The sequence below is a fragment of the Rhizobium sp. GN54 genome (assembly GCF_021026345.1).
GTDB lineage: Bacteria > Pseudomonadota > Alphaproteobacteria > Rhizobiales > Rhizobiaceae > Mycoplana.
The window spans coordinates 1-57,671 of record NZ_JAJNCZ010000010.1; the positions used below are offsets into that span (position 1 = coordinate 1).

Below are 57,671 nucleotides of genomic sequence, written 5' to 3' on the forward strand. Positions count from 1 at the left end.
GAACCTGACGGGCACCAGCCATGCCGACAAGCTGACCGGCAACGGCAGCGCCAACGTGCTGACCGGGGGCAACGGCAACGACGTGCTTTCGGGCGGCGGCGGCAACGACACGCTGGTCGGCGGCTCGGGGGCCGACGTGCTCAAGGGCGGGACCGGCAAGGACACGCTCTACGGCGGCAAGGGTGCCGACGACCTCTATGGCGGCGGCGGCAAGGATGTGTTCGTGTTCAAGGCGGTGTCGGATTCGACCAAGTCGGCCCGCGACACGATCTTCGACTTCGGCTCGGGCGATATCATCGACCTGAAGGCGATCGACGCCAACACGACGAAGTCGGGCAACCAGGCCTTCACTTTCATCGGCACGGACGCCTTCTCCGACAAGGCCGGCGAGTTGCGCTACGCCAAGAGCGGCAAGGACACCTATGTCACCGCCGACACCAACGGCGACGGCAAGGCAGACTTCGCCCTCCATATCGACAAGCTCGTCACCCTCGACAAGGGAGACTTCCTGCTGTGAGGCGCCAGGCAATCGTCGGGATCGAAAACGGGAGGCGGCCACATCGGCCGCCTCCATTCGTCGCGGATCATGGTTTCGCGAGTCCGCTCTCCTGCCGCTTCGAAGACACGGCACGTCACTTGGCTCCTAGCCGCTGATTGGAGCGCGAATGCCGAGGTGGGCAGCCTAGTCTATTCCGGCATCAGGCCATCGAAGACTTCCAACATCGCCTCCACCACGGCCTGGCCCAGGGCATTGGCGGCTTGAGCGATCTTCTCATCGGCACCATCGCGCGCCGCCACCGCAAGATTGGCGCCTTGTTCGGCGACGATCCGCGACTGCTGCATCGCTTCCGGCAGCGGAATGCCGCGACTGGCGGCTTCGGTCAGATAGCCGGAGCGCTGGCCGCAGATGGAGTGGCGTGGTCTGCTTTTTCAAGCCTCAGCGATCGGGGTGCCCGTGACTTTGCGCGAAGGGCGTTCGGTGTTGTCCCGAAATTTGCGCGAAACCTCCGGCAGAAGTGCGAACTGCTCCCGAAACCCACGTCGAGGGCGATCTCGATCAGCGATTTGGACGTGCGCTCGATGAGAAGCATGGCCCTCTTCAAGCGGATTTTTTCATAGGCCGCCGCTGGAGACATGCCGGTCTTGCTTTGAAAGATGCGTTCGAGCTGGCGACGGGAAAGCCCAACGTTCAGCGCTATCTTGTCGATGCCGATCCGCTCGTCGAGATTTTGCTCCATGTAAAGCACCGCGGCCTTGATACGGCCGTCGAAGTGGACCGGAAGCGAGATCGGCGCGCGGCTCTGGACTTCGCTGCCTTCGCGCCGGCGTTCCAGTTGAAGGATTTCGAGGGCGTTCTTCTCCGCGCTTTCTCCCACATGCCTTCGCACCAGAAGCGCCGCAAGGTCGGCGACCGCGCTGCCGCCGGCGCAGGTGATGATGCCGCCGTCCTCGACGAAAAGCCGCTGCGACGTCAGCCGGACCTCCGGAAAACAGGCCCTGAATTCGGAATGGTGCAGCCAGCTGACACAGGCCTGTCGGTTGCGCAGAAGACCCAGACCGGCGAGGATGAAGCTGCCGGTGCAGACACCGATGATTCTGGTCTTCCTGCGCGAGGCCTCGTGCAGGAAGGCGATGGTTTCACGGTCGAGTTGTTCCTCGACATCGAGAAGGCCGCCGATGACGGCGATGTAGTCGAAGCGCTCCGGATTTCCCAGCCTGGTTGTCGGCGAGACCTGAATCCCGCTGCTCGACCGGATCATGTGCGGGGTGGCGCTGATCACGTCCCAGTCACACAGGAGCCGACCGGAACGGTCGTCGACGTCGCTGGCAAGCCTTAGCGTATCGACGAACAGGGAAAAGGCGCTCAAGGTGAAATGCCGCGCCAGGACGAAACCGACCTTCAGTTCGACGCCTGGGCGATGGCGCGTTCTGGGCGGCTCCGGACGGTTGGCGACGACATATCCTACCCCACGTTCGTACATCACGGCTTCTCCTTCTCCGCGTGTCAGCCGGGTGTACCGGGCAGGAGATGGGCGGCCTCGGGGCGCCAGGAGAGCCAGGCCGCGGCCCCTGGAGAAAGGTCGAGCCCTTCCAATTCGTCGTGGCTCTTCTGTGCCTTCAATTCCAGCCCGGCGGCGGCGTTCTCCAGATGGATGACCGCCGTGGCGCCGACGAATTCCTCGCCGACGACCGACGCCTGTACGCCGTTGTAGCCTTCGCTTGGCGGCTCGTTGCTCAGATGGACACGGTCGTCCGAGACGACGAAGGTGGCCTGATCCCCTTTGCGCAATGGCGTGGCCGTGTGGCGCGCGACGATGAAGTCCCCGGCCCGCGTGGCGATCTTCACGGAAAGGCTGTCGGCATCCACGACGCTGCCGGAGAAGATGTTGGACGAACCCAGGAATTCGGCGACGAAGCGGGTGCGCGGCGCCCGATAGATCTCCTGCGGATTGCCGATCTGTTCGATCCGCCCCCGGCTCATGATCACGACGCGATCGGCCATCGAAAAGGCTTCGGACTGGCTATGCGTCACGTAGACGAAGGTGATGCCGAGCTCGCGCTGGAGATTGGACAGCACCGTCTGCATCCTCACCTTGAGATGGGCATCGAGCGCCGACAGCGGCTCGTCGAGCAGGAGGATCTGCGGTTCCGTCACGAGCGAGCGGGCCAGTGCCACGCGCTGGCGCTGGCCGCCGGAAAGATGGTTGACGTTGCGGTCGGCGAATTCGGTGATCTGCATGCGCTCCAGCCATGTGTCGACCCGCTTTCGGCGTGCGGATTTTTCCACGCCGCGCATGCGCAGGCTGAACTCGACGTTCTCGCGGACGGTCAGGAACGGAAACAGCGCCAGGCTTTGCCAGACCATGGGCGTGTCCCGGCTCCAGGTCGGCAGGTCGTTGATACGCTTTCCGGCAAGCCGGATCTCTCCCTCGCTCGGTGTTTCGAGACCGGCCAGCATGCGCAGCGTGGTCGTCTTGCCGCAGCCGCTGGATCCCATGATGGCGAGGAATTCCCCCTGGCGGATTTCCAGGTCTGTCCTCTCCACGGCCACATAGGTGCCAAAGCGCTTGGCGACGCCATCGAATACAACGAGAGCCTCTTCGGTCATGCTATTGAACTCCGGCGTTTTCCGCTGCGGCCTTCGGCGCGCTTCCGCGTTTCATGAGAAGGATCTGGGCCAGCACCACCAGCGTCATGGAGACGACGAAGACGAAGGTACCGATGACGTTGATGCGGGGACTGACCTGCCCCTGCAGGAAGCCGAGTACCTTGACGGGCAGGGTCTCGTTGAGGCCGGAGACGAACCAGGCGACGGCGAACTCGTCGAAGGACACGGCCATGGTGATGAACAGCGCGGCAAGGATTGCCGGCTTGCAGAAGGGAATGATGACATGGCGCATCGCCATCCATTCCGACGCACCGAGGTTCCACGCGGCCGCCTCGAGCGACGGGTCCATCTGGGACAGCCGCAACCGGATGATCGCCATGGCGAAGGGCGCGCACATCACCACATGCGCGATGATGACCGAATGGGTGGCGCCGGAAAGGTGGACGTTCGACAGGAAGGCGAGCATCGCAAGGCCCAGGATGACCACCGGGATGGTCGGCGGCAGCAGCGCGAGCGCGAGATAGAGGGACTTGCCGATGAACCGGTAGCGAAAGTCGGTGTAGGCCGCGCCGAAGCCGATGGCGGTGGCAAGGACCGATACGCTGAGGCCCGTCACCAGGGTGTTCCGGAGGCCTTCCCAGACCAGCGGATCGGCGGCCACGGTCTCGTACCATATGGTCGAGAAGCCGCCGAGCGGCAACGACGGAAACCGGTCGACATTGAACGAGAAGACGAAGCTGGCGCCGATCGGGGCGAAGATGAATGCGAAGGCCAGCAGCAGGTAGAGCTTCAGAAGGAGCTCTATCAGCGGATTGCGATTGAAGGCGTTCATCGTCCGCGCTCCTTGTAGGCGTAGCGGACCGCCGCAAAGGCGACCATCAGCAAGGTTGCGATCATGGTCAGTGCGATCACGGCTGCCCGCGGCCATTGCTGGCCGGACTTGGTGGTATCCGTGATCAGGATGGAAAGCGTCGGCGGATCGCCGCCGCCGAGATAGAGCGGGCTGACGAAATCGCCGAAGGTGAGGATGAAGCAGAAGAGAGCGGCGATGACCAGGCCGACCTTCGCCGAGGGAACGATGACCTCGAAGACCGTGCCGAAGCGACCGCAGCCCAGATTGTGCGCCGCTTCGATCAGGTTTCTGTCGACGAAGATCAGGCTGAAGAGCTGCAGCAGGACGACCAGCGGCAGGCACAGGGTCAGGTAGCCGATCATCACCCCGAAACTGGTGTTGAGCATGGTGAAGGGCCCCAGGCCCACGCGGGCGAACAGGGCGTTGAAGATGCCGTTGTCGGAGAGGAATATCTGCCAGGAATAGACGCGGACGAGGTAGCTCGTGAAGAAGGGGATGACCATCAGGAAGCTGGCCCACCGCCGCGCCGTGTCCGACAGCTTGAAGGCGATCGTATAGGCGAGGGGAAAGGCAAGCGCGCTTGCGATGGCAGCGCAGGCGGCCGCAAGGGCGAAGGTGCGAAGATAGGCGTCCCAGAAGACGCTCCGCCCAAGGATCCTGACCCAGTTGACCGTGTCGAAATCCGGCTCCATCCGGAAGTTCTTGACCGTCCAGAAGCTCAGGGCGATCAGAAACAGCAACGGTGCGAGAAAGAACATGACCTGCCAGATCAGCATCGGCAGGGAGAAGGTCAATCCGTACAGGGTAATCGGTTTGCGCATCTGGCTGGCTCCGGGCTCAACATGCGGCAACTGGCCGGCGCTCGCAGAGCTGCCGGAGTGGAGGGGCGGACCGGAAGTCCGCCCCCAGGGGGAGCGCAAGGGAGAGTGCCGCCCCCGTAACCGCCGGCTAGGCGCCCTTGTATTCGGACCAGAAGTCGTTCCAGTCTTCGAGGCTCTGCTGGATGGGCAATTGCCGGTACTTGATGCGCCCGTTGCGGATCATGTCCATCACGTTGCTCTCGTTGAGCAGCATTCCCTGGCGCCGGGCCTCTTCAGGCGTCTCTGTCTGCAGCAGTTCCCAGCCCTTCTGGTTGGGGATGAGCGCCGGATAGGCGGCCATGTTGGCCGATTTCACCTGGCCTTTGGCCGAGGTGCTGTACTGGATCCATTTCCTGGCGAGGTCCGCCTTCGCCGAACCCTTGCCGATGGAGAAGGATTCGGTCCATTGCAGCCCGCCCTCCTCGGGGATGACGCTGCGCACTTTGGCGCCGCTCTTTTCGAGCGTGCCGGTGATCCAGTCGCCGATGCCGGCCATGGCCAGCATCTGACCGTTTTGGAGGGACGAGAACGTGCCGCCGTAGTCGAAGAAGCCGCCGACCTGCGGACGGAGCGTTTTTGTTTTCTCCTGCAGCCTCTCCCAGGCGTTTTCGTCGATGTCGTATGGCGAGGAATTCCCCTCCAGCAGGCTGATCTGGCCGAGATTGGGCAGGTGCCAGTCGAAATGCCCGACCTTGCCCTTCAGCTTTTCGTCCCAGAAGACGTTGTAGCTCGAGGCTTCCTTCTCCGTCAGCGCATCGGTGTTGTAGGCGACGCCCAGGAAGCCGAAGCGGGCAAGCACGGAGAAGAGCTTTCCGTCCTGCCAGTGGCCCGGGAACTGCTGGAATTCGGGAAAATAGTCGTCGAAGGCGTAGTCCTTCGGATCAAGCTCCTCGATATAGCCCGCGGCGTTGAGCTGCTGGACATATTCCGCGTCGGACAGGATGATGTCGAACGTGCCGGGAGGCGACTGGGCGATCAGCCCGAGCATGTTGTCACCGCCGGTATAGTATTTGGGCTTGAACTTGACGTTGTTCTCCGCCTCGAACTCGGCGACAACGTCGGGCTCGGCATGCCCGTACCAAGCAAGCATGGTGAGTTCGACCGGCGCCGCGAAGGCCATCCGGCTGAGATACGGGGCGGCGAGAATTCCACCGCCCGCAAGGGTGGCTGTCTTGAGGATATCGCGCCTGGTCGGGCGCTCCGGCAAGATGGATTTGATGGTCATTGCATTCCCCTTCGCTTGTTATTGGAAGCGAGGGTATGCAGCGCTTATCCATTTGCAAAATTAATTCTCATAATTTTTGCATTAGGCTGCCTTATTGCCGGACCAGTTCGACATGAGCACGGGTCGGGTCACCGGAGACCCCTGCCTCGTCAAGGCGCGCAATGGCATGATTGACCAGCCGGATGCCGGCATCCGACAGGCGAGGGTGCTTGTAGAACAAGCCGACCCGGATTTCGGCGAGCGGCGGAAAGCCGTCCTTCTCGTCCAGTATCCGCATGCCGGGCAGCATGGTGTAGCGGGTGAGCGCGCTGACGCCGAGGCCGTTGACGACCGCGTTCTGCAGCCCCGCTATCCCCGATCCCGTATAGGCGACACGCCAGCGGATATTGGCGGCGTCGAGCGCCTGGATCATGCGTGACCGATAGGCGCATCCTTCAGGATGGGCGGCGAGGGGAATGCCCTGCGCCCGGTCGAACCGGATGTCTTCCACGGCCGCCCAGACCGGCCGCTCGACCCAGGAGCGCGACAGGTATTGCGTGCTTTCGCCGTTGACCATGGCGATTGCGATATCCAGTTCGTCGGCACGCAGCCGGTCGAGGATTTCCGCGCTCCATCCGCAATGCAACTCGAGCGAGATTTCGGGATTCTGGCGGGTATATTCAGTGATCACGCCTTGCAGGAAGGCCACCGCATAGTCGTTGGGCAATCCGACGCGAATGACACCCGCGATCTTGGCCCGGTTGAAATAGGAGGCCGCCTCGTCGTTCATCCGCAGGATTTCCCGGGCGTAGCTCAGGAGCATCTCGCCTTCGCTTGTCAGCAGGAGCGTGCGTCCCACCTGCTTGATGATCGGCGCGCCCACCAGTTCCTCCAGCCGCCGGATCTGCAGGGAGATGGCCGGCTGGGTCCGCCCTAGCGCCTCGCCGGCCTTGGTGAAGGCGCCGAGATCGATCACGGAAACGAAGGTGCGCAGGAGGTCGGTCTGGAAGTTGACGATATGGCGCATGGATTTCAATTTCTCATACACGGATGATGAATATAAATTTCTCATATTTTCGGGCCGGCAGCAATTATTCCTCTCCGTTTTTGAAGAGGAGACGCCAATGCCGACCGATTCCGTATTTGCCGCCGAACTGCCATGGCCGGATTATGACAGCCGGGTCCGCGACGGCGCCGTGCCGATCCTTATTCCCATAGGGTCGATGGAACAGCACGGCCACCACATGCCGATGCATGTCGACGTGCTCCTGCCCACCGAATTCGCGCGGCGGGTGGCCGGGGAGGTGGGTGGTCTGGTCGCGCCTCCCTTTACCTATGGCTACAAGTCGCATCAGAAATCCGGCGGCGGCAATCATCTGCCCGGGACGACCAGCCTCGATGGCGCTACCCTGGTTGCGGCGCTGCGCGACGTCATCAAGGAATTCGCTCGCCATGGCGTGCGCAAGATATGCCTGGTCAACGGCCACTTCGAGAACTCCTGGTTCATCATCGAGGGGATCGATCTTGCCCTGCGCGAACTCAAGTGGGGCGGTATCGAAGACATCAAGATCGTCGTGCTTTCCTATTGGGACTTCGTCGACAAGGCGACGATCGCCCGGCTCTACCCGGACGGGTTCACCGGCTGGGACCTCGAACACGGCGGCGTGCTGGAGACGTCGCTGATGCTCGCCCTCTATCCGCATCTGGTCGAGCTCGATCGGGCGGTCGATCACGCGCCGGCAAGCTTCCCACCCTACGATGTCTACCCACTGAGACCGGAATGGACGCCGCCGTGCGGCACGCTCTCCTCGCCGAAGGATGCGTCCGAAGAAAAGGGCCACATCCTTCTCGATGTCTGCGTCAGGGGTATCGTCTCGGCGCTGAAGACGGAGTTCCATGCCTGATGCCGCGCCTCGGGCGGCCCCAGACGACGAACAGGCCGGCAAGATCCTTGCCGGCCTGTTTTCTATCGATCACCCATCCTTCCGCTCAATTGCGGATGATGTTGTGCTCCGGCCCGAAGGGGAAGCCGGTGATGTTCTCGGCGCCGTCTTCCGTCACGATCAGGATGTCGTGCTCCCGGTATCCGCCGGCCCCGGGAACGCCCTCGGGCAGCATGACCATCGGCTCCATGGAAACCACCATGCCCGGTTTCAGCACGGTATCGATGTCCTCGCGCAGTTCCACGCCCGCTTCCCGGCCATAATAGTGGCACAGCACGCCGAAGGAGTGACCGTAGCCGAAAGAGCGATATTTCAGCAGGTCCCATTCGCGGTACATCTCGTTCAGCTCGATGGCGATATCCTTGCAGCGAGCACCCGGCTTGATGAGTTCGAGGCCGCGGCGGTGCACGGCGACGTTCTTCTCCCAGATGTCGAGGCTCGCATCGTCGACGTGATCGCAGAACAGCGTTCGCTCGAGTGCCGTATAGTAGCCGAAGATCATCGGGAACGTGTTGAGCGAAAGGATGTCACCCGACTGGACGATACGATTGGTCACCGGATTGTGCGCGCCGTCCGTGTTGATGCCCGATTGGAACCATGTCCACGTGTCCATCAATTCGACGAAGGGATGCGACTTGGCGATTTCGCGGATCATCGCATTGGTCGTGGCGATCGCGATCTCATGTTCCGGCACGCCCGCCTTGATGGCCGCCGCGCATGCCGCGCCGCCGACGTCGCAGACGCGCGCGCCCTCGCGGATCAGCTTCTGCTCCTCCAGTGACTTGATCGTGCGCATCCACATCGACGGCTGTCCGACATCGACGAACTCGACGCCCGGCAGCGCCTCCTCGAGCTGGCGGCGGAAATCGAGCGTGATGTGGTCGAACTCGATGCCGATGCGCTTGGCGCCTGACGTGAGCTGTCGGACGGCTTGATAGAAGTTGTCGCGTCGCCAGTCCGTATAGGTGACGTTGTCGCCGAAGCTGCGACGCCACGGCTGGCCGCCGTCGATGCCGGCCGAGATGGTCGTGGCATTGTCCTGGTCGATGACCATTCCGTATTTGCGGCCGAAATAGCAGTAGAGCCAACCGGAATAGTAGTTGATGCAGTGGTAGGACGTGAACAGCGCCGCATCGACGTCGTTCTCCGCCATCCAGCGCCGAACGTCGCTCTGGCGGCGGCGCATCTCTCCGTCGGAAAAGGGTGAATATTCCTTCTCGCCATTATGCCATTTCATCACATGCAGCATGTCGTCCGTCATTGGGCTCCTCCATCTGTGGGACGTCGAATGAGCAAGACGTTATAGGCCACACTGCCATCACAAAAATTTATTCATATGATAGGTGCATTTGGAAAGTTTATTTCTTTGGTCGGCTGGCAAATCGGGAGCGACGCCTAAGCAAAGTATTGGAAATACGGGCATTTGGGATGCAAATTTCCGCCCGGTCTTCATCGGCTGTACTCTGCCGGAAGGTGGGAGGATGTCGATGATCCGCAATGCGTTCGAGATGCTGTGCCGCCGCAACTGGAAGACGCTGCCTGCCTTCTTCAAAGGGCGGCGGACGTCTCAAGCCTCGCCGCGCGATGTGCAGCCGGACATACGCTGGGACGATGCATCCGTGGGGATCTTCATCTGCGGCATGGGCAGGGGGGTATACGTACACCCATTGAACGACAGGGTGCAGTCAAGCCTCCGGCCGGGCCTGGCGCAGATTTTCTCCGTAACGGGACGTTGACCATCGACGGAGAAACTCTCTCTCCGTCCCCCATCACGCCAGCACAATGATACGCGCATGCACGTTCAAGCTGCGCGCACGCGTTGGCTGTTGTCCATTTCTTTCGTGATGAGGCTGCCACCCCCTTCACGCTTTGCAGCATAGAGAGCCTTGTCGGCTACCGCGAAGACATCTTTCGGCAAGTACCCCGAGGTCCCGAACACGGCGCCGATCGATACGCCCACGCGGACCTGCTTGCCGTCCCTTGAATAGTCCTGCGCCAGGGCGGCGATGATCTCTCCGCCGATCCGGTTTGCCATATCGAGGGAGGCGCATCGATGCAGGATGGCAAATTCGTCGCCGCCAATGCGGGCAATGACGTCCGCCTGGTCGAGGATTTTCATCAGCCGGCGCGCAGTCTCCTTCAGACATTCGTCGCCTGCCTGATGACCGAACGAGTCGTTGACGAGCTTGAACCCGTCCATGTCGACGAGGAAAAGCGCGGACTGATCGCCGGAGGAGCGATGGGCGCAGGCATGCTCGAATTCCTTTTCGAACTGGTTCCTGTTGGCCAGTCCGGACAAGGCGTCTGTTTCGGCCAGTCGGCGGATCTGGTCGATCATGATCTTTTCGGAGGTAATGTCCTGCTTCAACCCGAATATCCGGACCGGGACATCGCACTCGCATTCAACGATTGCCGTGATCCGTATCCAGCGGTGGTTGCCTTTGGCAGTGATGATTTCCGCATCGAGCGAAAAACCGCCGCGCTCTTCAATGGCACGATTGCGAAGCCTGGTCAGTTCCGCGCGCGAGGCTTCTGTATACATGTCTACGATCGACGGTCGGTCCAGAGTGGAGCCGGGCGGCAAGTCAAACAGCTCGTAGACCATGTCGGTCCAGGTCAGGGCCTCGGAGGGAAGGGCGCATTCCCAGACCCCGATGCGTGCAGCCTTCGATGAGCGTTCGAAGATCTTTCTGAGATGGGCGATCTCGGCTGCGCTGGCGCTTGGGTTTCCAAGTGCCGGTTCCCCCAGCCATTGCGCGAATCTGGTTCTGAGACCTGCGATCCAGCTTCTCGGGGATACCAAAGCCATAGCCCGTTTCTACCCATATCTCGGAGTCGACGCTTCCAAAATTAGGGAGCAACCTTGAAAGAACTGTTTCCAAGTGTGCAAGCGTTTTCGTTTTTCAACATTGGGGCCAAGGACGAATTTGGCACGGGAATGCTCGCAAAATGATACGGACGCCGGAGAGTGCCGAAACCGGTCCCGATGACAAATGAATGGGCGAACTGTTCAGCGACGTCGATCTGGAGGCGAGGGGCATCTCAATCGTCTGCTGCGGGCGATCGGTAAATTCGAGCGTTGCCCTGGGCCTATTTCATTGTCGCCGCGTTCCAAACCTTGTCCGGCTCGACTTCGACCGCCTCGTGGGCCTCCTGCCACTTGTCGATGCCATCCGGGAACCAGTGAACGCCGGTATAGCCCTTCATCACCAGCCGCTTTCCGGCGTTCCAGCTGCCCCAGCACTGGGGACGGCAGAAGGTGACAACCGGCTTTGATCTGTCGCCTTGCGTCAGTTCCTCCAGACGACGAAAAAATGCTTCCTCCTGCGCGGCATCGAAGGCCGCTGCACCGCCTCCCGGAAACCACACGGCGCCCGGAATGGAGCGATGGGTCGGCAGCCACAGCCGATCCTTTGGAAAGTCTTCCGGCTTCTTGTCGGCGGGGCCGACATCCAGAAGGACCGGTTTTTCCGGAAGGAGCGCCTCGAGCGCCGGCAGGCCAACGACCACGGCACCCTTCAGCGTTGCCGGGGTTTCTCCCCGCATCGGGCCGGTCCACATGCCGTCCGGTTCCTTCACCTCGGCCGACGACGCCTGCGTGACCGTGGCGGCGAGAAACAATGCAATCGCGAGTGAAGCGGCTGGCTTCACCAGGTATCCCATCAGGCCCGACATGTCCGCCCCCCCTTACTGGGTAACGGAAGGCACGTCGAAAGTCTGTTCCCAACGGCCTCCCTTGGTGTCGGATGCGACGACCTTCATCGGACCTTCGCCGCGCGGAATGAAACCGAAGCCGAGCGCGGGATTCGTGGACAGGGAAATATCGCCGACGATGTCCAGTACGTCCTGGTCCCCATATGAGACGGTCACCTTGTCGATGTAGCGCGGGGGCGTGTAGAGCCGGGTGAGCTGGTTCATCTGCATTCCGTTGAAATTCGGATGACGGATCATCAGCGTCGCCTCCGAGGGCTTTTCCTGCTGGATGTCCTTCGCGAATTTCATCCTCATGTCTCCCATCCCCTTCATCGCTTCGGCGTCACTCGGTCCGGACGGCGCCGAGCAGCCACCCGAAGCCTTCACGAAGGCCACGGTGGAATACAGCTTTCCGTCCTTCGTCTCGGCAATGGCGTGAACATTGGTATAGGTGTCGATCCGGACGCGCAGGTGCAGCGTGCCCGGATCCGCGGCCGGCCCGAAGGTGACATGAGCGGCGAGCGGGGCAGGGTTGTCGTCGATCACGAGATAGACAGATTTGATCTTGTCCTTCTCCGGCATTGTCAGGGTGATCGGTACGAGCGCGGCATCCTGGGCGCGCTTCGGCGCTTCGATCCTGATCAGGGTATCCGTCGGGAGAATCTCGCGGTCATCGAAAAGGTAGTCTGCAATCAGCTGCCAGCGCTCCTCCCGCCTGGCATCGGCCTCGGAGGCATCCACAACGGTTGCCGATGTTGCACAGAACACCGTGACCAGAGCCGCCGCGAGGGCATGTCGCACTATCTGTATCATATTCTCCTCCTCCCGCCTGAATGGGATCGCTATTCCCATTCAAGCTCCTTGTAGGCCTGAATGACGTTACGGCTGTGATAGTCCTCGGACAGCGCCCAGCCTTCGGCTGCACTCGCGGCGACCGTCCGGCTGGCTTCGTCGATTGGAATGCCCTCCGCTATCGCCGCGCGCGTCTCGTCCTGGAGGGCCGTCAGGTAGCGCCGCTGTATGGCCATGGCCGGCTCGAACTCCACCATTGCCGGTCCATGTCCCGGCACGGCACGGGCAGCACCAAGCTTTACAAGCCGTTCGGCTTCGGCCAGCCATCCCGGCAAGCTTCCATCCAGGGAGGGAATGCGGCCGACGAAAAGCAGATCCGCAGGAAACAGCGTTCCCGTGGATGTATCGAGCATCGACAGGTCGCAATCCGTATGCGCAATCCGGTGCGCGGTGATCCGGACCAGACGGTCGCCGAGATCGATTTCGGCGACATCGTCTATCTCCCGGGTAGGATAGACGAGGCTGCCTGCATTCTCTTGCCCGAGCACCTCGGCGAGGCGTTGATGATAGTAGGTTCCTCGTGCGTCGAGCGCAGGCCGCAGGGCGTGGTGGCCTATGAATTCCGGTTGCTCCCCAGCAAAGGCTGCAGCACCGAAGCAATGATCGGGATGGACGTGGGTCATCACGACGCGCCGGATCGGCTTGCTCGTCCGCTTTCTGATTTCCGAGTGCAGCCACCGGCCATCCGCCGCACTGCCTCCCGGATCGATGACGAGCACGCTGTCACGTCCGACAATGAAGCCGATATTGGCAATGGCACCCTTGTTGGTCGCCGTCGCCTCCTCGTGCGGTGCCTCGCGGATGAAGAGACCATTGCCGAAATCCTTCAATGCAAAGGCCTGGGCGGCAAGGCCGGTCGCCGGCAGACAGCATAGGCAGAAACCGAGCGAAAGGGCTTCGCGCCGCGTGAAACGGGCCTTGCCGACCGACTGTCGGATGCTGCTGGCGCCTGTGAGCTCAAATCCTGACATGCCAAAGCCTACCATTGCTCGCTCTGGTCCGGTAGTGGCCGCATGAAGCTCTTGTTTGCGGCATTGGCCGGTCGATAGCTCGGCCGAGCATCGTGATCTTACACAACGTCGCCATGCAGATCTGGCGCGAAATCGGCAGCGTGACGGCCAACACGCTTGCTTACCCTCCGCCAATCGCTCGACAACTTAACGGTGCCCTGCGGAGTTGATCGGAACGCCAAAAGAAAACTCCGTAACAGTACTCTCTTTCAATTTTGGTCCGTCGGAATCATCCCGCGAAAACAGGCGCTTGCCGTGTGGTTGATCTGCCGTGTGAAGCCGCCGTTCCTCGGGAAGTTATTGTCTATCTGTAGTTACTCGGAGCATGCCCGTATCGTTTCTTGAAGGCGTTGGAGAAATACTGGCTCGAATTGAAGCCGCAGCTCAGCGCGATTTCTGTAACGCTTGTGTTGCACCGTTCCTGGAGGAGGCGCGAGGCCTGTTCCAGGCGCAGATGCTGTAGGTACTGGCGCGGCGCCATGTTGGTGAGCTTCTTGCAATAGTCGGAAAAACGGGTGCGTGAGAGCCCGCATTCCTCCGCCATTCCTTCGAGCGACCAGTCCTCCTCCAGCACATGGGCGAGCCGCCGCAGGAAGATCGCGACTGTGTGCTGCGAAGTCGAGAGATCCGGGTCGAGTGTCGGGACCTGCTCGCTCATCCGGTCGATCAGGCTCAGCATCATGGCGTTGATCGCCACTTTCAGGCGCGTTTCCCCGTCCTGCGGACTACGGTCGAGCAGGATCGACGGGATCGCCTCGAAGGCGCGGCAGAGTTCCGCGCCGCCGTCCCAGACTGGCTGATTGTTCTGCGTCAGGATCTCGCCTAGTCGTTCGGCCTCGTCTGTGGAGAAAACCAGCCAGTCCGGCCAGTCGGGCGTCTCGCTCGGCCGGCGAAGGCCCGCGTCGAGAATGATCCAGAGGAGCCGGCTCGGGCCGACATTCGGATTGCCGATGGCGTGCAATTGCCACGGGCGGATAACGATGAACTGGCCCTGCTTGAACGCGTAGGTCCGGTCGTCCACCACCAGATCGAGGCTGCCGCGGGCAAGATAGGCGATCTTGAAGCCCTCGTTGCAATGTCGGCCGAGCCCCCAGGACTGGCTATGCCGCGCATCCCAGAAACCGACGGTACGGATGCCCGGCAGGCGTTCGCCGAGCGAAATGCCGGGGTAGCTGCCGCGCGTCCAGGCATGAAGCTCGACCTCGCCCCGACGGGCGGCGGCCTGCAATTCCTTGCAATTGTCCGCATACATGGTCGAGCCGGGCTGGCGGAAGACCGAAGGCCGGCAATCGGCCGCGGATATGACGGCATGTCTGTTCACTTCGCGCCTCCCAACACAAAATGACTTAAGAAATTTACCACTGTTGTCATCCGCAAGAATTGCCGAGTCAAGCCTGCCATTGTGCCTTCGTCGCGGATGGCCTGATGGGGACGGGTTGGCGCGGGAAGGGGAGGACACCAGTGAAAGTCGCATTCAACCTGCTCGTGATCGGTGCAGACATCGGCATGCAGCACGCGCGCCAGCTCGAACGGCTGAAGGCGCTGGGGTATGACGCAGTGGAAATCCCCGTCTTCTCCGGCAGCGAGCAGCACTATGCGGCGCTCGGCCGGCTGCTTGCCGATATCGGCCTTGTGGCCGGGGCTGCCGCCGTCGCCACGCCGCAAGCCAATCCGGTGAGTGCGGATGCGTCCATACGCGCAAAAGCACGTGATCATCATCGCTGGATCGTCGACCGCACGGCGGCGATGGGTGGCGAGATCATTGCAGGTCCGCTGCATTCGCCCGTCGGCGTCTTCACCGGTTTCGGGCCGACGCCCGAGGAATTCGACCGTTGCGTCGAGGCGATGCGCGCGCTGGCGGACTATGCAGCGCCTGCCGGAATTCGCATTTCGGCGGAGGCCGTCAACCGTTTCGAATGCTACATGATGTCGACTATCGCCCAGGCATCGGCGATCCACCAAGCCGTCAACCACCCCAACTATGGCTATATGTTCGACACGTTCCACGCCAATATCGAGGAAAAGGATCCGCCGGCGACCTATGAGCGCTATCACGGCGAGATCAACCATTTCCATGTCTCGGAAAACGACCGTGGTGTACCCGGTTCCGGCCATGTGCCGTTCGCAGCGCATTTCGACGCGCTGCGCCGCTGCGGCTATGACGGCTGGCTGACCGTCGAATCCTTCGGACGCGCCCTGCCGGAACTTGCCGGCGCGACGCGCGTATGGCGCGACCTGTTCGACGATCTCGACAGCCTCTTTGCCGAAAGCGTCGCCTTCATCCGTCGGGAATGGGCGGCGGCGGGAGAGCGGATGGCATGACGGCTGTCCCCTCTCTCAGCATGACCGGTATCAGTAAGGCCTTTCCGGGTGTTCGCGCGCTCGACGGCGTGGACTTCGAGTGCCTGCCGGGCGAGGTCCACGCGATCTGCGGCGAGAACGGTGCCGGAAAATCGACGCTGATGAAAATCCTCGGCGGCAGCTACAGGCCGGATGCCGGGACCATTCATCTCGCTGGAAAGACGGTGCAATTCACACATCCCCGGCAGGCGGCGGAAGCGGGTATCGCGACCATCCACCAGGAACTCAGCCTTCTGCCGCACCGCACGGTGGCGGACAACATCTTCATGGGACGCGAGATCGCCCGACACGGCATCCTGGACAAGGCGGCGATGCGGGAGAGGGCTGCAGCACTTCTTGATCGCATCGGTGCGCAGATCGACCCGCAGGCGCTGGTCTCTTCGCTTTCCATCGCCCTGCAGCAACTGGTCGAAATCGCCAAGGCGCTCCTGCTCGATGCGCGCATTCTCGTCATGGACGAACCCACGGCCGCGCTCGACGAACGCGACAGCCGCACGCTACTCAATCTGGTCGATGGGCTTCGCGGGGAGGGCGTTTCGATCGTCTATATCTCCCACCGCATGCCCGAGGTCACGGCCATCGCCGACCGCATCACCATCCTCAAGGACGGCCAAAAGATCTGGACACGGCCGCGCGATGCCGCGCCCATCAGCGAGATCGTGCGCGCCATGGTCGGCCGCGACCTCAAGGATTTCTATCCGTCTCCGCCCGCTTCCGCGCCAGGCGAGGTCCTCGTTGCCATAACGGGTGGGACGAATTCCGGTTTGCAGGATATTACCTTCGATGTGCGGGCCGGCGAGATCGTCGGCGTGGCGGGGCTGGAGGATTCCGGCAAGGGTGCGCTCGCGCAGGCGCTCGTCGGGGATGTTCCTTTTACAGGCGGCACGGTTGCGCTTCGCGGCCGGTCGATCGATCTTCGCACGCCGCGGCAGGCCACGGCAGCCGGTATCGGCTACCTGCCGGGCGACCGCAAGCGCGAGGGGCTGGCGCTGCGTCAGTCCGTACGAGACAACGCGCTCCTGACGCTGCGTTCCATGACCGGCATTTTCACGCGCCCGCAGCGCGGCGCGCTTGCGTCCGCTGTCATCGACGAAAGGCTGCGCGCGATGGACGTGCGGGCGGCGAATTTCGGCCAGGAGATCGGCACGCTCTCGGGCGGCAACCAGCAAAAGGCGATCATCGTGCGATGGCTGGCCCAGGCGTCGGACATTCTCGTCTTCGTCGAGCCGACGCGCGGCATCGACATCGCGGCCAAGGCGGCCATCTACGACACGATGCGGCGCTTCGCCGACGCCGGCCGCGGCATCGTCGTCATCTCCTCCGACATGCCGGAACTCATCGGCATCGCCGACCGCGTGCTCGTCATGCACCAGGGCCGCCTGTCCGGTGCCGTGCCGCGAGGGGCGAGCGAAGAGGACATCATGCATCTTGCGCTCGGCCTTGCAGAGGCGCGACACGAGGAGTCCGGCGCATGACGACGGATGTTGTGAAGCCGAAGCCGGGCCTGTCCGTCGCCGTCCTGCTTGCGGGACTTTCCATCGGATTTTTCGTCGTCGTGGCGCTTGCGACCGGCGAAACCGCGCAGTTGAGCGGGCAGGGCGTTACCGGCCTGCTTCAGCGTATGGTTGCGCTCGGACTCGTCGCGATCGGCCAGACTTTCGTGATCCTCGTCGGTTCGATCGATCTCTCCGTCGCCGCGCTGATCAGCGCCGTCGCCGTCCTCGCCTCGCATATCATGCAGGGCGATGCGGCGATGATGCTGCCAGCGGTTCTCCTGTGTCTCGGTCTTTGCATCGCGGTGGGCTTCGTCAACGGCGCGCTGGTCGCCTATGGCGGCATCAATCCATTGATCGCGACGCTTGGAACCGGCCTTGTCATCCAGGGCGTGCTCGCCGCATCGTTCGGCGCGCTTCAGGGTTCCGTCGCGCGGGAGTTTCAGGTCGTCGCCTATGGCGGCGTTCTGGGCGTGCCCTATTCGCTGCTGCTTCTCGCCAGCCTGTCGATTGCCGCCGGCCTTGTGCTCGACCGCACGCTCTTCGGCGCGCGCATCTATGCGGTCGGCGGCAACCCCGATGGTGCGCGGCTTGCCGGCATCCGCACGGAGCGGGTCATTCTGTTCGCCCATATGGTCGCCAGCCTCTTTGCCGGCGCGGCAGGGCTTTATCTCGCCGCGCGGCTGCAATCCGGCACGCCATGGATCGGCCGCGACGGCATCTACGATCTCGAATCCATTGCCGTCACCGTCATCGGCGGCACGATACTTGCCGGCGGCAAGGGTGGTGTTGCGGGCACGCTCGCCGGTGTCCTGCTGTTCGCCAGCCTTGATGCGGGTTTCAACATGCTCGGCATCGACGCCTTCCTCAAACAGGTGCTGCGTGGGGCCATCGTGATCGCCGCCGTCGCCGTCCATGCCGTTCGCGCAAGGGGGCATGTCGCATGACCACCGTTCCGCAGACCTCCTTGTCCCTTCGCCGCCCGGAGCGCCTCGCCCTCAATGCCGGCCTCGTGATCTTCGTTGCCCTCTACGCAGCCATTGCCTTTCTCCAGCCGAACTATCTGGAGCTCGGCCTGTTCATGAACTTCCTGCGGCGAGCGGCACCGCTCGTCATTCTCGCCTGCGGACAGCTCTACGTCATCCTGACGGGCGGCTTCGATCTCTCCATGGGCGCGGTCGCGACGCTCGTGGTGCTGGCCGCTTCGATCCTCATCAACGGGGATCCCGATACCACCTGGGCGGTCATCGGCGCGCTCTATGCCATGGGCATTGCCGTCGGCCTGGTGAACGGCCTCGTCGTCACCTTCCTCAAGGTGCCTTCGATCATTACCACGCTCGGCACCATGCTTCTCGTCAACGGGCTGGCGCTCGCCTGGTCCGGCGGGGCGGCGCGCGGTGACCTGCCGGACAATTTCCGCAATCTCGGGCGGCTCGTCTGGCGCGATGTGCCGGTGATCGGCACGCTTCCGCTCGCGGCGGTCGTACTCGCCGGCTTCGTGGCGCTCGTCTGGTTCGGCCTGAACGGTACGGTCTATGGCAAGCGGGCGCTCGCCGTCGGCGACAATCCGCGCGCGGCCGAACTTGCCGGAACGCCTGTCGCGGCGACACGCATCCTGGCTTTCGTGGTCTCGGCGGTCTCGGCGGTGACGGCCGGCATCCTGATCGGCGGCTTCTCCGGTGTTTCCGTCAATGCGGGCGAGGGGCTGGAACTGCAGGCGATCGCTGCCTGCGTCATCGGTGGCGCGCAACTCCTAGGCGGGCGCGGCTCCATCTGGAGCGCGGTCTTCGGGGCGCTCAGCCTCTTCGCGCTCTTCACCTTGCTCAATCTATTGGGCCTGCCGCAGGCGCTGCGCGACAGCATTCAGGGGCTGATCCTGATCGCGGCCGTCGGCGCCAGCACGTGGCGCATCCGCCGGCGGACCTGAACCCCGGCATTCGATATCAACCGCCGGCGCAGCCGGCTTTCTGGAGGAGGAAGACATGACACTGAGGGGACTACTGGCGACGACGGTGGCGCTCACATTCGCCAGTCAGGCGCTGGCGCAGGATTTCAACGATCCGGCCGAATTCAAGAAGCAGCGCGAGCAGCTTTCCATGACGCCGCAGGGGCCGGAAGGCCAGCCCTGGGCGCAGCATCTCGGCGATGGCATGGTCGATACGGCAAAGTACAAGAAGGACGGCCAGGTCACGCTTTGCTTTTCCAACGCCGGCGTCTTCAATCCCTGGCGTGTCGTCGGTCTCAACAACCTCAATGCCGAGGCCGAACTGCACAAGGATCGCCTCAAGGAGCTGATCGTCGTCGATGCCGAGGGCAAGGACGACAAGCAGATATCCGATATCGAGGCGCTGGTGAGCGGCGGCAAGTGCGACGCGCTCATCGTATCGCCCAATACGACGGCGGCGCTGACGCCGGCCGTCGAGGCGGCCTGCGCCAAGCTCCCGGTCATCGTCTTCGACCGCGGTGTCAACACCAGCTGCCCCGTGACCTATATTCACCCGGTCGGCGGCTACGGCTTCGGCATTACCTCGGGCGAATTCATCGCCAGCAAGCTGAAGAAGGGCGACAACGTGCTTGCGCTGCGCATCATGCCCGGCGTCGACGTGCTGGAAACCCGCTACTCGGCCGCCAAGAACATCTTCGACGAGGCCGGCATCAACGTGGTCGGCTCGGAATTCACCGGCAGCGACCGGGCAAAGACCAAGTCCGTCGTCGAGGACTACATCAACCGCGGCGAGAAGATCGATGCGGTCTGGATGGACGCCGGCGATACGGCAACGGCGGCGCTGGAGGCCTTCGAGGATGCGGGCCTGCCCTATCCGGTCATCAGCGGCGAGGACCAGCAGGACTTCCTGCGCAAGTGGCAGTCGGAAAAGCTGACGGCGATTGGCCCGTCCTATCCGACCTACCAGTGGCGCACGGCTGTCATCGCTGCGCTCGACGTGCTCGACGGCAAGCAAGTTCCCGGTCCTGAATGGGTGCTGCCGCAACCGGCGATAACCGAGGACGTACTCGCCGAATATATCGATGATCGCATGCCACCGCTGCATTACAGCCTCTGTGGTTGCCAGGAGCTGCCCGGATACCCCGAACTTTGGGGTGGCAAGAAATAGATTTGCTACATTGAAGGGGGCCATGTTTGCCCCCTCCATCACAAGTGGCAGTCGCCATGCGGTGCGCCCCGTAGCACCATGTTGACCCTTGGGAACACAAGCAGCTTTTCCGGCCATACCCTGGTATTGACGCCCCACGTCCGTCAGCCGCGCGGTAGGGGCAGGCGGCAATGTCGGTTGCCCTGGCCTGTAGGCATGGGGTGGGCGGCGCAAAGCAATTGATACTCGTGGTCAACGACGACGTCGTTACCGCAGCCGATGAGATCGGAAGGCGGCGTGCTGTTGTCGAAGAACTCCAGCAGGTTTAGTCTGTACCTTCTGATGACGTTAGCGAGGCCATTGCCTGAGTGGGATTCCCATGCGCGCCAAGGATGTCATGACAGTGCAGGTTGTCCGACTGTCTCCTGACAACAGTGTCAGGCAGGCCGCCAGGATCATGCTCGACCATCATGTCAGCGGGCTTCCGGTCGTCGATGACGAAGGGAAACTCGTTGGCGTCCTCAGCGAAGGCGATCTGATCCGGCGGACGGAGCTGTGCAGCGGAATGGTCGCATCGCCGGGGGACCTGGCGCTTGCTCCGGATGCGCGAGCGAGTGCGTTTGTCCAGAGGTCCTCATGGCGGGTCGGCGATGCCATGACGGCGGATCCCGTCACAATCGACGAGGACGCGTCCGTCTCGCGTGCCGCAAGGCTCATGCAGGAACACGGCATCAAGCGGATTCCGGTCGTGCGTAACGGAGAGCTCGTCGGCATCGTCAGCCGTGCGGACCTTCTGCAGGTCATCCTGGCTGCAAGGCCGGATGAGACGCTGGCGGACGATGAAGCGATCCGGCGAAGCATCGTCGCGCGCCTCGGGGAAAACACGGGTCTTGAGAGCCTGGACATCACCGTCGCGGTCACAGGCGGGGTCGTGCATCTGTGGGGCGTCGTGGAAACGGCCGATTGCCGGCGTGCCGCGCGCATCCTTGCCGAGAACGTGCACGGTGTCAGAGGCGTCGTGGAGCATTTTCCGGATCCGTCTCCGCAGTAGCATTCGAAGATCGGCACTCCCGTGGTGATGCCGGCTCGCAGTTGATGCATCAGGGAGGAACTGAGAGTGGCACAAACCATGAGGGCCGCCGTCGTTCGACAGTTCCGCATGCCGCTCGTCATTGAGGACTATCCGTACCCGCTCCTGGACCGGACGCGCATCACAGTGCGCGGGTCGATCGTGGGCACGCGGCAGGACCTGGAGCAATCGCTGCAGTTCGCCGCGGAGGGCAAGCAGGCCAGGTCGACGGCCGTATCGTTATGAGGCTGCAGTAGCCTGTGGAGCGGACAATCGTAACGACCTTATCATTCCAATCATTTTGTTCGGGAGGATCGGATGGCATCGCGCGAAACGCCAGCGGCAGGGGACGCGGGATCCGGCAACACGCGTGCACCGGAGCCGCTTTCGACGGATGAGCTTCGACTGATGGACGCCTACTGGCGGGCATCGAATTACCTGTCGGTCGGGCAGATCTACCTGCTCGACAATCCGCTGCTGCGCGAGCCCTTGAAGCGGGAGCACGTCAAGCCCCGGCTGCTTGGCCACTGGGGCACGTCGCCGGGGCTGAACATGCTGTACGTGCACCTCAACCGCGTCATCAGGCGCGACGATCTCGACATGATCTACGTGATCGGCCCGGGGCACGGCGGACCTTCGCTGGTCGCACACGCCTATCTGGAGGGCACCTACAGCGAGTTCTATCCCAATATCAGCCAGAATGTGGAGGGCATGCAGCGACTGTTCAAGCAGTTCAGCTTTCCCGGCGGTATTCCGAGCCACGTGGCGCCCGAAACGCCCGGCAGCATTCATGAGGGTGGAGAACTCGGCTATGCCTTGAGCCACGCCTATGGCGCCGCCTTCGACAATCCCGATCTCATCGTCGCCTGCGTCGTCGGCGACGGCGAGGCGGAGACCGGGCCGCTTGCGACGGGATGGCAGGGCAACAAGTTCCTCAACCCCGCCCGCGACGGCGCCGTGCTGCCGATACTGCACCTGAACGGCTACAAGATCGCAAACCCCTGTTTCCTCGCCCGCATTCCCAAGGACGAGCTGCAGAAATTCTTCGAGGGCATGGGCTACAGGCCCCATTTCGTCGAGGGCCACGAACCGGAAGACGTCCACCGGCAACTGGCCGCGGCGATGGACACGGCGACGGCCGAGATCAGGGACATCTGGAAAGACGCCCGCGAGAACGGCAACCTCAAGCGCCCCGCCTGGCCGATGATCGTCTTCCGCACGCCGAAGGGCTGGACCTGCCCGGAAGAGATCGACGGCAAGAAATGCGAGGGCTACTGGCGCGCGCACCAGGTGCCGATGGGCGAGATGGACAAGCCCGGGCACATCCGCATCCTCGAAGGCTGGATGAAGAGCTATCGCCCCGAGGAACTGTTCGACGAGAGCGGCGCGCTCAGGCCGGAGCTGGCAGCCCTCGCCCCCGCCGGGCGACGGCGCATGAGCGACAATCCGCATGCCAACGGCGGTCTGCTGCTGCGCGATCTCAAGCTCCCCGATTTCCGCAAATATGGGGTCAACGTTCCAAGCCCCGGCGCGACCACGGCGGAGTCTGCGCGGGTGATGGGAGCCTTCCTGCGCGACGTGATGAAGGAAAACATGGGCGACAGGAACTTCCGCCTGTTCAGCCCGGACGAAAACAACTCCAATCGCTGGCAGGACGTGCTCGAAGTCACCGACCGCTGCTACATGGCCGAGATCTATCCCGAGGACGACCACCTCTCGCCGGATGGGCGCATCATGGAGGTCTTGAGCGAACACCAGTGCCAGGGATGGCTCGAGGGCTATCTCCTGACGGGCCGGCACGGCTTCTTCTCGTGCTACGAAGCCTTCATCCACATCATCGATTCCATGTTCAACCAGCATGCCAAGTGGCTGAAGGTGTGCAACGAGATCCCCTGGCGCCGGCCTGTCGCCTCGCTCAACTACTTCCTCTCCTCGCATGTCTGGCGACAGGACCATAACGGCTTCAGCCACCAGGATCCCGGCTTCATCGACCACGTGGTCAACAAGAAGGCCGAAGTCGTCCGCGTCTATCTGCCGCCGGATGCCAACACGCTGCTCTCGGTCACCGACCACTGCCTGCGCAGCCGCAACTATGTGAACGTGGTGGTCGCCGGAAAGCAGCCGGCGCCGCAGTGGCTGACCATGCAGGAGGCGGTGCGCCATTGCGCCATGGGCATCGGCATCTGGGAATGGGCGAGCAACGACCGGGGCAGCGAGCCTGATGTCGTCATGGCTTGCTGCGGTGACGTCCCCACCCTCGAGACACTGGCTGCTGTCCAGTTGCTGCGGGAGCACCTCCCGGAAATCAAGGTCCGCGTCATCAACGTCGTCAACCTGATGAAGCTGCAGCCGGAAAGGGAGCATCCGCACGGGCTCTCCGATCGCGATTTCGACGGGCTTTTCACGACGGACAAACCGATCATCTTCGCCTTCCACGGCTATCCCTGGCTGATCCACCGGCTGACCTATCGCAGGACGAACCACGGGAACCTGCACGTCCGCGGCTACAAGGAGGAAGGCACCACGACGACGCCGTTCGACATGGTGGTGCTGAACGAGCTGGACCGCTTCCATCTCGTCGGCGACGTCATCGACCGGTTGCCGCAACTCGGCGCCCGCGCCGCCTATTTCAAGCAGGCCATACAGGCCAAACTGATCGAGCATCGCGAGTACATCGAGAAGCACGGCGACGACATGCCTGCGATCAGCGGGTGGAAATGGGGTGCCAAGGGCGGAGACAAAACGAGGGCAGCGACGTCCACGGAGGGTGACAACACCTAGCCATGGAAGAGATGCTCTCGACCGATCCCGAACTGAACCGGATGCCGACCGATGAGGATCTGGCACGGCTGCAGTTCACCACGCTGCTCTACTACCTGCATTGTACCAACCCCGACAACGGCCTCGTGCGCGACAAGACGGCCACCGACGCGCCCGCCAGCATTGCCGCGGTCGGCATGGCGCTCGCCACGATTCCGGTGCTGGTCGAGCGGGGGATCATCATCCGCAAGTTCGCCGCGAAGATTGCGCGCCGGCGCCTGAAATTCCTGCTGGAGTGCCCGCAGGGGCCGGAACCGGATACGTCCGGTTACAAGGGCTTCTTCTACCATTTCCTCGATATCGAGACGGGCCGACGGGTCTGGAACTGCGAGTTGTCGACGATCGATTCCGCTTTCCTCTTCGCCGGCGCGTTGACGGTCGCTGCCTATTTCGACGGCGACGATGCGGAAGAGGCAGAGATCCGCCGTCTCGCAAACGCGCTCTACGAGCGGGCGGACTGGAACTGGGCCTGCGACAATGGCCTGACGCTGACCCATGGCTGGCGGCCGGAGAACGGCTTCATTCCCTATCGCTGGCGCGGCTATGACGAGGGGCTGCTGCTCTACATCCTGGGTCTTGGCTCCCCCACCCATCCGTTGCCGCCCGAATCCTATGCCGCCTATACCGAGAGCTACGACTGGCGAAACATCTATGGCCGCGAGCTGCTCTATTCGGGGCCGCTGTTCACCCACCAGCTTTCGCACATGTGGATCGACTTCCGCGGCATTCGTGACGACTTCATGCGCGAGCACAACAGCGACTATTTCAGGAACAGCCGGCACGCGACCTTCGTCCAGCAGGAATATGCGATCCGCAACCCGCTCGGCTTTGCCGGCTATGGCGAATATTGCTGGGGCTTCACCGCCAGCGACGGCCCCGGCTGGATCAAGCGGAGCATAGGCGGCACCGAGCGGGAGTTCTTCGACTACATCGCCCGCGGCGCGCCCTTCGGGCCGGACGACGGAACCGTGTCGCCCTGGGTGGTCATCGCCTCGCTGCCGTTCGCGCCGGAGATCGTCATTCCGACCGTCTGGAACTTTGCCCGCATGAACCTCGGCATGTCGCGGCTCTACGGCTTCAAGCCGTCCTTCAACCGGTCGTTTCCGCTTGAGGGCAGCGAGACCGGCTGGTGGGTCAGTCCATGCCACTTCGGCATCGACCAGGGGCCGGTCGTCCTGATGATCGAGAACTACCGAACGGGTCTCCTGTGGGAGATCATGCGCCGCTGCGAGCCGATCGTGGTGGGGCTCAGGCGCGCCGGGTTCGAGGGCGGGTGGCTATAGCATTCGTAGCGTGGTCGACCGTTCGTCGCTGCCGCATTCGAGCCCCTCGCGGCTCGATCGTGACGGCGAGGCTGCGATCGAGGCGCTGCGCCGACGCCTGTCGGGCCCAGCCATCGCACCGATGACAACGTTTTCTCCAGCCGAGTGAACCCGAAGCCCCTCTTGCCGGTACTCAGCATCGACCCCGAACGCCATGGCGAAGGGTGGATCAGGCAGCCTGTGTATCGAAAGGGACCAGTCGGCAATGAAACAGTTCGGCAACAGACGATATCCTGACAAGGCGAGAGACATGTACGCCATGGACAGGGGGCTGTGGAACGCGTTCCGGGGCTCCATCCTTTATGACTCCATGAAGGACAGTTTCCTCTTTCTGGAAGCGGTCTATACCGGCATGGGCCGGCAGGAAATCTATAATCAGTTCATCCCTGAAGGTTCTCAGGACCAGATCAATATCTCGCACGCCCTGGTGCTGAAGCTGACCAATGCCGCGTTTGCCGATCCCTTCGTGCAGGCGGATTGGGATGCCGCGTTGGTCGAAGCCCGCAATGAAATCGAAGATATGCTGGATTCTCAGGACCAGCTCAGGACGTTCTGGGAGTCGGACAATTTCTGGAACTACCACTTGGCCAGTGGTGGCACCGATGACGACATCCGCAACCAGACCGAGCTGGATGATTTTGTCTCAAGCTTCGAGCAACATGGCTGGAACAAGATTTCCCTCGGCAAGGCCAACGAACTTCTGGCCGTGGAGGGCAAGACCTGGACGCCCAAGGAGTTGCAGCAGCGTCTGGTGGCACAGGGTCTCATCAGGGAAAAGAATATCTACAATCCCGATGCCGCGGCCAAACATTTCAATTCTACAAATGTCCTGCCGCTCCAGGAGTTTATGCAGAAATATGCCTACAAGAATTGGAAGCTGGCCGAGATTCTGGCAGACGCGACCCGTTGTATGGCGGCGGCAGGGATTAACGGCAGCCCGGAAGAATTCATCGACGAGTTGTTGAACGAAGGCTTTATGCAACCAAAAGAGCCGACCGACAACCTGACGATCGATGACTTTCTGCTGCGCCTGCCCCAAGGCGCCGACGCCCACATTGACGCCGTCCTGGATCAAATAGCGGACTCCATCGCGACCGGTGATGATGGCCTCGCCCGGGAACTGGCCACGATGCTTGCCGAGGAGATGATAGAGCAGGCGGATCTGAGCGATGGGGCCACGATTATCAGCGCTCTGCTGAGCGAATACCTCCATCACATCGGGTCGAACAGGGCGCGGGCAAACGGTCCCGGAGGCGGAGCGCGACAGAACGGCGCAGCAGGCCGGCAGAGCACCTTCCGCGACACCGACTCCCATCTCTCCCTCGAGATGGATGAATGGCTGAGCCTGGATGGTGGTGACAGTTCCGACGGTAACGACGGGCAGGAAGAAACCGAAGATGATGACGGGCGAAGCGAGGGCGGTCGCCTCACCCTCGATGACTTCGTCCTGCGGTTGCCGAACCACGTGGACGGGCTGATCGAAGCCCGCATGGGTGACATTGCATGGGCGATGACGCAGAACGATGACCCGCTCGCCGATACCAATATCGATGCGCTGGTACGATCTCTCGTCGAGGCGTCGGCACCAGCCGATGCGGCCCTGGCACCGCTCCAGGAACTGCGTGATTACATTCAACAGATCGCACGCAACAGGGCGCGGCAGGCCGCCCGGACCGCGCCCGGAAATGGTCCCGGACCTGATGACGACGATGATGATGATAGCCGCCGCTCCAGCTTCGATTCGTCTTACTTCAGCGATCCGCTGGCCAGCTTCCGGGACGTTCGAAGCCACAGGTCGGATGGCGGCGACGATCGCTCAAGTTTCGACTCCTCGGACTATAGCGATCCTCTCGACAGCTTCCGTGACGCCGGCAGCACCGTGTCCAGTGATGATGAAGTGGATGATGATAGCCGGCAGTCCCGCTCTCCCTCCGAGGAACTCGACGATTTCCTGGCCGATTCCGTTGATGCCCCAGATTCCGAAGATGGAAACCGCAGGGAGGCGACGAATGCCGGTGGACATCAGGGTGAAGGTCAGCCCGGAAATGGTGGTTCCGGCAATGCCAAGCCTTCCGGTGTCCAACAGTCGGAGCTGCTCACTCTTATCAAGAACGCCCGCCATATAGCGGGAAGTTCCGAAATCGATCGACTGATGCAGCAAGTGCGCAATGCGCTGGTGGCCGGAAATATACCGCATGCCCAGCAGTTTGCCCGGACCCTTGCCTCGCTCCTGCTGGGAGGGCCTCGCAAGGAACCTCACTTGCAGACATGGTTCGCGGAAGAGGTTCGAAAGGTCACGATTACCATCCTTGCGGAAATCAGCAGGGCCTTGAAGGAGCGCAAGGGCAAGGCTGGAAACGGGGCCGGTGGCAACCCCGGTGACGGTCCGCGCGATCGTGGTCCGGGTCCTGGTCCCGACGGGGGCAGCGCAGGCGCCAACGGAAATACGCGCGGCAACGGCAATGCCAATGGCGGTGGTGCGACAACCGCCCCGCAGGCGGACGACGTCTACAACCGTGACACCATGGACCGGATGGAGAGGGAACGGAATGCTTCCGCCCCGAAGGGCGATCTGGCCGCCTTGGTGGCAACCGATATCCGTGCAATCACGAAGATGCTGGCCGAAAAGAAGATCGAGGAAGCCAAGCAGCGCGCTGTCGCATTGTCGAAACAGCTCGTGGGCAATGGCGGCGTGGTTCCGGAGATGCCGGCCGAAACCATCCTGAAACTCGCGCATGGAAAGGTCGCAGCGCTGAGGGCAAGCAATCCCGAGGTCACGCCCGCACCCACGTCCACGCCGACGAACGGTGCCATGCCGACCGCTGGAGGCGCAGATGACGGGGACGACGACGAGCCCGTGATCACGCTTGATCCGGAAATCGCCGAGAGGCTGGTTCCGGTCACCGACTGGAAGGTCTTCTGCGGCGTCTACCAGATCGAGGTGAGCGAGATCAAAGCCATCAAGGCGCTTGCTCTCAAGGCCGTGTGGGAACCGAAGGACGCTCACGCAGGCTGCAAGCTGCTCATCTCCCGCCGCGAAGACAAGGGCAAGAGCAAGGGCAAGAGCCAGGTCAAGATCAAGAATGAAAAATATCTTGCCCAGGCTCTGGTGCACGCGGTCAAGATGAAGGCGGTGAAGAAGACGCTGAAAAAGCCGATGAAGGCTACTGGCGCGGCCGACCTGTAGGCCGCCGGCCGATCAAAGCCGAGGATTGCTCTCCCCCGCGACCGTGGGGAGAGCGGCTTTGCTTCAGCTTGAGCGTCGACACTATCGCCCACGCAGTGTGGCTCTATTTCCGCGTTCCCATGCGCCTGCGGATGGTCGAGGATCTGTTGGCGGCGCGTGGCATCATTGTCTCGCCTCAGGCCGTCCGGCTGTGGGGGGAGAAATTTGGCCGTACTTTTGCCAACGAGATCCGCCGCCGCTCATCCGGCCGTCTCGGTGACAAGTGACACCGCAATGACGCGGTCATTTCGGTCCGGGGCAAGAAGCACTGGCTGTGGCGCGCCGTGGATCAGGACGGCTTTCGGCAAGCAGACTGGAAGCCGAAAACAGGGGCCAACGGCACAAGCGATGTCTCCGGCCAAAGCGGGCATTCCGACGTTTTCTCCAGGTTCAATGAACCTGGAGCCCCTCTTTCCGGTACTCAGCATCGACCCCGAACGCCATGGCGAAGGGTGGGACGGCAGCCTGTGTATCGAAGAAGGACCAATCGGCTATGAAACAGTTCGGCGCAAAGAAATATCCCAGCCAGGTTCGGGATATGTTCAGTACCTACAGAAAGATGTGGGACGCTCTCAAGCGTCATCTGCGGGACGCCAAGATTGACGAAAGCTTTCGATTCCTTGAAGCATATTATTCTGGAAAAAGCCGTAAGCATATTCATGACAAGTTCATTGCAAGCCAAAGAAATCCTATAAATATTCGGGGGACAACAAGGCAGGAAATTGTCCTAGCTTATACTACAAGGCCTTTTGATCAGAACAAATGGGACACTGCGCTGATCAAGGCCAGAAACGAAATCGAAAATATGGTGGAATCGCAGCCGCTGTTCGATGAATTCTGGATGTCCAAGGACTTTTGGGCGCTTCACCTGAGCAATGGCGGCCGTCCGGATGATATCCGTCTCCTTGCCCGCCGGGACCTGTTCATTGCGGAATACACCCGGCTTGGCTTGACCGAAGAGGTCCGTGCCACGGGCGAAGATCTGATCAGGCGGGAAGGCATCAAACTGAATTTGGCAGAGCTGATCCAGCGGCTGGAGCAGGATGGGCTCATCGCAAGAGATGCGATGTACGACGCCGCTGCGGCGTCGAAGCTGTTTGGTTCCGACAATCCCATCCCCATCCAGCGCTTCATGGATGATTACAAAAAGAAGCCGGAATGGAGGGAGGTCCTGAGCCTCGCTCAGAAAGCTTTACAGGCCCTGTTCTACCTCGGCACGCCGGAGGAATTTATCGACGAGCTGATCAAGGGAGGCTTCATCCCCGACAACCGGCTTGCCGCTCAGGCTGAGAACACTGACGGCGGGGACGACGACGATAACCGCAGCGAAGGAGGGGATGGTAATCTCGGTAACGGCGGCGGCGGCAATGACAACGACGAGGGCCGCAATGGCGGTCCGGGCAATGGCGGCGGTGGCAATGCCGGTGATGGCGGCGACAACGGTGGTTCGGGAGGTCCTCCAGGTGGTGGAAATGACGGCGATGATGACTCCGTCGACATGAATGAATGGTTGAGCCTGGATGGTGACGACAATTCCGAAGAGGGTGATGAGGAGCGCCACGGTGGCGGCGAACCCCTCAGTCTGAGCGATTTTGTTCTCCGCCTGCCCGACAGCGCCGATGAGCTGATCCAGGACCACATGGCGCAAATTGCCGAGGCGATGATGCCGCCGGCCGACAACGGCCTGGCGGAAGCCCGCATCAGCACCCTTGCGTTTTTTCTCACGCAAGAATCGGCTCCGGAGAACGCCGGTGTCGACTTCCGCGAGCTTGAGGATTATATCCGTCAGATCGCGCGCAACATGATGCCGCAGCAGGGTGCTCCAGGGCCTGGAAACCCTCCCGGTCCGGATGGCGACGACAGCGACAACGGCGATGGCGATGATCGGAGATTTACCCTCAACTCGGCTGCTTTCCGGGTTTCGCTGGACATCTTCCGCGACACTGGCAGACATATGTCCGGTAATGACGGGCGAAGCGAGGGCGGTCGCCTCACTCTCGATGAATTCGTTCTCCGTCTGCCCGACAGCGCCGAAGAGCTGATCCAGGAGCACATGGCGCAAATCGCCGAGACGATGTCCCGTGGCGATGATAGCCTTGCCGACAGACTCGTCGATGCTCTTGCATTCTCTCTTGTGGAAGAGTCGGCCCCGGAGAACGCCGCGCGTGTCAATCTGAAGGAGCTTCAGGACTACATCCGTCAGATCGCGCGCACCATGACGCGGCAGCAGGGTGGTCCAGGGCCTGGAAACCCTCCCGGCCCGGATGACGACGACAGCGACAACGGCGATGGCGATGATCGGAGATCTACCTTCAACTCGGCTGCTTCCCGGGTTTCGCTGGACATCTTCCGCGACACTGGCAGACATTTGTCCGGTGATGACGGCAGTGATAGCCAGCGGTCCCGCTCCACGTCCGAGGATCTCGACGAGTTGCTTGCCGATCCCGTCGATGCAGAAGGCGGAACCCGCAGGCAGGCGACGAATGCCGGTGGCAATCAGGCTGAAAATGGGGCTGGCGTCAATGTCGCGCCTCCCGGCGCGGAGCAGTCCGAGCTTATGTCGCTTATCCGGAACGCCCGCCACACAGCGGGAAGTTCCGAAATCGATCGCCTGCTGGCGGAGGTGCGCACCGAGCTTGTGCCGGGGAATATCTTGCAGGCGCAGCAGTCCGCCCGCGCTCTTGCCTCGCTCCTGCTGGGAGGGCCTCGCGAGGAGCCCCACTTGCAGACGTTGTTCGAGGCAGAGGTCAAGAAAATCACGAGGACCATACTCATGGTCATCAGCAAGGCCTTGAAGGAGCGCAAGGGCAAGGCCGGAAACGGGGCCGATGGCAATCCCGGGAATGGTCCGCGCGATCGCGGCCCGGGTCCTGGTCCCGGCGGTGGCAGCGCAGGCGCCAACGGAAATACGCGCGGCAATGGTAACGGCAATGCCAATGGCGGCGGTGCGACAACCGCCCCGCAGGCGGACGAGGTCTACAACCGCGACACCATGGACCGGATGGAGAGGGAACGGAATGCTTCCGCCCCGAAGGGCGATCTGGCCGCCCTGGTGGCAACCGAGATCCGTGCCATCACGAAGATGCTGGCGGAAAAGAAGATCGAGGAAGCCAAGCAGCGCGCCGTCGCATTGTCGAAACAGCTCGTGGGCAATGGTGGCGTGGTTCCGGAGATGCCGGCCGAAACCATCCTGAAACTCGCGCATGGAAAGGTCGCGGCGCTGAGGGCAAGCAATCCCGAGGTCACACCCGCGCCCATGTCCACGCCGACGAACGGTGCCACGCCGACCGCTGGAGGCGCAGGTGACGCGGATGACGACGACCCCGCGATCACGCTTGATCCGGCAACCGCCGAGAGGCTGGTTCCGGTCACCGACTGGAAGGTCTTCTGCGGCGTCTATCAGATCGAGGTGAAAGAGATCAAAAACCTCAAGGCGCTTGCTCTCAAGGCCGTGTGGGAACCGAAAGATGCTCACGCGGGCTGCAAGTTGCTCATGTCTCGCCGCGAAGACAAGGGCAAGGGCAAGAGCCAGGTCAAGATCAAGAATGAAAAATATCTGGCGCATGCTCTGGTGCACGCGGTCAAGATGAAGGCGGTGAAGAAGACGCTGAAAAAGCCGATGAAGGCTACTGGCGCGGCCGACCTGTAGGTCGCCGGCCGATCAAAGCCGAGGATTGCTCTCCCTCACGACCGTGGGGGAGAGCGGCTGCGCCTCAGCGAGGCGTCGCCGGCATCGTGGTCCGTTATGACGCCTGCGGTGATGTCGCCGCTGTCGGCACAAGAGCCATCACAGCTCGGCTCCCAGTTTGACACGCGTCCCGCCGGAAGCGGCCATAGCGTGAATGACCCGCTCGATCTCGAGACCCGAAGCGAAATCCGGTCCGGCATTCGCGCCGCCCGCGATAGCGGCCAGCAGATCGCGGGCTTCGATGACTTTTTGCTCGTTGAAACCGAAGTTATGCCCCGGAGCAGGGCAGAACGGTGCGAAGTCAGGTTGACTGGGGCCGGTCAGGTGACGTGTGAAACCTGCTTCACCCATCCTGTGTACCCACAGCTCGTTCATGTTTTCCTGATCGAAGACAAGCGTACCCTCAGAGCCTTGAACTTCCCATTGCAAGCGGCATTTGCGACCGTGTGCCACGCGCGAGGTGGCGAAGGTTCCGTGTGCACCGCTCGCGAACCGCAGCAGCGCTATCGCACTATCTTCGTTCTCGACCGGGCGAGGGCCATCGGGACTTGGGCGCTCGGGAATGGCAATCTGCGTCATCGCGGTGAGCTCGGCCACCGGACCCATCAATGCGATCATGTGGCTTACGAGGTGGCAGCCCAGATCTCCCAATGCGCCAAGCCCTCCAGCCTCGTGAGTCATCCGCCATGACCAGGGCAGATCCGGGTCAGCAGAGTAATCTTCGTCGTAAACACCCCGAAACGCGCGCGGTGTTCCGATCGCGCCAGCGCCAATCATCGCACGCGCCGCCTGAAACGCCGGTGAGCGCAGGTAGTTATAACCAAGGATGGTCATCTGCCCGGGGTGTTGAGCGGCCAGATCAGCCATTGCACGTGCATCCGCCAAGGTGAGTGCCATCGGCTTTTCCAGCCACACATGCTTGCCGGCCGCAATTGCTGCTTCAGCCATAGGGCGATGCAGGCCGTTGGGCGCAGTAATCGAGACGACATCAACGCGCGCATCGCGCACGGTCGCCTGCCAGTCCGAGGTGGCGCGCGCAAAGCCGAACTGCGCACCGAAGGCCTCAGCCTTGTCGATGGGCGTGTCGCAAAGAATTTCGAGCCGGGGATGGGCGCCGCCAAACACGGTCGCGACATTGCGCCAGGCCATTGCGTGGCACTTGCCCATGAAACCCGTACCAATCAGCGCTACGCCGAGCGGGGCCTCGGGCATCAAAACAGGGATTGGTGCGCTTGCGCTGTCGTGGGCGGTTGGTTTTGTGCACCCTTCATGGCTTTTAGGAAGGTGGATCATTCTGGCCTCCTTTTCAAAGAAAATCGGTGTCGCGGCGCACGGACCGCGGCGGGCATTCGTGAAAGATGCGCGCCTTGCAACCGGCGCAGATATCGGCATCGAGTTTGTTGGGTACGATGGCCGCAATCGCGTCATGTCGGTGGCTGTAGATATTCTCGTCTTCGAGGGCCTCTACCACGCCGTATTGCCTCATCCTGTCCAGCAATGGCGCGTAGCGCGAGGTCAGGTGCAATCGCCCTCCTCGGGCGCGACGGCGGCGACCTTCCTCGATCAGCAGCTCTGCCCCGGCAAGGTCCAGCTGCCCGATCCCGGTAAGCTTGAGCACAAGGTTCTTCTGGCCGGGCCGTTCGCGTTCTATCCGACGTAAGGTCTGACGCAGCTTGTCGACCACGCCAAAATAGAGCGGCCCGTTGAGCCGGCCGAACAGCAGCTGCGGGCATTCCGGGCCGCCGTGGCGCACGTTGTGAAACGAATGGTTGGGGCGATTTTGGTCGGGTACCGTCAGTTCAAGCTCGGCATTTATGGACTCGTTGAGAAACAGAGCAAGACTGAGCAACACCCCCGCGAAAACCGAAAACTCCAATCCGACGGCAATGGCTGCGACAAAGGTGATGAAGAAGGTGAAGGCGTCGCGCCGCGATTGCCGTGCCAGACGGTAGAACTCGGCGAAGCCGATCTGGCGCCACGCAACGAGGATGATAACCGCCGCCATCGCTGGAATGGGCAACGCGCTGAACAGTGGCGCGACAAGGAACAGGATCGCGATCAGCGCGAAGGAAGCAAAGACCGCGGCCATCGGCGTGCGGGCACCTGCTTCGTGGTTGACTGCGGTGCGCGTAAGCGAGCCCGAGCCTGCATAGGCTGAGAAGAACGGTCCTACCAGGTTGGAAAGGCCCTGTCCGATGATTTCGCGATTGCCATCGAGCGTCTCGTCCCGGCGATGCGCGTAAAGCCTCGCGACGGTAACCGATTGCATCAAGCCCACGATCGCAATGGCCAGCGCTGGCTGGGCAAGCGCCATCAAACTGGTCATCGAAATACTGGGCACGGATGGCGTCGGCAAGATCGACGGGATCGCCCCGACGGTCCGCGTTCCCAGCTCGAAGCCCCAGTTCACCACGCCTCCAATTCCGAGCGCGACGAGGTGGCCGGGCAACCCGGGTACGTAGAAGCGCAGGATCAGTGCTGTCGACAAGGTCACGCCAGCGACGATAATCGCTCCCGGCGCGGCCGCGGGAAGAGCGACGACCAGCTGTGACAAGAAGGCCGTGGGGACACCCAGATGCGGCAGTGCCACATCCAACACGTCTCCCAACTGGCTCATCGCGATCAGGATTGCGGCGCCCGCACTGAACCCGTTGATGACAGGCGACGACACGAAGGTGAGAAACCGCCCCAAACGGGCCAGCCCTATGGCCAGCTGAATAGCCCCCACCAACAATGTAAGCACCAGCGCCGCCCCGATCCATTCGGACGAGCCGGACACATATGTCGGCGCAAGCGCCACGAAAACGAGCGCCGAGACCGCCGTGGTCGGGCCCGAAACCACGATTCGAGAGGAACCGCAAAGCGCCGCGACCACTGGTGTGATCATCGCCGAATAGAGGCCGTAAGTCGGCGGCAGGCCCGCGATCGAGGCAAAGGCAATCGCCTGAGGCAACACGATCGCCGCTCCGGTAATCGCGGCGACCAGGTCGTCGCGCAGGGTGCCGACATCGACCAAATGCCGCCAGTGAGGCTTGCTAGACCACTTGATCATGCTCTTTCTCGAAATTCTTCGGGGATGCAGGCTCCCGCACCTGCCGCGAAAGGTGAGGGAGTGGCGCTGCGATGGAATTGGGCTAGCGTGCGTCTTCGGGCTCGGTGAACAAGTCCAGCCGGTCGTACGCCTCGCGCGGGGCATCATTGGCGCGCATCTGGCGCAGCATCTTCGCCACCATCTCCCGCTCCAGGGCGGGGTTATCCAGCGGGCGCTCCTGTCCGGGGTCGGCCACGAGATCATATAGCCTGGTCTCGTTCTCAAGCAGGCAACCGGGGCCGTAATTGTAGTACATCGGCGAACGTTCGGTCACCGGCACCTTCAACAGGGGGACATTCTTGGTCCAGTCAAAGGGCGGTGCAAGCGTTGCCTTTTCCAACTCCTGCGTCGAAAAGCGAGAGGTGATATGAGTGGGCATCAAGGTGTATTGATTGATCTCCTGCCCGGCGATATCGGCGGGAAAGCGGTGATAGCTGCGGCACCCGTCCGTCACGTTTATGGCACCGCCGAAATAGCCAAAGACCACAGCCTCACGCTCCCTTGCGCGCAACAAGGACTGGCCTTGCATCTCGACCGGGGGCTCGATCTCCCAAAAATCCAGGAAGGTAGGGGCCAGATCCGTCGATTGGGTCAAACGGTTGACCCGAGACGGGCCGGGATTGCGCGGATCGTGCAGGAGCAGCGGAATATGGGCGATTTCCTCATAGATGTTCATCCGGTTCTTGGCCCAGAAATCATGCTCGCCCAACAGGAACCCGTGATCGGTCGTGACCACGAGCGCGGTGTCCTTCCACATGTCATGGGCATCGAACTCATCGAGCAACCGTCCTAGAAGGTCGTCGCAAAGAGACACCACCGCATAGTAATTGGCACGCAGCTCGTCGGCCTCTTTTGGTAGGTCCTCGACCCGGCCATAGCGCGGCCAGTCCAGGATCCCTTCCTTCCAGCCCGTATCAAAAGGCTCCTTGAACCGATCGGGTGCATAGAAGGGCTCGTGCGGATCGAAGGTCTCAATCTGAAGCAGCCAGTTATCTGCCTCGCGGTTGGCCTCGAGAAACTCAAAGCCTGCCTGGAAGCACTGAACCGACGGGAAGTCCTTCTCTTCGCGGATATATTCGCGGTTGATCAGATGGGCCCTGTGCTTGGGGGCGTTGTCGATGAGTTCAAGCTGATTGGCATGGTATTTCTCGCGCAAACGCTCCCAAGGGGGCTGCACCAGGGCCTTCCACGGATCGCTTTCCTGTCCGCGAATGAACTCGAATGTGTTGTAACGGTTGTGATAAGTCGCCCCGCCATCCTCCCAGTAGTGATAGTGATCAGTCACCAGATGGCTGTGGACACCTTTTTCCTGAAGCAATTCGGGAAATGCGTTGTCGAAGGGTTCAAGCGGTCCCCAGGACCTATGGAGGAAACTGAGATGCCCAGTCAACATGTCGCGCCGGGCCGGCATGCAGGGCAGCGAGCCGACATAGTGCTTCTCATACACCTGGGCTCGTGCCGCGAGGCGGTCGAAATTCGGCGTGGGCACCCGGCTACCCCCATAACATCCCAGCATATGCCGGTTGAGGCTGTCGAATAGAACGAAAACAGTTTTCATGATCGGGTCCGTGTTTAGAAGGTCAGTGATCGGGCTCAGCGCCGCTCGGCACGCGCCGCGAGACAAACCACGTCGTCGATATCGAAGGTCATGCTCTATTCAGGGAGCGAGTGCCGATAGGCCCGCACATAGCCGAAGCGGCCATTCCCAAGGAGACGCGATAAGCCGAAGATCAGGCATGCGTTGCACCGGTCGGGCCATTTGAATCCGGAAGGGTATCGCCACCCAAAATCCTCAGCGGAAACCGGCGGGGCAAATCGAGCATGACAAAAATCGTGCGCAAGCGTCGTCCTCCTTCAAGTCTGTAGGCAGACCTTGTCAGCGGGCGAGGTATATGTAAAATTGCTTTAAATCGACACATACATAACTTTTTGGAATTTCCCATGGACCGACAGCTTACAGCGTTTCTCACTGTCGCCCGGCTGGGTAATCTCACCTTGGCGGCGCAGCGGCTCAACGTTACGCAGCCCGCGCTCACCAAGCGGCTGGTCACCCTCGAAGAGCGCTTGGGTGTTGGCCTGTTCGAGCGAAAGCCGCGCGGCATGGAGCTGACAGCAGCGGGAAGAATTTACCTGCGCCACGCCAGTCGCATTGAGCAGGAATACCGGCAGGCGAGCGAAGAAATCGGAATTCTGGAGAATGCCGGGATGGAGACTTTGCGGGTCGGGGCTGGACCGCTCTTTCATCTTCGCTACGTGGCTCAAGCCTTTTCGGCAGTCCGAAGGAACTTTCCGATGCTGCGGCTCGATCTCGTCGCACGCAACAACGCCGAGACCCTACCCTTGCTGGTGGAAGGCGAACTGGATCTCGTCCTCGGTACGATCGAGCCGCTGGCCTCGGAGTATCTGCTGCACGTGATTCCGCTCCTTGAGGTGGAGCAGGCCGTAGCCCTGGCCGAAGACATGCCCTGCGCCGGCAAGGATGTGCTCTCACCCTCCGACCTGACTGAAATGGATTGGGTTAGCTACAGCCAGGTGCCGGGCAGCCGCGAGCTACTGACGCGTTATTTCTCGCAGCAGCAGCTCGGACTTCCGCGGTTCGTCGCGCAAACGACATCTTTCACGGCAGGACTGCACCTGATCCGGCATTCGAACCTTGCAATGCAGGTGCCGCTCCAGATTCAGTCTGTCGTCAGCCGCGATGGACTACGGGTGCTGCCGGTCTCTCCCTCGTTGGCGCGATCGGCAGCCGGCATTTACTTGCGTGAGAGCTCCCTGGGTATCCCGGCAGTCAAGGCGATGAACGAGGAACTGCGACGGATCACCGGCGCATTGCATGATCAAGTTTAATCGTATCAGCGGAAAGCCCCGCTGGCCGACCGCCAATGGCACATTCTTCGGCCTTGCTTTATCCAATTCCAATCCTCGCCCCCCACGGAGAGTGGGAACCCGGAACTTGGACCATCCGCTTCGCCAACGAATGCGCTCGCCTCTGCGAGATCGGGATAGCGGGTAGCCATGGATCACGTATCTTCCTGCGACAGATCCGAATGGCGGCCCGCGATCAGACGGCGCATTGTGAAGAAGACCACGCAGAGCAAGAGCGCAATGTTGATAAACAGCAAGGTCGCGGAAACCGGGCGCTCGATAAAGATGCTGAGCCCGTCATGCGACAATAGCAGCGTTCGCCGGACATTGTTTTCCAGAAGCGGCCCGAGGATCACACCAATCACCAGCGGCGCCAAAGGATAGCCCCCGGCCCGCAAGACCAGCCCGACCAGACCAAAGGCGAACATCACCCAAAGATCAAAAATCGAGCTGCTCACGGCGTAAGTCCCTATGGCGCACATCAACAGCACAGTCGGAATAAGAACGACCTTACGCAAGCGAAGCACGTGAACGAACAGCGGCGTCACGAGAATGCCGATGACGAACAGCGCAATATTCGCGAGCATGTAGACAAGGAAGACCCCGCCCACGATATCGGAATGCTGTTCAAAAAGTGTGGGTCCGGGAAAGACGCCGAGGATCAACAGTGCGCCGATCAGCACGGCGGTGGCCGCGTCGCCGGGAATCCCGAGCGCGAGGGTCGGCACCAGCGCGCCACCAGCCGTGGCGTTGTTGGCGCTCTCGGCCGCGACGATACCCCCTTCTGCGCCTTCACCGTAACGCTCGTCACTCTTGGAGAATGTCTTGGCCACCGCGTAAGCGGTGAAGGACGAAATCACGCCACCCGCCCCTGGCAAAGCGCCAACGCAGGCCCCGATCGTGGAGGAGCGGATGAGGTTGGGCCAACGCCTCAGCACCAACAGGACGGTACCGAAGCCCGGCCGGGCGGTTGAAAGTTTGGGGCGATCGAGCAGGTCATCGCCGGTCAGCAGGTGGCTCATCTCCGAGATCGCGAAGAGACCGACCACAATGGCCACGATACTGAAACCGTTGGACAGCTCGAAGAGACCAAACGTGAAACGTTCCGCGGCAGTGAATTCGTCGGTGCCAGCCGTGGCCAGCAGCAAGCCCGCCGTTCCCGCGATCAGGCCCTTGAGCATGGAATGACCTGAGACGGCAGCGATCGAGGTCAGCCCGGTAATCGCAAGCATAGCGTATTCGGGTGGCCCAAACCCGGCTGCGAACGCTGCAAGCGAGGGCGAGAACAGGATCAGGATCAGGCCCCCGAACACACCTCCAAGCGCCGAGGCCGCAATCGCGATGCCGATAGCATCAGCTGCGCGTCCTTTCTGAGCCATCGGGTAGCCGTCGAAAAGCGTTGCCGCGGCGAGCGGCGTCCCCGGTATCCTCAGCAAGATGGCGGAGATTGCACCACCACACGAGCCACCGACATAGATAGCGATCAGGAAACCCATCGCCTGCACCGGTGGAAACGTGATGGCATAGGGGAGCAGCAGAATGATCCCCATCAGCGGTCCCAGCCCCGGCAAGGCTCCGACAATTAGCCCCACAATCAACCCTGCACCGACCAGCGTGACGGTCGAAAAGCTCGTCACGAGCCCCAGACCATCGAGAAGCATATTAAACATCAGCTCACCAAGGAATATTGAGATTGAAGATGCCGCCGGGAAGAACGACGTCGAGCTGGCTTTCGAAGAACCACGCAAATCCTAAGGAAATTCCGAGGCTGATCACCGCCATCTTCCACCACTGGCGCGACCCGCAGGTGACCATGATCGCAAACAGCATTGGCGCTGAGGCAAGGTGGAACCCAAGGATGCCGAGCAGCCCGAGATAGAGCCCGAAGGTCACGATGACCGCAGCAGGGCGGACCAATTGGTGCCATGTTAGAGTGTCCCCACCACTACGCCCGCGCACCACGATCTGGAGGACGATCTGCAAGCAAACGAGGCCCAGCAGCAGCATTGCCACTCCGCGCGGATAGGCGGCCGCATTGTCATACGGCCCCCCTTCCGCCATGCCTGACGGCTCGAGCACGTCACGGACCTGCTGGTAGACCAAAGCCACCAGCACGAGCATCAGCGCGATCGCACACCATTCCGAAAAGCGCCGACCAAGTACGAACCAGCTCGTCATTTCGCCGCCTTGAGGGCTTCTTCTTCCCATTTGATGGCATCGGCCATCGTTGAAAGCTGGTCATGCACGCCCGAGACGATCTTGTCGTAATCGCTGTGATCCCAGTCCAGTGGCACGAAGCCCAGACGTGTGATCTTGGCCCGAACGTCGGGATCGACCATCACCTTTCCCATTGCGGCGCGCAACGTCTCCACGCGCTCGGGCGGCGTGTCCTTCTTCACGAGCCACCAGTCCCAACCCATCGGTGCCAGTCCGCTGATCCCGAGATCCGCGTCGATATCCGCAATCGAGGGCGCACCGCCAAAAGCCTCTTTGGCAGCAGGTTGCTCGGACAACACAAGCCCGATTTTCAGTGCATCGGGATCCTGCTTGTAGCTGCCGACATTGACGAAGGTGAAATCGAGGATGCCACTTTTGACATCGTTGTTTGCCGCAGGCGGAGAATCATAGGGGACGTTTTGCGCGACAACGTCGTAGGATTGCAGAGCCTTGGCCATCACAAGGTGAGGCAGGTTGTTGCGCTGGCCAGACGAGTAGCGCAGCTTGCCGGGGTTTGCCTTGCCCCAGGCCATCATCTCCTCGAAACTCGACCAGCGCGTCTCGTCCGTTCGCCAGCCGATTGCGAAAGCATTCGAGGCGGCCGCGTGCAGCGGGATGAAATCGCCGTAGCTCCAGTCAGCCTTGCCGAGAATCGGTTGCAGGACCAGCGGCGCGACGTAGCCATCGATGATCGTATAGCCATCGGCCGGCTTGCTGAGCGCAGTCTGGAAGGCCTTTATGCCTCCCGCGCCGGGCGTGGCGAGCACCGTTAGCGGCACGCCCAGTTCCTTGCCCATCGCGTCGGCGATGATCTGGCTTACGGACATCGCCGGGCCGGCCCCTGAGGGCAGGACACTCTCGATCGTCCGTTCGGGATATTCCGCCAAGGCGGGTCCACCGATCATAGCCAACACCAGCGCTGCGCCTGTGAAGACGGATGTGAATTTCATGGTTTTCCTCCCTTTTGAAAAACTATAGTTGCGCGCTGCCTTTCCTCAAGGCAGGCGCAACTGTCTGTTGAGCCCCCAATGCGAATGTGGCCGGGGGTGGCGGGATGATTGCGGTTAGGGCGCCGACCCTGTCTTTAACGGTGATCGAAGGTTACCGGCCGCGCCGCCAGCCTGTAGAGAAAATCGAAAATCACCAAGGTCATTCACAAGCCTCGTCCTCCATCGAGCAAGCAGAGTGAACTTGCCGCCCTAGGAGGCATATGTAAAATTGCTTTGAATCAATATTCGCATAACTTTTTGGAATGCATTTTCTTGCTAGCCGCCGATCACACGAATTCGGTCTGTTGATCGCCACTTAGGATTACGGCGGTATTGCCACCCGCCACTGCGATCCCCCTCAGCAGCGCCCTGGCGATGAACCCCATTGTCCCACCGAATATGAGCGGGACGGCGTCGGTGCGCGGATCCATAGCGGCAATACCAGCGAGCCGCCTACAAGATCACCTCGCCGTGGAAATGCCGCCATTTGAAATCGGTGATCGAAAATCTCGCTGGAGATTATCTGCCCTCAATCATGCAGCGATGAGGTTTTCGCCACAGAGCCAGGCCAGGGAGGAAGGACACAATTGTCCATTCCACCCCCTTTCAGGTACCGAGCGCCTGGAACTTCGCGACCGCCTCGGGCAGGTATGCATCACCGAAGCCGTTCTCGACGAGGCTGTCCAGCGCGCTCAGCACACCGGTGGCGGTATTGTTCTGCGCCTTGATGTCCTTCGACATGGCGACATAGTAGCTGAGGTCCTTGCGGGCGTTGGACACGGCGAATTTCATCTTCGAATTGTCTTCCGAAAGAACGAACGGTCCGACGCGTTCAAGTGCGGCGCCCCAACCGCCGCCCTTTTGAAGAACGTCGACGAACACGTCCGGCGCAATTCCGCCATCTGCCGCACAGGCCGCCGCTTCGGCCAGGAGCGTCACGAAGCCGAGCGAAACGAAATTGTGCAGGAGCTTGAGTTTGTGCCCGGAACCAGCCTTGCCGGCATAGAAGCGGTTCTCGGAAAAAGCCTCGAGCAACGGCACCATCTTCTCATAGATGTCCCGGTCTCCACCGATCAGCAGATTGAGCCGTCCTTGCGCGGCCTCCAGAGGGGTCCGCGTCATGGGCGCGTCGAGAAAATGTCCGCCCACGGCGACGACTGCCGCGGCAATCGCCTCGGTCGAACTGGGGATGGCGGTCGAGCAGTCGATGATGATCGTTCCCGGGCGGATGGCCTTGAGCATTCCGTTCTCGCCAAGCAGTACATCTTCCACCTGCGGCGTTCCGCTGACGCACAGGATGATGACATCGCTTTCCGCCGCGATCTGCCGGCGATCGGCATAGGCCTTCGAGCCCAGCGCATCGAGATCGTCAGTCGGCTGATTTCCCGGATGCCGGAGATAACCGAAAGGCCATCCCTTCTTGGCGACATTGATGGCAATGCCGTGGCCCATCAGGCCAACGCCAACCATTCCGACTTTGTGCTTGGTCATGGCTATTGTTCCTTCATTTCATCGCGCGGCAGATGGCATCGGTCACCTCGGTGCAGCTTGCCTTGCCGCCAAGATCCCGCGGCACGGCAAGTCCCTTGGAAAGCACGGTGCCGACGGCCGTTTCAATCCTGTTTGCCGCATCCGAGAGCGTGTCGTCACCATGCCTTTCGGCAAGCCAGCGCAGCATCATCACGCCAGACAGAATGGTGGCGACAGGGCTCGCCAGGTTCTGGCCCGCGATATCCGGCGCCGAACCGTGCGCCCCCTGGAAGAGCGCGTGGCCGTCACCGATTTCCCCGGAAGGGGAGATGCCCATGCCGCCCACCGTCGCCGCACCGAGGTCGGAGATGATGTCGCCGAACATGTTCTCAGCCACGATCACGTCATAGAAGTCCGGACGCTTGACCATGTGGACCGTTATGGCATCCGCATAGGCATAGTCGATTTCGATATCCGGGTAGGCAGCGTGCACATCGTCGCAGACGGCGCGGAAAAACGCATAGGAGCGGAGGATGTTGGCCTTGTCGCAGACTGTCACCCGGCGCTTACCGTCACGTGGTGCGCCGTTACGCTTGCGGGACAATTCGAAAGCGAATTTCGCGACGCGCTCCGTACCCTTGCGCGTGACGACGAGGCTGTCGGAGGCAAACTCGTCGCGCAGCAGTACGCCGGCGCCGCGGCTTGCATAGAGCCCCTCGGTATTCTCGCGGATGATCACGTAGTCGATGCCGCCGTTCTCGAAGGCGCGCAGCGGTGACAGCACGCCCGGTAGAAGCTTCACGGGCCGGACGTTGGCGTAGAGGTCGAGCCGGAAGCGAAGTCGAAGATGCAGATCGTTACCGACTTCGGTGCCGTCCGGATAGACGACCCCCGGAAGGCCTGCCGCTCCGTGAAGAATGGCGTCGAGGTCTCGGCAGGCGGCGAACGTATCGTCCGGCAGGACGTGCCCGGTCTTCACATAGTGCCCCGCGCCGCCGTCGAACATCTGGAAATCCAGCTTGTTTTCGCCGCATGCCGCCTTCAGGACGGATATCGTTGCCTGTGCGACCTCGGGGCCGATGCCGTCACCCTCGATCGTCGCGATACGGTAGTTTGCCATAGTGGCCAGTCCTCCAATCAACTTGCAAATGCCAGCGCGAACCGCCGGCGGGGCTCAGTGTTACCAATCGGTCGCTATGTACTTGGCCTCCATGAATTCCAGCATGCCGTGGTGGGCACCCTCGCGCCCGAGACCGCTTTGCTTGACGCCACCGAAGGGAGCTGCCGGGTCGGACACGAGCCCACGGTTCAGCGCCAGCATGCCGGCCTCGATCCTCTCGCTGACACGCAGTCCGCGTGCCAGATCCCTGGTGTAGACATAGGCGACAAGGCCGTATTCGGTGTCATTGGCGCGCTCGACCGCCTCTTCTTCCGTGTCGAAAACGTAGATTGGAGCGACCGGCCCGAAGATTTCCTCGTGCGCCATCGCCGCATCTGCAGGGACGCCTGTCAGCACCGTTGGTGCATAGTAGTAGCCTTCGCCATCTCCGCGCTTGCCGCCGCACAGTATCCTGGCACCGCGCGAAACCGCGTCCTCGACGAGCTCCGCCACCTTGTTCACCGCAGAGGCGTTCACCAGAGGCCCGCAATCCGTGTCGGCCTCGATGCCTGCACCGACCTTCATTGCCCGCATGCGCTCGGCAAGGCGACGCGCGAACTCCTCTGCCACGCCACGCTGCACGTAAATCCGGTTGGCCGCGGTGCAGGCTTCGCCGCCGTTGCGCATCTTGGCGACCATCGCGCCTTCGATCGCCTTGTCCATGTCCGCATCATCGAAGACGACGAAGGGCGCGTTCCCGCCCAGCTCCATGGAGCAATGGATGACCTGATCCGCCGCCTTGCGCAGCAGGATGCGGCCCACCTCGGTAGAGCCGGTAAAGGAGAGTTTGCGGACCCGGGGGTCCGCAAGCATCGCATTGACCACCTCGGACGTGGTCGATGAGGTCAGCACATTGACGACACCGTCAGGCACTCCGGCCTCGGCGAGGATCCTTGCCACCGCATAGGCGGTCAGCGGCGTTTCCGTCGCCGGTTTCAGGACGCAGGTGCAGCCTGCCGCGAGCGCAGGGGCGATCTTGCGCGTCGCCATCGCCGCCGGGAAATTCCACGGGGTGATGAGCAGCGAGACGCCGATCGGCTGATACTGCACGAGGATACGGTTGGCACCGGAGGGGGCGGCGGAAAGATCGCCATTGATGCGCACCGCCTCTTCGGCGAACCAGCGGAAAAATTCCGCCGCATAGGCCACTTCGCCGCGCGCGTCCTTCAACGCCTTGCCGTTCTCCAGGGAGATCAGGCGGGCCAGCACCTCGGCATCGCGGGTCATGAGTTCGAAGCACCTGCGCAATATTTCCGACCGCTTGCGCGCCGGCGTCGCCGCCCAGGCCGATGCGGCGCTCGCCGCAGCATCCACAGCCGCGATCGCATCCTCGGCGCTTGCGTCCGCTACGCGATCGATGATCCGTCCATCGGACGGATTGATAACGGCGATGCGGTTGTCGCGGCTGCCCTTCTTCCAGGTTCCGCCGATGAAAAGGTCTGTCGGAATGCTGATCGTCTTGTTCATGATGCTCTCGCTTTCACTCGTCATCCTCTCGCCCCCTGCAGGGCGCGGGTCAGAATGGTTTTCATTGCCGCGGCGTCGAGCCGAGCGGGATTGTTTTCGACGAGGCGTGCCGCGCCCATCGACAGTTCGGAAAGGGAATCGAGGTCGGTTTCGGCGACGCCGATCTCGCCGACGGAGTCCGGAATTCCTATGCGCGCGAACAGCGTGCGAACGCTGTCAATTGCAGCGGCGGCGGCTTCCTGGTCGGATTGTGTTTCGCTTGCAGCACCGATCGCGCGGCCGATTTCGGCGTAGTTGGCCCCTGCCGCCTTCAGATTGAATTCCATCGTGAACGGCAACAGGATGCCGACGCCGAGGCCATGGGCCGTGTGGGTCAGGGCACCGAGCGGATACTGGATCGCGTGGGCTGCCGCCGTTCCGCCGGAGCCGAAGGCAAGGCCGGCATAGGTGGCGGCCAGCATGATCGCGGACCGGGCTTCGATGTCGTCACCTTGCTCGACGGCGCGCTCGAGATAGTCGAACACAAGCCGGATTGCGGCGAGCGCATAGTGATCGCTGAGCGTATTCTTGCCGACGAAGACCCGCGTCATGGCGAGCTGCGGATCGGCTGGACGTTCAACCGCCGCAAACGCCTCGATCGCATGCGCCAGCGCATCGGCGCCGGAGATCGCCGTCAGGCCACGCGGGCAGGTGACGGTCAGTTCCGGGTCGCAGATCGCCGTATGCGGAATGAGCGCGGGGCTGGAGATGCCGACCTTCATCGTACGCTCCGGATCGGCGAGAACCGCGACTGGGGTTGCCTCCGAACCGGTTCCGGATGTCGTCGGGACCGCTATCAGCGGGCGCACGGGTCCCGGGACCTTGAATTCTCCATAGTATTGCGACAGAGGACCGGGATAGGTCAGCGACAGGCTGACGAGCTTTGCCAGATCGAGGCAACTGCCGCCCCCCAGGCCGATGATCACGTCCGGATCGAAATCGCGGTACGCCTCGACACAGGCGTGAATGCCGGCAAGCGGCAGTTCGGCTTCGGTCGCATCGAAAACGGCAACTTCCAGTCCGTGTGTCCTCAGGTCATCGAGGATCTCAACCATCACAGGCAAAGCCGCCAAGCGTGCATCCGTGCAGACCAGCACTTTCCTGCCAAGGTCGGCAGCCGCCCGGCCAATGGCGCGGCGCTGTCCCGGGCCGAAGAACAGACGTGCCGGCGCGCGTGTCACACCGTAGTCAAGCCGCATCAGAAGTCTCCTTGTACAACGTATGGGCGGGTTTGGCCCGCAAGTGTCAGGATTCGCTGCCAGACCTCGCCCGGCAGCGCGATATCCTGATCGATCCGCCGGGCGCGCGTGCTCTGGGCGCGGTCGCCTGGAATGCGCACCGGCGCGTCAGGATCGATCGGGGAGGATTGGCGTATCTCGTCCATGAAGCCTGCTACGACATGGCTTGCGCCATGCGCGGGTTCCAGGACGATGAACAGGTCTCCCTTGTTGCAGGGATGGGTCGCATCGAGTGTTCCCCTGACGTCGCGCCCAATGGCGGAAGCCGCCAGGCTGGTGACGAGCAGTTCGAAGGCGAGGCCGAGAGCATAGCCCTTGGCACCGCCGAAAGGCGCGATCGCGCCGCTCTTGGCAGCCGTGGCGTCCGTCGTTGCGTTGCCATCAGCGTCGAGCGCCCACCCTTCAGGGATCGCGGCTCCACGATTGGCGTGGTCATGAATTTTGCCCATGGAGACGAGGCTCGTGGCCATGTCGAAGACGAACGGAGCCGGTTCGGCTGGCACGCCGATGGCGATCGGATTGGTGCCAAGCAACGCCTGGCGCCCTCCCCAGGGGTGCACAAGTGCCTCGCTGACTGTGAAAGCGATGAGAACCTGGCCCTTTCCTGCCACCTGTTCCGCATACCACGCGAGCATGCCGAGATGGTCGCAATTGCGGATTGCCGCAGCCGCGATGCCGGTCCTGCGCGCGCGTTCGCAAATCAGGTCGAGCGCGCGCGAGGCCACGACGGGACCAAGCCCCTGTTCGCCATCCACGTCCAGGAGAGCCTCGCCGCGCCATTCGCCGCGCCCCTTGGCAACCGGGCTGGTGACGCCATTGGCGATGCGGTCGATCACGCGTGGCAGACGAAGCATGCCGTGGGACGCTATTCCCCTCAATTCCGCTTCCATCAGGAGCGAAAGCTGCGTTTCGGCATCTTCGCGCGAAACGCCTGCCCGCATAAGTGCTGCAAGGGAGGCGGACCTGATTTCCTCGACGCTTGGCATTTTCGTCCTCGATATCGTGTTAGGCCTTCTCTTCCTGCGCCCGTTCGGATGGAATGGGCGCAGGCCAGGGCGTCTAGCCGCCGGCCGCAACCGACATGTCGCGCAACCACAGGGTGATGGCTGGAATGTAGGTGATCAGAGCCAGGGAAAGAATGACGCTGGTCACCGGGAAAACCAGCGGTCGGAACATGCTCTGCACCGGCGTTCGCGCTACGGTCGCAGCGGCAAACAGGTTGACCCCCAGTGGCGGCGTGATCATGCCCATCGCGAGGTTGACGATCATGATGATGCCGAAATGCACCGGATCGACGCCATAGGCCACGGCGACAGGGGCAAGGATCGGCGCAAGCACCAGAATCGCCGCCGAGGTTTCCACGAACATGCCGACCACGAAGAGCAGCACGTTGACGAACAGCAGGAAGGTTATCCAGCTATCGAAACTGCCGCGCGCCCAGGAACCGATCAGACTTGGGATGTCGGAAAGGCTGACGAGGAATGAGAACAGTCCTGCCGCCGCGATGATGAGCATGACAGCGCCCGTCGAGACGGCCGAAATGCGGAAGATGTCCGGCAGATCGGAGAACTTCAGTTCGCGGTAGACGAACAGACCAACGACGAGGGCATAGACGGCAGAGACAGCCGCCGCTTCCGTCGGGGTGAAGATGCCGCCGTAGATGCCGCCGATAATGATGACGGGAAGCATCAGCGCCCAGAACGCATTCAGGGTCACCTTGAGGAAAGGCTCGCGATTGGCGCCATCTTCCTTGCCGTAACCTTTCAGGCGGCACCAGATCTGGACCATCACGAGAAGGGCTACGCCGATCACCAGGCCCGGCCCGATGCCGGCAATGAAAAGCTGCGTGACCGACGTCTCTGTCGCGACGGCATAGAGAATCATCGGGATTGAGGGCGGGATGACCACCCCAAGCTCGGCGGACGCGGCCTGGATGGTTGCGGCAACGGGGGTCGGATAGCCATGCTTGACCATGGCGGGGATCAGGATCGCGCCGACCGCAAAGGTGGTGGCGACGGAGGACCCGGAGATAGCCGCGAAGATCATGCAGGTGATGACGCAGGAACTCGCCAGTCCGCCCTGGACACCGCCCACGAGCCCCTTGGCGAAATCCACGAGACGGCGGGAAACGCCGCCGCGCGTCATGATGTTGCCGGCAAGGATGAAGAACGGAATGGCCAGCAGCGGAAAGCTGTCGAGCGCATTGAACATCTTCTGCGGTACCACGAGCAGCGGCAGGTTGCTGAAGAACGTGATCCCGAAGATCGCCGAGAGCGCGATGGCGACCGCCACCGGCACGGACAGGGCGAAGAGGAAAATGAGTGCTGATACGAGCGCGATATTCATTCCGACGCCCCCCTATCGAGCTCGCGCGGAGCTAAGTGCGCCAGGAGGACGCCCGGCACGGCCAGGAGCGCGCCGACGGGGATCGCCGCATAGAACCAGGACATCGAAATTTGCAGCATGGCGACCTTTTGCCCGGACACGCGCATTGCCATCATCGTTCCGTACCAGGCGAGCACGCCGAGGAAGAGCAGGACAAGCAGCGTCACGACACCCATGACTAGCCGCTTCACCGATGGTGGAACCACACCGCGAATGAACTCGAGCGGGATCATGGCGCCGTAGCGAAAGCCAGCGCCTGCAACCATGAACACCATCCAGATGACCACGCCGCGTGCCACCACTTCCGTCCACACGGCGGCCCGCCCCATGCCGAAACGGGTAATGACCTGTATGAAAATGAGGGCAGTCGCCAGCGCGAGTAGAATGGCGGCGATGTTATGAGTGAGCGAAATCAGCTTCTCGCTCGCAGATGCAGCCCATGAGCGCATCGAGTTTCCTCCAAAACCAAATTCCCCGGAATGAGCATGCGGCACGAGCGTGCCGCATGCTGCGATTGCGCGCGGCCTATTTCTGCGCGTCGCGGATCTGGTCGAGCACTTCGCTGCCGTATTTTTCCGAGAATGCCTCGTAAGCCGGCTGAACCGCCTGCACGAACCCGTCGCGATCGAAGTCCTCGGTCACGTCGATGCCATGTTCCCGCAGGGTCTTGATGCCGATTTCCTCGTTCTTCGACACGTAGTCCCGGTTGGCCTGGATGGCTGCTTTCGCCGCCTCGCGGACCCAAGCCTTCTCGTCGTCGCTGAGGCCGTCCCAGGTGACCTTGGACATCAGGACAAGAGCCGGCGAATAAACGTGGCCGCTGAGCGTCACATATTTCTGCACGTCCCAGATCTTGTTTGCGATGAAGATCGACATCGGATTTTCCTGCCCGTCGATCGTGCCCTGCTGCAGGGCGGTGATGACTTCATTCCAGCTCATCGGCGTGGGGGCCGCACCGGCTGCGTTGAACGCAGCGATATGGATGTCGTTCTCCATCGTACGGATCTTCATCCCCTTGATGTCGTCCGGACCCTTGATCGGATGCTTGGAATTGGTGATGTGGCGGAAGCCGTTTTCCGCCCAGCCAAGCGCCACGAGACCCTGCGGCTCAAACTTGTCGAGCAGGCCCTGACCAATCGGACCATCGAGGATAGTGCGGGCGGAATCGTAGGACTTGAACAGGAAGGGCAGGTCGAGCACGTAGGTGTCCGGCACGAAACCGCCCACCGCGCCAGTGGACGTGACCGCCATTTCGATCGACCCGATCTGCATGCCCTCAAGCACTTCACGCTCCCCGCCAAGGACGCCATTGGCCTTGATGTTGACGGTTACGTCACCCTTGGAGAGCTCCTCGATCTTGGCCTTGAACGCCTTGGCGCCGGCACCGTAGTGCGATTCTTCCGGCGGTGTGATTGCAATGTTCAGTTCCTTGGCGTGCGCTACCCCTGCGAGCATCACGAAGCCACTGACCAGAACGCCATGCGCGATTTTCGAAAGATACGTCATTCCATCCTCCTCCTGATGTTTGACGATGCCTGACTTCAAGAGGTCCCGCCTCCCGCGAGACCTTTACATCGTATATCCGATACGATATTTGATCGCATATACGATGCGCTGGCGCAACGCAAGCCGAATTGGACAGGACGATGATGACGAGGCAGGATAATCCATCTCCGAGAATGGACTCCGAGACGACGCGCGCGCAGCTGGCGCAGCGCCATTCCATCGGCGACGACGTCTACGAGGCGCTCGTTTCCGATCTGATCGCCCTGCGTATCCCCCCGGGAGAGCGCATGTCTGTCGACGCGCTGGCCCGCGAATTTGGCGTCTCCCAGACACCGGTGCGCGCGGCGCTTATCCGGCTGGAGTCGGAGGGGCTTGTCGTCAAGAAATTCAATTCCGGATACAGCGCGGCCCCGATGCCCTCGAGTGCGCGCTTTCGCGACGTCTACGCGATGCGCCTGCTCGTCGAACCCGAAGCCGCCGCCCTGGCCACAATCCAACAGACGACGGAAACATGTCTGCAGCTTCGCGCCCTTTGCGAGGAGATGAAGCAACTGGTGGAAGGCGATACGCGGGCAAACTACGGGCGATTTGCGTTGCTGGACGGCCAATTTCACGCACTGATCGCGCATTCATGCGCCAACGAGGTGATCGCTGAGACGCTGGAACGGCTCTACGCGCACATGCACCTTTTCCGCCTTCGCTATCACTCGGCGGTTGCGGAAGAGGCCGTCAAGGAACATCTCGCCATCCTTACCGCCATGGAGATGGGTGACGTAGAGGCGGCACGCGCGGCGATGGCTGCGCATATCACATCGTCGCGGGCGCGTATGGAGCCCTTCTACCAGATTATCGACTGAAGCACGCTCGCTATAGATCGGGCAGCGACAAAGTTGCCCGGCGGGGCCGGGCAGGGTGAGTGGAGCAATGCTCCAAGGGAGAAGCAAGACCATGAGTTTGAAAGACGTTCTTTGGTTCGATCCGCGCCGCATTTTCATCGACGGCGAGTGGCGCAATGCGGCCGGAGGCCAGACGATCGACGTGGAGAATCCGTCGACCGGCGAGGTCATAGGCGCGATAGCGCGCGGTTCGTCCGCGGACGTTGACGCCGCCGTCAGGGCCGCACAAAAGGCGATGGACGGGGAGTGGGGTCGGATGACCGCCACCGAGCGTGGCCGCATCCTCATGAAGATGTCTGCCATCGTTCTGGAGCGCGCGGACGATCTCGCGATGATCGAGGCGCTCGATGTCGGAAAGCCGCTGCATCAGTCGAAGAATGATTCCCGCGCACTTGCCCGCTATCTCGAGTTCTATGCCGGCGCGGCGGACAAGCTTTTCGGCACGACCATTCCCTATCAGAACGGCTTCACCGTCTATACGCTGCGCGAGCCGCATGGCGTTGCCGGTATCATCATCCCCTGGAACTATCCGATGCAGATCCTCGGGCGCGGCGTTGGCGCGGCCCTCGCTGCCGGCAATGCCTGCGTGCTGAAGCCGGCGGAGGATGCCTCGCTTTCCTCGCTTGCCTTCGCCGAGATCGCGCGCGAGGCCGGAGTGCCGGCCGGAGCCGTCAATGTGGTCACCGGCCTGGGGACGGAAGCAGGTGCAGTACTTTCCGAGCATCCCGGCATCCACCATATCTCGTTCACCGGCTCCGTCGGCACCGGCATGCGTATCCAGGCTGCCGCTGCGCGCAACGTCGTTCCGGTGACGCTCGAACTCGGAGGCAAGTCGCCTCATATCGTCTTCGACGACTGCGATCTCGACAAGGCGATGCCGACGCTCGTCGGCGCCTGCATGCAGAATGCCGGCCAGACCTGCTCGGCCGCGTCGCGCGTCCTCGTCCAGCGCGGCGTCTACGAAGAAGTGAAGCGACGCATGGCGGAAATCTATCGTGGGCTCGAAGCCGGTCCCGCCGTCGGCAGCCATGCGCTCGGTCCGCTCGTCTCACGCAAGCAGAAGCAACTCGTCAGTTCCTTCATCGATATCGGACGCAAGGAATTGACGGTCGCAGCTGAAGGTGTCATCCGCGACGATGCTTCCGATGCTGGCAATTACGTGCCGCCGGTCCTCTTTGCAGACGTCTCACCCGACCACAAGCTGGCCCAGGAGGAAATTTTCGGTCCGGTCCAGGTGCTCATCCCGTTCGAGGATGAGGACGAGGCACTGAAGATCGCCAACGGCACGGAGTACGGTCTCGTCGCCGGCGTGTGGACAAAAGACGGTGGACGTCAGATGCGCATGGCGCGCAAACTCGAAGTTGGTCAGGTCTTCATCAACAACTATGGCGCAGGCGGCGGCATCGAGCTGCCTTTCGGCGGCGTCGGCAAATCCGGCCACGGCCGCGAGAAAGGCTTTGAGGCACTTTACGGCTTTACCCGCGTGAAGACCGTTACCGCTTCACACGGCTGAGCCGCCCGGGGGGCGGCAGTTCGAGACCCACAGGGTCCCTATGAACCGACCGCATGACTGACCATGGCAAACGAAGATTTGCCATGGTTGAAAACACGCTATGATTGCACATGATTTTGTCTTAGGTGCGAGAAATGGCTCTGTTGCCAAGATCAATTGTGGCTGACGAGGGGTAGTTCTCTCTGCGGTTACGCGGTCTTGGCCTTGAGATTCTTGGCGAGCGGCACCACCGGGCTTGTCCCAAACGCTTCGGTCGGTTGAGACTACCCCATGAGACCCTGCCTCTTCATGCCTTGTTAAGCTTAGCAGTCCGAAGAGGCGCGCGATCAGATCGTTCAGACAATCAACCGCGCCGCCCGGCCACGCTTGGGTCGGGATTGTTGAAGTAGACGGCAGCCTGGGCCAGCGATCTGTGCTGCGACTGTTACATCGCTTCCGGCAGGGGTATGCCGCGATTGGCGGCCTCGGTCAGATAGCCGGAACGCAGGCCGTGGGCGGAGAACTTTTGCGGATCGAACCCGGCCTTGGCGCAGCGGGATTGGAGGACCAGGTCGACCGACTGCGCCGTCAGCACCCGGCGGTCGACATTGCTCCACTGGTCGATGCGGCGGAACACCGAGCCGCTGTCGGTCCGAGCTTCCTGCAGTCAGCGTTTCAGCGCCTCCACCGGTCGGCCGGTCTGGACTTTCCGCGATGATCAGCGCGATGGTACACGACCAGGTGCATCGCAGTGATAGCATTGGCCAGTGTTACAAGCGGCACGGTGAGAAAACCCGAGAGAAGTGCGCCCCTCCGTCACTCACCGGATTAGAATTGCCAACCGAGCGGCACCCAGGCATAGCCAGCGTCCGTCTTGAGCATCCGACCAAGACCCGGGAACGGATAGTGGAAGCCGAGAACGAGGAGCCGGTCTGTCGCCGCCATGTCGAAGATGCGGCGTCGGGAGACAAGGGCAGTATCCTTGTCGCGGTCTGGCCCGGGCAGCCAGGGCCGGTCGACATTGACGATCGGATGGTAGGCGAGATCCGCCGTCAACAGCAACTGATCGTTCCCGGATTGAACGAGGAAGTTCGCCATACCGGGGGTGTGGCCGAGTGCCGGAAGCGTGGTCAGCCCGGGGACGATCTCCGTGCCGGCCTCATACAACTCGATCCCGTTCGTGACAGGCTCAACACTCCGTTTGATGGCTGCGGAGAAATTGCGACGAAACTCCTCAGGCACAGGCATGTAGGACAGATCCGGATCGTTACGGACGAAGAAGTCCCAGTCGGCACGAGGCGCAAAGACGACCGCCCGCGGAAATGCCTTGCCGCCATCAGCGGTTCGAAGGTTACCGACATGGTCCGGGTGCGTGTGCGAGACGACCACTATGTCAATGTCCTCAGGCCGCAATCCGATGGCGGCCAAGTTCTCGAACACGCGGCCGCCTTGCGGACCCATGGTCTGACCGGCTCCGGCTTCGAGGAGGATCCGCCTGCCATTCGTCTCGATGAGAAGTGTGTTGAGGTTGAGCGCCAGGCGGTCGGCAGGCAGGAAGGCATTCCTCAGGACCTCCTGCAGTTCCGTTTCCGGCGCGTCGCTGGCATAGACCCGCGGAGGTCCGCCGATCAGCCCGTCACTCAGCACGGTGGCCGAGATTTCGCCGACACGAAAGCGGTAATGGCCGGCATTTCGACCTTGGGCCGAAAGCGAGGTGGCGGAGGTGGTCTGTGCAAACGGCATGTCGCTCGGCAGGATCAGTCCCGTCACGGCTGATGCGGCTGTCAGCACGATCGTTCTGCGGTTCAGTGTGATTTTACCCATGTTTTTGATCCTCTCCAAATACCTGATCGTGGGGCCGCCCTTCATTTCAGCGGCGACCGGGCCTGCTCACGACGTGTTCTCTAGGGATGACACAGATCGGGCGTGCAGATAAGCTAATCAAAATGGAGCAGCTTATTAAGCAGGACTTTTCAATGCGGCCACTCCGCCTTGACAGCTTGGAGATCTTTGAAGACGTCGTGCGCTGTGGCGGCTTTAGAGCCGCGGCAATTGGTAGGGGCGTATCGTCGTCGGCAATCAGTCAATCGATCAGCGTGCTTGAGGAGGCGCTGGGCATCCGCCTGCTGAACCGAACGACACGTAGCGTCGCGCCTACTGAAGCAGGCGAGCGGCTTCTCGCGCGGCTAAGGCCCGCGCTGCACGATATCAGAACAGCGATCGACGATCTCAATCAGCTTCGCGAGCGCCCATCTGGCACTGTGCGGATCAATGCGCCGGGCCCGGCCGCCGACCACGTTCTGTGCCCTGTGGCCTTTGAATTCATGGAAGTCTATCCCGACATCAACGTCGAGATCATCAGTGATGCCGCGATCATCGATATCGTGGAGCAGGGTTTTGATGCTGGCGTGCGCTTCGGGAAGCAACTCGCCCAAGACATGATCGCCATGCCGCTAGGTCCAGCATTGCGATATGCCATCGTAGCCTCGCCCGACTATCTTCGCAATCGTAGTCGACCGGAATCGCCACGCGATCTGTTGCTACACGACTGTATTCGACGCCGTTTTCCGGGTGGAACCATGGTGACCTGGACCTTTGAGAAGGACGGCGACCAAGTGGAAATCACCCCGAAAGGTCGATTGACTCTGAGTTCAGCGCATCAAGAGCGTCAGGCCGCGCTTTCGGGATCGGGAATTGCCCACCTGTTCGAGGATTATGTCCGCGATGACATCGAAAAAGGCCGCGTGATCGAGTTGCTTCCCGATTGGAAGAAGAAGCTGCCGAGTTGGTATTTGTACTATCCGAGCAAGCGACATACGAGTGCGGCTGTGCGGCTGTTCTTGGAGTACATCCGCAATCGGAAATGGACTTCAGATATCTAGAGCCGGTCCCGCGATTGATGAAGCGATTGTGTCTATGCGCAGGCGCGGCGTCATCCCGAGGAGATCGCTCGCGTTTCTGGAGGCGAGAGGGGAGGGGGGCAGGCGCGTGCTGATGCGGCGATGTGAGACCTTGGTCGCCAATCCCCAGCCGGTCGCCGAGATAGTGCCAGAACGACAGACCAAGCTACTGGCAGGTTTTCATCAGGCCGAGCGCTCAAGCCGGCTCGGGTCCTGTGGATCGAGATCCTCCCAGTAGGAACCTTCCTTGCGGGCGATGTGGCGGACAAGGATGCCGACGGCACCGTCAAGATCCCGCGAGCGGATCGCTTCCGCGATCTCGATATGCTCCCGCATCGATTTTTCCATGTGATGCGGGTCGCTGCCAAGGCGATTGCGCAGCGCCGCCATCTTGGCGCCGATGAGGGCGTAGGCGCTGTTGAAATACTCATTGCCCGAGGCTGCTATGATCGCATCGTGGAAATCGGTATCGAGTGCCAGATAGTCTCTCACCCGCCCTTCGGCCTGTGCCTTTTCCATGTCTGCGACGATTCGATCGAGTTCATCGGGAAGCGAAGATTCCGGGTTTTCCAGCGCGAGGCGCACGGCAGTCGGTTCGAGTGCAAATCGCAGCTCACACAAACGGTTCAGTTCCCCCGGTTGCAACTCGAAAACATAGGTCCCCGACTGCGGTTGTACGGTCACAAGGCCCTGACGACGCAAGAGGGCGATAGCCTCCCGAACCGGGGTGGTCGAGACACCCAACTCTCCTGCAAGTGCGTTTTCGGAAAGACGTTCGCCCGGCCTCACCCGCCCGTCGACGATCATGTCGCGGATAGAGCGCATCACCTCATCGACGAGCAGCGCGGGGCGCGCAAGCCGCCCTCTCCCCTTACGCCCTTCCTGGCTCTCTCCACGCCGGTTTTCGGATGACGTTCTGGATACGGACATGCAGACCCCTCTTTACAGCAGTCAAAAAACTGCTACCTTAGTTTAACTGCCGCCTAAGGTAGCAGTTGGGCGCGTGAATTTGAAGCGCCAATTCCTGGGAGGGGATATATCATGAGAATTGCCGGAGTGGGCATTGCCGCAGCAATCGCGGCCCTGACGATTGCGGCGCCAATGACAGGCGCCGCACGGGCAGACGACAAGGCGGTCGAGCCGATCGCCCGCTGGAACAGCCTCACCTACAAGGTCGATGATGCGGAAGCCGCTGCCAAATGGCAGGCGAGTCCGCTGTTCGGCAAGACGCTGGTGCAGGGCCTGAAATTCGACTCGACTGGTGCGATGTATGTAACGACCGCGCGCTGGGGCGGCGCCGACATGCCGGCGACGGTTTCGAAACTGGTGAAGAGCGGCGACGGCTATGAACTGGAGGCTTTC

At 61.8% G+C, this 57,671-nt stretch carries 48 protein-coding genes and 3 pseudogenes (1 of these 51 running past the window's edge); 20 read left to right on the forward strand and 31 right to left on the reverse strand.

What is annotated here, in order from left to right:
* Window positions 1–517 (forward strand): M10 family metallopeptidase C-terminal domain-containing protein (locus LQK81_RS21270; protein ID WP_230808394.1); only part of this gene is annotated, 517 nt, incomplete at its 5' end.
* Between the two features lie 170 nt (window positions 518–687).
* Here the strand turns inward: LQK81_RS21270 and LQK81_RS21275 are convergent.
* The 8 genes and pseudogenes from LQK81_RS21275 to LQK81_RS21310 all read right to left on the reverse strand — a co-directional run bounded on the left by LQK81_RS21275 (window position 688) and on the right by LQK81_RS21310 (window position 7,053).
* The gene (locus LQK81_RS21275) at window positions 688–843 is read right to left on the reverse strand and encodes a hypothetical protein (RefSeq protein WP_230808395.1); all 156 of its coding nucleotides are present in this window, start codon (window positions 841–843) and stop codon (window positions 688–690) included.
* Window positions 832–903: pseudogene (locus LQK81_RS21280) on the reverse strand (integrase); the annotation flags it as partial. The pseudogene LQK81_RS21280 and the gene LQK81_RS21275, both read right to left, overlap by 12 nt.
* Complete coding sequence (locus LQK81_RS21285) at window positions 882–1,982, reverse strand: GlxA family transcriptional regulator (protein WP_442967171.1); 1,101 nt, start codon at window positions 1,980–1,982, stop codon at window positions 882–884. The gene LQK81_RS21285 and the pseudogene LQK81_RS21280, both read right to left, overlap by 22 nt.
* A 23-nt stretch (window positions 1,983–2,005) precedes the next feature.
* Entirely contained in the window at window positions 2,006–3,109 is a 1,104-nt protein-coding gene (locus tag LQK81_RS21290; protein WP_230808396.1) for an ABC transporter ATP-binding protein, read from the reverse strand.
* 1 nt (window position 3,110) lies between these two features.
* The gene (locus LQK81_RS21295) at window positions 3,111–3,941 is read right to left on the reverse strand and encodes an ABC transporter permease (RefSeq protein WP_230808397.1); all 831 of its coding nucleotides are present in this window, start codon (window positions 3,939–3,941) and stop codon (window positions 3,111–3,113) included.
* Window positions 3,938–4,783 (reverse strand): ABC transporter permease, encoded by an 846-nt coding sequence (locus LQK81_RS21300; RefSeq protein ID WP_230808398.1) that lies wholly within the window; start codon window positions 4,781–4,783, stop codon window positions 3,938–3,940. The genes LQK81_RS21295 and LQK81_RS21300 overlap by 4 nt, the downstream gene beginning before the upstream one ends.
* Before the next feature lie 127 nt (window positions 4,784–4,910).
* Window positions 4,911–6,047: a polyamine ABC transporter substrate-binding protein gene (locus tag LQK81_RS21305; protein ID WP_230808399.1), complete on the reverse strand. Its 1,137-nt coding sequence runs from the start codon at window positions 6,045–6,047 to the stop codon at window positions 4,911–4,913.
* Between the two features lie 91 nt (window positions 6,048–6,138).
* Window positions 6,139–7,053 (reverse strand): LysR substrate-binding domain-containing protein, encoded by a 915-nt coding sequence (locus LQK81_RS21310; protein WP_230808400.1) that lies wholly within the window; start codon window positions 7,051–7,053, stop codon window positions 6,139–6,141.
* A gap of 97 nt (window positions 7,054–7,150) precedes the next feature.
* Between LQK81_RS21310 and LQK81_RS21315 the strand changes: the two genes are divergently transcribed.
* Window positions 7,151–7,930 (forward strand): creatininase, encoded by a 780-nt coding sequence (locus LQK81_RS21315; RefSeq protein ID WP_230808401.1) that lies wholly within the window; start codon window positions 7,151–7,153, stop codon window positions 7,928–7,930.
* An 85-nt stretch (window positions 7,931–8,015) separates the two neighbouring features.
* Here the strand turns inward: LQK81_RS21315 and LQK81_RS21320 are convergent, their stop codons facing one another.
* Complete coding sequence (locus LQK81_RS21320) at window positions 8,016–9,230, reverse strand: M24 family metallopeptidase (protein WP_230808402.1); 1,215 nt, start codon at window positions 9,228–9,230, stop codon at window positions 8,016–8,018.
* Window positions 9,231–9,450: 220 nt separating this feature from the next.
* Here LQK81_RS21320 and LQK81_RS21325 point away from each other — a divergent pair, with 220 nt between their 5' ends.
* On the forward strand, window positions 9,451–9,705 hold the full coding sequence (locus LQK81_RS21325) for a hypothetical protein (RefSeq protein WP_230808403.1): 255 nt from the start codon (window positions 9,451–9,453) through the stop codon (window positions 9,703–9,705).
* Window positions 9,706–9,770: 65 nt separating this feature from the next.
* Here LQK81_RS21325 and LQK81_RS21330 read toward each other — a convergent pair whose 3' ends face one another.
* The 5 genes from LQK81_RS21330 to LQK81_RS21350 form a co-directional block, all read right to left on the reverse strand.
* A complete protein-coding gene (locus LQK81_RS21330) occupies window positions 9,771–10,778 on the reverse strand; it encodes a GGDEF domain-containing protein (RefSeq protein ID WP_230808404.1) in 1,008 nt (335 codons plus the stop codon).
* A 281-nt stretch (window positions 10,779–11,059) separates the two neighbouring features.
* Complete coding sequence (locus LQK81_RS21335; protein ID WP_412178910.1) at window positions 11,060–11,632, reverse strand: rhodanese-like domain-containing protein; 573 nt, start codon at window positions 11,630–11,632, stop codon at window positions 11,060–11,062.
* 24 nt (window positions 11,633–11,656) lie between these two features.
* Entirely contained in the window at window positions 11,657–12,514 is an 858-nt protein-coding gene (locus LQK81_RS21340) for a quinoprotein dehydrogenase-associated SoxYZ-like carrier (protein WP_230808406.1), read from the reverse strand.
* A complete protein-coding gene (locus tag LQK81_RS21345; RefSeq protein ID WP_442967173.1) occupies window positions 12,505–13,485 on the reverse strand; it encodes a quinoprotein relay system zinc metallohydrolase 2 in 981 nt (326 codons plus the stop codon). Before LQK81_RS21345 ends, LQK81_RS21340 begins: the two co-directional genes overlap by 10 nt.
* 343 nt (window positions 13,486–13,828) lie before the next feature.
* Complete coding sequence (locus LQK81_RS21350; RefSeq protein ID WP_230808408.1) at window positions 13,829–14,845, reverse strand: helix-turn-helix domain-containing protein; 1,017 nt, start codon at window positions 14,843–14,845, stop codon at window positions 13,829–13,831.
* A 140-nt stretch (window positions 14,846–14,985) separates the two neighbouring features.
* On the opposite strand from LQK81_RS21350, the gene LQK81_RS21355 reads away from it, so the two are divergent.
* The 12 genes and pseudogenes from LQK81_RS21355 to LQK81_RS21410 all read left to right on the forward strand — a co-directional run bounded on the left by LQK81_RS21355 (window position 14,986) and on the right by LQK81_RS21410 (window position 32,556).
* Window positions 14,986–15,846: a sugar phosphate isomerase/epimerase family protein gene (locus LQK81_RS21355; RefSeq protein WP_230808409.1), complete on the forward strand. Its 861-nt coding sequence runs from the start codon at window positions 14,986–14,988 to the stop codon at window positions 15,844–15,846.
* Window positions 15,843–17,360, forward strand: a complete 1,518-nt coding sequence (locus LQK81_RS21360; protein ID WP_230808410.1) for a sugar ABC transporter ATP-binding protein — start codon at window positions 15,843–15,845, stop codon at window positions 17,358–17,360. The genes LQK81_RS21355 and LQK81_RS21360 overlap by 4 nt, the downstream gene beginning before the upstream one ends.
* The gene (locus LQK81_RS21365; protein WP_230808411.1) at window positions 17,357–18,325 is read left to right on the forward strand and encodes an ABC transporter permease; all 969 of its coding nucleotides are present in this window, start codon (window positions 17,357–17,359) and stop codon (window positions 18,323–18,325) included. Before LQK81_RS21360 ends, LQK81_RS21365 begins: the two co-directional genes overlap by 4 nt.
* Window positions 18,322–19,305, forward strand: a complete 984-nt coding sequence (locus tag LQK81_RS21370) for an ABC transporter permease (RefSeq protein WP_230808412.1) — start codon at window positions 18,322–18,324, stop codon at window positions 19,303–19,305. Before LQK81_RS21365 ends, LQK81_RS21370 begins: the two co-directional genes overlap by 4 nt.
* A gap of 55 nt (window positions 19,306–19,360) precedes the next feature.
* The gene (locus tag LQK81_RS21375) at window positions 19,361–20,491 is read left to right on the forward strand and encodes a substrate-binding domain-containing protein (RefSeq protein WP_230808413.1); all 1,131 of its coding nucleotides are present in this window, start codon (window positions 19,361–19,363) and stop codon (window positions 20,489–20,491) included.
* A gap of 358 nt (window positions 20,492–20,849) precedes the next feature.
* On the forward strand, window positions 20,850–21,521 hold the full coding sequence (locus LQK81_RS21380; protein WP_230808414.1) for a CBS domain-containing protein: 672 nt from the start codon (window positions 20,850–20,852) through the stop codon (window positions 21,519–21,521).
* A 66-nt stretch (window positions 21,522–21,587) separates the two neighbouring features.
* Window positions 21,588–21,785 carry a hypothetical protein gene (locus tag LQK81_RS21385; protein WP_230808581.1) on the forward strand — a complete coding sequence of 66 codons (198 nt, stop codon included), beginning with the start codon at window positions 21,588–21,590 and terminating at the stop codon, window positions 21,783–21,785.
* A 72-nt stretch (window positions 21,786–21,857) separates the two neighbouring features.
* A complete protein-coding gene (locus LQK81_RS21390; protein ID WP_230808415.1) occupies window positions 21,858–24,320 on the forward strand; it encodes a phosphoketolase family protein in 2,463 nt (820 codons plus the stop codon).
* A gap of 2 nt (window positions 24,321–24,322) precedes the next feature.
* A complete protein-coding gene (locus tag LQK81_RS21395) occupies window positions 24,323–25,642 on the forward strand; it encodes a glucoamylase family protein (protein ID WP_230808416.1) in 1,320 nt (439 codons plus the stop codon).
* Window positions 25,643–25,931: 289 nt separating this feature from the next.
* Window positions 25,932–28,868: a hypothetical protein gene (locus tag LQK81_RS21400; protein ID WP_230808417.1), complete on the forward strand. Its 2,937-nt coding sequence runs from the start codon at window positions 25,932–25,934 to the stop codon at window positions 28,866–28,868.
* Window positions 28,869–28,936: 68 nt separating this feature from the next.
* A pseudogene (locus LQK81_RS21405) lies at window positions 28,937–29,209 on the forward strand (IS6 family transposase); the annotation flags it as partial.
* A 191-nt stretch (window positions 29,210–29,400) separates the two neighbouring features.
* Complete coding sequence (locus tag LQK81_RS21410) at window positions 29,401–32,556, forward strand: hypothetical protein (protein ID WP_230808418.1); 3,156 nt, start codon at window positions 29,401–29,403, stop codon at window positions 32,554–32,556.
* 138 nt (window positions 32,557–32,694) lie between these two features.
* Here LQK81_RS21410 and LQK81_RS21415 read toward each other — a convergent pair whose 3' ends face one another.
* From LQK81_RS21415 to LQK81_RS21425, 3 genes are all read right to left on the reverse strand, one after another.
* Window positions 32,695–33,888 carry a Gfo/Idh/MocA family protein gene (locus LQK81_RS21415; RefSeq protein WP_330166571.1) on the reverse strand — a complete coding sequence of 398 codons (1,194 nt, stop codon included), beginning with the start codon at window positions 33,886–33,888 and terminating at the stop codon, window positions 32,695–32,697.
* A gap of 13 nt (window positions 33,889–33,901) precedes the next feature.
* Window positions 33,902–35,647: a SulP family inorganic anion transporter gene (locus LQK81_RS21420; protein ID WP_230808419.1), complete on the reverse strand. Its 1,746-nt coding sequence runs from the start codon at window positions 35,645–35,647 to the stop codon at window positions 33,902–33,904.
* Window positions 35,648–35,729: 82 nt separating this feature from the next.
* Window positions 35,730–37,244, reverse strand: coding sequence for a sulfatase (locus LQK81_RS21425; protein WP_230808420.1), 1,515 nt, complete (start codon window positions 37,242–37,244; stop codon window positions 35,730–35,732).
* 383 nt (window positions 37,245–37,627) lie between these two features.
* Between LQK81_RS21425 and LQK81_RS21430 the strand changes: the two genes are divergently transcribed.
* Window positions 37,628–38,533, forward strand: coding sequence for a LysR family transcriptional regulator (locus LQK81_RS21430; protein WP_230808421.1), 906 nt, complete (start codon window positions 37,628–37,630; stop codon window positions 38,531–38,533).
* A 173-nt stretch (window positions 38,534–38,706) separates the two neighbouring features.
* On the opposite strand, the gene LQK81_RS21435 is transcribed toward LQK81_RS21430, so the two are convergent.
* The 11 genes from LQK81_RS21435 to LQK81_RS21485 all read right to left on the reverse strand — a co-directional run bounded on the left by LQK81_RS21435 (window position 38,707) and on the right by LQK81_RS21485 (window position 51,021).
* Complete coding sequence (locus tag LQK81_RS21435) at window positions 38,707–40,212, reverse strand: tripartite tricarboxylate transporter permease (protein ID WP_230808422.1); 1,506 nt, start codon at window positions 40,210–40,212, stop codon at window positions 38,707–38,709.
* 13 nt (window positions 40,213–40,225) lie between these two features.
* Window positions 40,226–40,729 (reverse strand): tripartite tricarboxylate transporter TctB family protein, encoded by a 504-nt coding sequence (locus LQK81_RS21440; RefSeq protein ID WP_230808423.1) that lies wholly within the window; start codon window positions 40,727–40,729, stop codon window positions 40,226–40,228.
* Window positions 40,726–41,718 carry a Bug family tripartite tricarboxylate transporter substrate binding protein gene (locus tag LQK81_RS21445; protein WP_230808424.1) on the reverse strand — a complete coding sequence of 331 codons (993 nt, stop codon included), beginning with the start codon at window positions 41,716–41,718 and terminating at the stop codon, window positions 40,726–40,728. The genes LQK81_RS21440 and LQK81_RS21445 overlap by 4 nt, the downstream gene beginning before the upstream one ends.
* 645 nt (window positions 41,719–42,363) lie before the next feature.
* Entirely contained in the window at window positions 42,364–43,248 is an 885-nt protein-coding gene (locus LQK81_RS21450; RefSeq protein ID WP_230808425.1) for an NAD(P)-dependent oxidoreductase, read from the reverse strand.
* Between the two features lie 13 nt (window positions 43,249–43,261).
* Window positions 43,262–44,347, reverse strand: coding sequence for an isocitrate/isopropylmalate dehydrogenase family protein (locus LQK81_RS21455; protein WP_230808426.1), 1,086 nt, complete (start codon window positions 44,345–44,347; stop codon window positions 43,262–43,264).
* Between the two features lie 60 nt (window positions 44,348–44,407).
* Window positions 44,408–45,877: an NAD-dependent succinate-semialdehyde dehydrogenase gene (locus tag LQK81_RS21460; RefSeq protein ID WP_230808427.1), complete on the reverse strand. Its 1,470-nt coding sequence runs from the start codon at window positions 45,875–45,877 to the stop codon at window positions 44,408–44,410.
* On the reverse strand, window positions 45,874–47,091 hold the full coding sequence (locus LQK81_RS21465) for an iron-containing alcohol dehydrogenase (RefSeq protein WP_230808428.1): 1,218 nt from the start codon (window positions 47,089–47,091) through the stop codon (window positions 45,874–45,876). Before LQK81_RS21465 ends, LQK81_RS21460 begins: the two co-directional genes overlap by 4 nt.
* Complete coding sequence (locus tag LQK81_RS21470; protein WP_230808429.1) at window positions 47,091–48,116, reverse strand: Ldh family oxidoreductase; 1,026 nt, start codon at window positions 48,114–48,116, stop codon at window positions 47,091–47,093. Before LQK81_RS21470 ends, LQK81_RS21465 begins: the two co-directional genes overlap by 1 nt.
* 73 nt (window positions 48,117–48,189) lie before the next feature.
* Complete coding sequence (locus LQK81_RS21475) at window positions 48,190–49,476, reverse strand: TRAP transporter large permease (protein ID WP_230808430.1); 1,287 nt, start codon at window positions 49,474–49,476, stop codon at window positions 48,190–48,192.
* Entirely contained in the window at window positions 49,473–49,964 is a 492-nt protein-coding gene (locus LQK81_RS21480) for a TRAP transporter small permease (RefSeq protein ID WP_230808431.1), read from the reverse strand. Before LQK81_RS21480 ends, LQK81_RS21475 begins: the two co-directional genes overlap by 4 nt.
* Window positions 49,965–50,040: 76 nt before the next feature.
* Window positions 50,041–51,021: a TRAP transporter substrate-binding protein gene (locus LQK81_RS21485; protein WP_230808432.1), complete on the reverse strand. Its 981-nt coding sequence runs from the start codon at window positions 51,019–51,021 to the stop codon at window positions 50,041–50,043.
* A 173-nt stretch (window positions 51,022–51,194) separates the two neighbouring features.
* Between LQK81_RS21485 and LQK81_RS21490 the strand changes: the two genes are divergently transcribed.
* Window positions 51,195–51,878 carry a GntR family transcriptional regulator gene (locus LQK81_RS21490; RefSeq protein ID WP_230808433.1) on the forward strand — a complete coding sequence of 228 codons (684 nt, stop codon included), beginning with the start codon at window positions 51,195–51,197 and terminating at the stop codon, window positions 51,876–51,878.
* Between the two features lie 91 nt (window positions 51,879–51,969).
* On the forward strand, window positions 51,970–53,430 hold the full coding sequence (locus LQK81_RS21495) for an aldehyde dehydrogenase family protein (protein ID WP_230808434.1): 1,461 nt from the start codon (window positions 51,970–51,972) through the stop codon (window positions 53,428–53,430).
* A 335-nt stretch (window positions 53,431–53,765) separates the two neighbouring features.
* On the opposite strand, the pseudogene LQK81_RS21500 reads toward LQK81_RS21495, so the two are convergent.
* Together LQK81_RS21500 and LQK81_RS21505 are read right to left on the reverse strand one after the other, a co-directional pair.
* Window positions 53,766–54,106 (reverse strand): annotated as a pseudogene (locus tag LQK81_RS21500) (tyrosine-type recombinase/integrase); the annotation flags it as partial.
* A gap of 131 nt (window positions 54,107–54,237) precedes the next feature.
* The gene (locus LQK81_RS21505) at window positions 54,238–55,200 is read right to left on the reverse strand and encodes an MBL fold metallo-hydrolase (protein WP_230808574.1); all 963 of its coding nucleotides are present in this window, start codon (window positions 55,198–55,200) and stop codon (window positions 54,238–54,240) included.
* A gap of 119 nt (window positions 55,201–55,319) precedes the next feature.
* Here LQK81_RS21505 and LQK81_RS21510 point away from each other — a divergent pair, with 119 nt between their 5' ends.
* Window positions 55,320–56,291, forward strand: coding sequence for a LysR family transcriptional regulator (locus tag LQK81_RS21510; RefSeq protein WP_230808435.1), 972 nt, complete (start codon window positions 55,320–55,322; stop codon window positions 56,289–56,291).
* Between the two features lie 201 nt (window positions 56,292–56,492).
* On the opposite strand, the gene LQK81_RS21515 is transcribed toward LQK81_RS21510, so the two are convergent.
* Window positions 56,493–57,239, reverse strand: coding sequence for a GntR family transcriptional regulator (locus tag LQK81_RS21515; protein WP_230808436.1), 747 nt, complete (start codon window positions 57,237–57,239; stop codon window positions 56,493–56,495).
* Between the two features lie 126 nt (window positions 57,240–57,365).
* Between LQK81_RS21515 and LQK81_RS21520 the strand changes: the two genes are divergently transcribed.
* Window positions 57,366–57,671, forward strand: the 5' end (the start) of a protein-coding gene (locus tag LQK81_RS21520; RefSeq protein WP_230808437.1) for a major royal jelly family protein. Its footprint extends 891 nt past the window's final position; only the first 306 of its 1,197 coding nucleotides appear in the window; the start codon lies at window positions 57,366–57,368; its stop codon lies off the right edge, out of view.

Excerpts from the sequence above, each read along its gene's own strand:
- LQK81_RS21275 (WP_230808395.1), bottom strand. The coding sequence starts at position 843 with ATGCAGCAGTCGCGGATCGTCGCCGAACAAGGCGCCAATCTTGCGGTG.
- LQK81_RS21285 (WP_442967171.1), bottom strand. The coding sequence starts at position 1,982 with ATGTACGAACGTGGGGTAGGATATGTCGTCGCCAACCGTCCGGAGCCG.
- LQK81_RS21290 (WP_230808396.1), bottom strand. The coding sequence starts at position 3,109 with ATGACCGAAGAGGCTCTCGTTGTATTCGATGGCGTCGCCAAGCGCTTT.
- LQK81_RS21295 (WP_230808397.1), bottom strand. The coding sequence starts at position 3,941 with ATGAACGCCTTCAATCGCAATCCGCTGATAGAGCTCCTTCTGAAGCTC.
- LQK81_RS21300 (WP_230808398.1), bottom strand. The coding sequence starts at position 4,783 with ATGCGCAAACCGATTACCCTGTACGGATTGACCTTCTCCCTGCCGATG.
- LQK81_RS21305 (WP_230808399.1), bottom strand. The coding sequence starts at position 6,047 with ATGACCATCAAATCCATCTTGCCGGAGCGCCCGACCAGGCGCGATATC.
- LQK81_RS21310 (WP_230808400.1), bottom strand. The coding sequence starts at position 7,053 with ATGCGCCATATCGTCAACTTCCAGACCGACCTCCTGCGCACCTTCGTT.
- LQK81_RS21315 (WP_230808401.1), top strand. The coding sequence starts at position 7,151 with ATGCCGACCGATTCCGTATTTGCCGCCGAACTGCCATGGCCGGATTAT.
- LQK81_RS21320 (WP_230808402.1), bottom strand. The coding sequence starts at position 9,230 with ATGACGGACGACATGCTGCATGTGATGAAATGGCATAATGGCGAGAAG.
- LQK81_RS21325 (WP_230808403.1), top strand. The coding sequence starts at position 9,451 with ATGTCGATGATCCGCAATGCGTTCGAGATGCTGTGCCGCCGCAACTGG.
- LQK81_RS21330 (WP_230808404.1), bottom strand. The coding sequence starts at position 10,778 with ATGGCTTTGGTATCCCCGAGAAGCTGGATCGCAGGTCTCAGAACCAGA.
- LQK81_RS21335 (WP_412178910.1), bottom strand. The coding sequence starts at position 11,632 with ATGGGATACCTGGTGAAGCCAGCCGCTTCACTCGCGATTGCATTGTTT.
- LQK81_RS21340 (WP_230808406.1), bottom strand. The coding sequence starts at position 12,514 with ATGGGAATAGCGATCCCATTCAGGCGGGAGGAGGAGAATATGATACAG.
- LQK81_RS21345 (WP_442967173.1), bottom strand. The coding sequence starts at position 13,485 with ATGTCAGGATTTGAGCTCACAGGCGCCAGCAGCATCCGACAGTCGGTC.
- LQK81_RS21360 (WP_230808410.1), top strand. The coding sequence starts at position 15,843 with ATGACGGCTGTCCCCTCTCTCAGCATGACCGGTATCAGTAAGGCCTTT.
- LQK81_RS21365 (WP_230808411.1), top strand. The coding sequence starts at position 17,357 with ATGACGACGGATGTTGTGAAGCCGAAGCCGGGCCTGTCCGTCGCCGTC.
- LQK81_RS21370 (WP_230808412.1), top strand. The coding sequence starts at position 18,322 with ATGACCACCGTTCCGCAGACCTCCTTGTCCCTTCGCCGCCCGGAGCGC.
- LQK81_RS21375 (WP_230808413.1), top strand. The coding sequence starts at position 19,361 with ATGACACTGAGGGGACTACTGGCGACGACGGTGGCGCTCACATTCGCC.
- LQK81_RS21380 (WP_230808414.1), top strand. The coding sequence starts at position 20,850 with ATGCGCGCCAAGGATGTCATGACAGTGCAGGTTGTCCGACTGTCTCCT.
- LQK81_RS21390 (WP_230808415.1), top strand. The coding sequence starts at position 21,858 with ATGGCATCGCGCGAAACGCCAGCGGCAGGGGACGCGGGATCCGGCAAC.
- LQK81_RS21395 (WP_230808416.1), top strand. The coding sequence starts at position 24,323 with ATGGAAGAGATGCTCTCGACCGATCCCGAACTGAACCGGATGCCGACC.
- LQK81_RS21400 (WP_230808417.1), top strand. The coding sequence starts at position 25,932 with ATGTACGCCATGGACAGGGGGCTGTGGAACGCGTTCCGGGGCTCCATC.
- LQK81_RS21410 (WP_230808418.1), top strand. The coding sequence starts at position 29,401 with ATGAAACAGTTCGGCGCAAAGAAATATCCCAGCCAGGTTCGGGATATG.
- LQK81_RS21415 (WP_330166571.1), bottom strand. The coding sequence starts at position 33,888 with ATGATCCACCTTCCTAAAAGCCATGAAGGGTGCACAAAACCAACCGCC.
- LQK81_RS21420 (WP_230808419.1), bottom strand. The coding sequence starts at position 35,647 with ATGATCAAGTGGTCTAGCAAGCCTCACTGGCGGCATTTGGTCGATGTC.
- LQK81_RS21425 (WP_230808420.1), bottom strand. The coding sequence starts at position 37,244 with ATGAAAACTGTTTTCGTTCTATTCGACAGCCTCAACCGGCATATGCTG.
- LQK81_RS21430 (WP_230808421.1), top strand. The coding sequence starts at position 37,628 with ATGGACCGACAGCTTACAGCGTTTCTCACTGTCGCCCGGCTGGGTAAT.
- LQK81_RS21435 (WP_230808422.1), bottom strand. The coding sequence starts at position 40,212 with ATGCTTCTCGATGGTCTGGGGCTCGTGACGAGCTTTTCGACCGTCACG.
- LQK81_RS21440 (WP_230808423.1), bottom strand. The coding sequence starts at position 40,729 with ATGACGAGCTGGTTCGTACTTGGTCGGCGCTTTTCGGAATGGTGTGCG.
- LQK81_RS21445 (WP_230808424.1), bottom strand. The coding sequence starts at position 41,718 with ATGAAATTCACATCCGTCTTCACAGGCGCAGCGCTGGTGTTGGCTATG.
- LQK81_RS21450 (WP_230808425.1), bottom strand. The coding sequence starts at position 43,248 with ATGACCAAGCACAAAGTCGGAATGGTTGGCGTTGGCCTGATGGGCCAC.
- LQK81_RS21455 (WP_230808426.1), bottom strand. The coding sequence starts at position 44,347 with ATGGCAAACTACCGTATCGCGACGATCGAGGGTGACGGCATCGGCCCC.
- LQK81_RS21460 (WP_230808427.1), bottom strand. The coding sequence starts at position 45,877 with ATGACGAGTGAAAGCGAGAGCATCATGAACAAGACGATCAGCATTCCG.
- LQK81_RS21465 (WP_230808428.1), bottom strand. The coding sequence starts at position 47,091 with ATGCGGCTTGACTACGGTGTGACACGCGCGCCGGCACGTCTGTTCTTC.
- LQK81_RS21470 (WP_230808429.1), bottom strand. The coding sequence starts at position 48,116 with ATGCCAAGCGTCGAGGAAATCAGGTCCGCCTCCCTTGCAGCACTTATG.
- LQK81_RS21475 (WP_230808430.1), bottom strand. The coding sequence starts at position 49,476 with ATGAATATCGCGCTCGTATCAGCACTCATTTTCCTCTTCGCCCTGTCC.
- LQK81_RS21480 (WP_230808431.1), bottom strand. The coding sequence starts at position 49,964 with ATGCGCTCATGGGCTGCATCTGCGAGCGAGAAGCTGATTTCGCTCACT.
- LQK81_RS21485 (WP_230808432.1), bottom strand. The coding sequence starts at position 51,021 with ATGACGTATCTTTCGAAAATCGCGCATGGCGTTCTGGTCAGTGGCTTC.
- LQK81_RS21490 (WP_230808433.1), top strand. The coding sequence starts at position 51,195 with ATGGACTCCGAGACGACGCGCGCGCAGCTGGCGCAGCGCCATTCCATC.
- LQK81_RS21495 (WP_230808434.1), top strand. The coding sequence starts at position 51,970 with ATGAGTTTGAAAGACGTTCTTTGGTTCGATCCGCGCCGCATTTTCATC.
- LQK81_RS21510 (WP_230808435.1), top strand. The coding sequence starts at position 55,320 with ATGACACAGATCGGGCGTGCAGATAAGCTAATCAAAATGGAGCAGCTT.
- LQK81_RS21515 (WP_230808436.1), bottom strand. The coding sequence starts at position 57,239 with ATGTCCGTATCCAGAACGTCATCCGAAAACCGGCGTGGAGAGAGCCAG.